Origin of the sequence: Lentzea aerocolonigenes (genome assembly GCF_000974445.1) — a bacterium.
Lineage (GTDB): Bacteria > Actinomycetota > Actinomycetes > Mycobacteriales > Pseudonocardiaceae > Lentzea > Lentzea aerocolonigenes.
This window is the reverse complement of record NZ_BBOJ01000011.1, coordinates 227,554-285,224: the sequence shown is the minus strand read 5'-3', so window position 1 is coordinate 285,224 and position 57,671 is coordinate 227,554. Positions and strand designations below refer to the sequence as shown.

At 70.0% G+C, this 57,671-nt stretch carries 44 protein-coding genes (2 of these 44 only partly in view); 23 read left to right on the top strand and 21 right to left on the bottom strand.

Features of this window, described 5'->3' with window-relative positions; genetic code table 11:
• From AOM45_RS22510 to AOM45_RS22495, 4 genes are all read right to left on the bottom strand, one after another.
• Positions 1 to 601 carry the 5' end (the start) of a HAMP domain-containing sensor histidine kinase gene (locus tag AOM45_RS22510; RefSeq protein WP_030465387.1) on the bottom strand. 809 nt of this gene lie to the left of the window's left edge, so only the first 601 of its 1,410 coding nucleotides appear in the window; the start codon lies at positions 599 to 601; its stop codon lies beyond the left edge, outside the window.
• The gene (locus AOM45_RS22505; protein WP_030465386.1) at positions 598 to 1,281 is read right to left on the bottom strand and encodes a response regulator transcription factor; all 684 of its coding nucleotides are present in this window, start codon (positions 1,279 to 1,281) and stop codon (positions 598 to 600) included. The genes AOM45_RS22510 and AOM45_RS22505 overlap by 4 nt, the downstream gene beginning before the upstream one ends.
• Positions 1,282 to 1,365: 84 nt before the next feature.
• Positions 1,366 to 2,217, bottom strand: a complete 852-nt coding sequence (locus AOM45_RS22500) for a class I SAM-dependent methyltransferase (protein WP_030465385.1) — start codon at positions 2,215 to 2,217, stop codon at positions 1,366 to 1,368.
• A 46-nt stretch (positions 2,218 to 2,263) separates the two neighbouring features.
• Entirely contained in the window at positions 2,264 to 3,175 is a 912-nt protein-coding gene (locus tag AOM45_RS22495; protein WP_156093574.1) for a hypothetical protein, read from the bottom strand.
• A gap of 160 nt (positions 3,176 to 3,335) precedes the next feature.
• Between AOM45_RS22495 and AOM45_RS22490 the strand changes: the two genes are divergently transcribed.
• From AOM45_RS22490 to AOM45_RS22475, 4 genes are all read left to right on the top strand, one after another.
• Positions 3,336 to 4,970: a phospholipase D-like domain-containing protein gene (locus AOM45_RS22490; protein WP_030465383.1), complete on the top strand. Its 1,635-nt coding sequence runs from the start codon at positions 3,336 to 3,338 to the stop codon at positions 4,968 to 4,970.
• 395 nt (positions 4,971 to 5,365) lie between these two features.
• A complete protein-coding gene (locus AOM45_RS22485; RefSeq protein ID WP_030465382.1) occupies positions 5,366 to 6,871 on the top strand; it encodes a helix-turn-helix domain-containing protein in 1,506 nt (501 codons plus the stop codon).
• Between the two features lie 128 nt (positions 6,872 to 6,999).
• Positions 7,000 to 7,491: an SET domain-containing protein-lysine N-methyltransferase gene (locus AOM45_RS22480; protein ID WP_236703797.1), complete on the top strand. Its 492-nt coding sequence runs from the start codon at positions 7,000 to 7,002 to the stop codon at positions 7,489 to 7,491.
• Positions 7,488 to 11,453 carry a non-ribosomal peptide synthetase gene (locus AOM45_RS22475; protein WP_051782785.1) on the top strand — a complete coding sequence of 1,322 codons (3,966 nt, stop codon included), beginning with the start codon at positions 7,488 to 7,490 and terminating at the stop codon, positions 11,451 to 11,453. The genes AOM45_RS22480 and AOM45_RS22475 overlap by 4 nt, the downstream gene beginning before the upstream one ends.
• Here AOM45_RS22475 and AOM45_RS22470 read toward each other — a convergent pair.
• The 6 genes from AOM45_RS22470 to AOM45_RS22445 are packed head-to-tail and all read right to left on the bottom strand — an operon-like array spanning position 11,444 to position 20,439.
• Positions 11,444 to 12,148, bottom strand: coding sequence for a TetR/AcrR family transcriptional regulator (locus AOM45_RS22470; RefSeq protein WP_201780040.1), 705 nt, complete (start codon positions 12,146 to 12,148; stop codon positions 11,444 to 11,446). The genes AOM45_RS22475 and AOM45_RS22470 overlap by 10 nt on opposite strands.
• The gene (gene atzF / locus AOM45_RS22465; protein ID WP_030465378.1) at positions 12,145 to 13,842 is read right to left on the bottom strand and encodes an allophanate hydrolase; all 1,698 of its coding nucleotides are present in this window, start codon (positions 13,840 to 13,842) and stop codon (positions 12,145 to 12,147) included. The genes AOM45_RS22470 and atzF overlap by 4 nt, the downstream gene beginning before the upstream one ends.
• Positions 13,839 to 17,438, bottom strand: coding sequence for an urea carboxylase (gene uca / locus AOM45_RS22460; RefSeq protein WP_030465377.1), 3,600 nt, complete (start codon positions 17,436 to 17,438; stop codon positions 13,839 to 13,841). Before uca ends, atzF begins: the two co-directional genes overlap by 4 nt.
• On the bottom strand, positions 17,435 to 18,046 hold the full coding sequence (locus AOM45_RS22455; protein ID WP_201780048.1) for an urea amidolyase associated protein UAAP2: 612 nt from the start codon (positions 18,044 to 18,046) through the stop codon (positions 17,435 to 17,437). Before AOM45_RS22455 ends, uca begins: the two co-directional genes overlap by 4 nt.
• 35 nt (positions 18,047 to 18,081) lie before the next feature.
• Positions 18,082 to 18,900, bottom strand: a complete 819-nt coding sequence (locus tag AOM45_RS22450) for an urea amidolyase associated protein UAAP1 (RefSeq protein ID WP_030465375.1) — start codon at positions 18,898 to 18,900, stop codon at positions 18,082 to 18,084.
• A complete protein-coding gene (locus AOM45_RS22445; protein ID WP_051782783.1) occupies positions 18,901 to 20,439 on the bottom strand; it encodes an amino acid permease in 1,539 nt (512 codons plus the stop codon).
• Positions 20,440 to 20,748: 309 nt separating this feature from the next.
• Here AOM45_RS22445 and AOM45_RS22440 point away from each other — a divergent pair, with 309 nt between their 5' ends.
• The gene (locus AOM45_RS22440; RefSeq protein WP_030465373.1) at positions 20,749 to 21,432 is read left to right on the top strand and encodes a M15 family metallopeptidase; all 684 of its coding nucleotides are present in this window, start codon (positions 20,749 to 20,751) and stop codon (positions 21,430 to 21,432) included.
• Positions 21,433 to 21,438: 6 nt separating this feature from the next.
• Here the strand turns inward: AOM45_RS22440 and AOM45_RS22435 are convergent, their stop codons facing one another.
• Entirely contained in the window at positions 21,439 to 28,725 is a 7,287-nt protein-coding gene (locus AOM45_RS22435; RefSeq protein WP_030465372.1) for a type I polyketide synthase, read from the bottom strand.
• A 104-nt stretch (positions 28,726 to 28,829) separates the two neighbouring features.
• On the opposite strand from AOM45_RS22435, the gene AOM45_RS22430 reads away from it, so the two are divergent.
• The 3 genes from AOM45_RS22430 to AOM45_RS22420 all read left to right on the top strand — a co-directional run bounded on the left by AOM45_RS22430 (position 28,830) and on the right by AOM45_RS22420 (position 32,274).
• Complete coding sequence (locus tag AOM45_RS22430; protein WP_030465371.1) at positions 28,830 to 30,257, top strand: tryptophan 7-halogenase; 1,428 nt, start codon at positions 28,830 to 28,832, stop codon at positions 30,255 to 30,257.
• The gene (locus AOM45_RS22425) at positions 30,254 to 31,294 is read left to right on the top strand and encodes an FkbO/Hyg5 family chorismatase (protein ID WP_051782781.1); all 1,041 of its coding nucleotides are present in this window, start codon (positions 30,254 to 30,256) and stop codon (positions 31,292 to 31,294) included. The genes AOM45_RS22430 and AOM45_RS22425 overlap by 4 nt, the downstream gene beginning before the upstream one ends.
• A gap of 62 nt (positions 31,295 to 31,356) precedes the next feature.
• Positions 31,357 to 32,274 carry an NADP-dependent oxidoreductase gene (locus AOM45_RS22420; protein WP_030465369.1) on the top strand — a complete coding sequence of 306 codons (918 nt, stop codon included), beginning with the start codon at positions 31,357 to 31,359 and terminating at the stop codon, positions 32,272 to 32,274.
• 6 nt (positions 32,275 to 32,280) lie between these two features.
• Here the strand turns inward: AOM45_RS22420 and AOM45_RS22415 are convergent, their stop codons facing one another.
• The 9 genes from AOM45_RS22415 to AOM45_RS22375 form a co-directional block, all read right to left on the bottom strand.
• Positions 32,281 to 32,676 (bottom strand): MerR family transcriptional regulator, encoded by a 396-nt coding sequence (locus AOM45_RS22415; protein WP_308202568.1) that lies wholly within the window; start codon positions 32,674 to 32,676, stop codon positions 32,281 to 32,283.
• A 182-nt stretch (positions 32,677 to 32,858) separates the two neighbouring features.
• Positions 32,859 to 34,304 (bottom strand): APC family permease, encoded by a 1,446-nt coding sequence (locus AOM45_RS22410; RefSeq protein ID WP_162185604.1) that lies wholly within the window; start codon positions 34,302 to 34,304, stop codon positions 32,859 to 32,861.
• Between the two features lie 206 nt (positions 34,305 to 34,510).
• On the bottom strand, positions 34,511 to 35,803 hold the full coding sequence (locus AOM45_RS22405; protein ID WP_030465366.1) for a flavin monoamine oxidase family protein: 1,293 nt from the start codon (positions 35,801 to 35,803) through the stop codon (positions 34,511 to 34,513).
• A 2-nt stretch (positions 35,804 to 35,805) separates the two neighbouring features.
• On the bottom strand, positions 35,806 to 36,120 hold the full coding sequence (locus AOM45_RS22400) for a hypothetical protein (RefSeq protein WP_030465365.1): 315 nt from the start codon (positions 36,118 to 36,120) through the stop codon (positions 35,806 to 35,808).
• A 48-nt stretch (positions 36,121 to 36,168) separates the two neighbouring features.
• Entirely contained in the window at positions 36,169 to 36,561 is a 393-nt protein-coding gene (locus tag AOM45_RS22395; RefSeq protein WP_030465364.1) for a carboxymuconolactone decarboxylase family protein, read from the bottom strand.
• Positions 36,558 to 36,875: an NIPSNAP family protein gene (locus AOM45_RS22390; protein ID WP_030465363.1), complete on the bottom strand. Its 318-nt coding sequence runs from the start codon at positions 36,873 to 36,875 to the stop codon at positions 36,558 to 36,560. Before AOM45_RS22390 ends, AOM45_RS22395 begins: the two co-directional genes overlap by 4 nt.
• Entirely contained in the window at positions 36,872 to 37,540 is a 669-nt protein-coding gene (locus AOM45_RS22385; RefSeq protein WP_030465362.1) for a DsbA family oxidoreductase, read from the bottom strand. Before AOM45_RS22385 ends, AOM45_RS22390 begins: the two co-directional genes overlap by 4 nt.
• Before the next feature lie 18 nt (positions 37,541 to 37,558).
• Complete coding sequence (gene wrbA / locus AOM45_RS22380) at positions 37,559 to 38,185, bottom strand: NAD(P)H:quinone oxidoreductase (RefSeq protein ID WP_030465361.1); 627 nt, start codon at positions 38,183 to 38,185, stop codon at positions 37,559 to 37,561.
• A 31-nt stretch (positions 38,186 to 38,216) separates the two neighbouring features.
• Positions 38,217 to 39,698, bottom strand: a complete 1,482-nt coding sequence (locus AOM45_RS22375; protein ID WP_030465360.1) for an aldehyde dehydrogenase family protein — start codon at positions 39,696 to 39,698, stop codon at positions 38,217 to 38,219.
• Between the two features lie 131 nt (positions 39,699 to 39,829).
• Between AOM45_RS22375 and AOM45_RS22370 the strand changes: the two genes are divergently transcribed.
• The 9 genes from AOM45_RS22370 (at position 39,830) to AOM45_RS22330 (ending at position 49,220) form a co-directional block, all read left to right on the top strand.
• A complete protein-coding gene (locus AOM45_RS22370) occupies positions 39,830 to 40,549 on the top strand; it encodes an IclR family transcriptional regulator (protein WP_051782778.1) in 720 nt (239 codons plus the stop codon).
• Between the two features lie 183 nt (positions 40,550 to 40,732).
• A complete protein-coding gene (locus AOM45_RS22365; protein ID WP_030465358.1) occupies positions 40,733 to 42,286 on the top strand; it encodes an acetolactate synthase large subunit in 1,554 nt (517 codons plus the stop codon).
• Positions 42,283 to 43,812: an aldehyde dehydrogenase family protein gene (locus tag AOM45_RS22360; RefSeq protein ID WP_030465357.1), complete on the top strand. Its 1,530-nt coding sequence runs from the start codon at positions 42,283 to 42,285 to the stop codon at positions 43,810 to 43,812. The genes AOM45_RS22365 and AOM45_RS22360 overlap by 4 nt, the downstream gene beginning before the upstream one ends.
• Complete coding sequence (locus AOM45_RS22355; RefSeq protein WP_030465356.1) at positions 43,809 to 44,603, top strand: SDR family NAD(P)-dependent oxidoreductase; 795 nt, start codon at positions 43,809 to 43,811, stop codon at positions 44,601 to 44,603. The genes AOM45_RS22360 and AOM45_RS22355 overlap by 4 nt, the downstream gene beginning before the upstream one ends.
• Before the next feature lie 33 nt (positions 44,604 to 44,636).
• Positions 44,637 to 45,650: a WD40/YVTN/BNR-like repeat-containing protein gene (locus AOM45_RS22350; RefSeq protein WP_030465355.1), complete on the top strand. Its 1,014-nt coding sequence runs from the start codon at positions 44,637 to 44,639 to the stop codon at positions 45,648 to 45,650.
• Positions 45,651 to 45,660: 10 nt separating this feature from the next.
• Positions 45,661 to 46,119, top strand: coding sequence for a VOC family protein (locus AOM45_RS22345; RefSeq protein WP_030465354.1), 459 nt, complete (start codon positions 45,661 to 45,663; stop codon positions 46,117 to 46,119).
• Between the two features lie 32 nt (positions 46,120 to 46,151).
• Positions 46,152 to 46,754, top strand: coding sequence for an amino acid synthesis family protein (locus tag AOM45_RS22340; protein WP_030465353.1), 603 nt, complete (start codon positions 46,152 to 46,154; stop codon positions 46,752 to 46,754).
• Positions 46,755 to 46,758: 4 nt separating this feature from the next.
• Complete coding sequence (locus AOM45_RS22335; RefSeq protein ID WP_030465352.1) at positions 46,759 to 47,610, top strand: alpha/beta fold hydrolase; 852 nt, start codon at positions 46,759 to 46,761, stop codon at positions 47,608 to 47,610.
• Positions 47,607 to 49,220: a bifunctional 3-(3-hydroxy-phenyl)propionate/3-hydroxycinnamic acid hydroxylase gene (locus tag AOM45_RS22330; protein ID WP_030465351.1), complete on the top strand. Its 1,614-nt coding sequence runs from the start codon at positions 47,607 to 47,609 to the stop codon at positions 49,218 to 49,220. The genes AOM45_RS22335 and AOM45_RS22330 overlap by 4 nt, the downstream gene beginning before the upstream one ends.
• 39 nt (positions 49,221 to 49,259) lie before the next feature.
• Here AOM45_RS22330 and AOM45_RS22325 read toward each other — a convergent pair whose 3' ends face one another.
• Positions 49,260 to 49,853, bottom strand: coding sequence for a hypothetical protein (locus AOM45_RS22325; protein WP_030465350.1), 594 nt, complete (start codon positions 49,851 to 49,853; stop codon positions 49,260 to 49,262).
• A gap of 564 nt (positions 49,854 to 50,417) precedes the next feature.
• On the opposite strand from AOM45_RS22325, the gene AOM45_RS22320 reads away from it, so the two are divergent.
• The 6 genes from AOM45_RS22320 to AOM45_RS22295 all read left to right on the top strand — a co-directional run.
• On the top strand, positions 50,418 to 51,269 hold the full coding sequence (locus tag AOM45_RS22320; RefSeq protein WP_051782777.1) for a DUF998 domain-containing protein: 852 nt from the start codon (positions 50,418 to 50,420) through the stop codon (positions 51,267 to 51,269).
• Positions 51,270 to 51,316: 47 nt separating this feature from the next.
• Positions 51,317 to 51,586, top strand: a complete 270-nt coding sequence (locus tag AOM45_RS22315) for a GlsB/YeaQ/YmgE family stress response membrane protein (RefSeq protein WP_030465348.1) — start codon at positions 51,317 to 51,319, stop codon at positions 51,584 to 51,586.
• A 180-nt stretch (positions 51,587 to 51,766) separates the two neighbouring features.
• Positions 51,767 to 52,864, top strand: a complete 1,098-nt coding sequence (locus AOM45_RS22310) for a sporulation protein (protein ID WP_030465347.1) — start codon at positions 51,767 to 51,769, stop codon at positions 52,862 to 52,864.
• Between the two features lie 158 nt (positions 52,865 to 53,022).
• On the top strand, positions 53,023 to 54,321 hold the full coding sequence (locus AOM45_RS22305; protein ID WP_030465346.1) for an alpha/beta hydrolase: 1,299 nt from the start codon (positions 53,023 to 53,025) through the stop codon (positions 54,319 to 54,321).
• 28 nt (positions 54,322 to 54,349) lie between these two features.
• Positions 54,350 to 56,797: a phosphatidylglycerol lysyltransferase domain-containing protein gene (locus AOM45_RS22300; protein ID WP_051782776.1), complete on the top strand. Its 2,448-nt coding sequence runs from the start codon at positions 54,350 to 54,352 to the stop codon at positions 56,795 to 56,797.
• Between the two features lie 464 nt (positions 56,798 to 57,261).
• Positions 57,262 to 57,671, top strand: the beginning of a protein-coding gene (locus tag AOM45_RS22295) for a heparan-alpha-glucosaminide N-acetyltransferase domain-containing protein (protein ID WP_035909001.1). It continues 811 nt past the right edge of the window; only the first 410 of its 1,221 coding nucleotides appear in the window; its start codon is at positions 57,262 to 57,264; its stop codon lies beyond the right edge, outside the window.

Sequence of the window (57,671 nt, the reverse complement as noted above, 5' to 3'; positions counted from 1 at the left end):
CGACACGGACCGCGGCGGCGGTCAGCCGGTCGATCGGCGCCAGCCCCGTCCGCGCCACGGTCCGCCCGACGAGGGCGCCGCTGACCACGCAGAGCAGCCCGATCAACAGCATGCCCAGCCCGAACTGGTTGATCGGGCTGTCGTCGGCGACGCGGGCCACCTGGACCGCGCCGTCGCCCGCCCGCAGCGTGTAGACGATGTAGCCGTCGTCGTCGCTGTCGCCCGACTCCATCAGGTCGGCCGACGCGCCCTGCGCCACGCGCCGGGCCTCCTCGCTGACCGGGGGCAACGCGGGTTGGCCGTCCGGTGTCCGGATCGAGCCGTCGGGCAGGACGACCCGCACCAGCCGGCCGAATCCGGGATACGGCGGTAGCTGGACCTGCGCCGGACCCTCGCGCTCCGCGTTCGCCGCCAGGACGCGGGAGTCGGCGCGCAGCTGATCCTTCGCGGTGTCCTGCAGCTCCCAGGCCAGCAGCTCGCTGGCGATCTGGAAGGCCACGAACACGCTGACCGCGATGGCCGTCGCCGCGATCACCGTCAGCCTGGTCCGCAGGGACCGCCGGCGCCACCACCGGGTCAGCCGGCCGGCGGGCCTGCTCACGGAGGAGTCTCCCGCAACGTGTACCCCAGGCCGCGCAACGTGTAGATCAGCCGCGGCTCACCCTCGGCCTCCATCTTGCGGCGCAGGTAACTCACGTACACCTGGAGGCTCGTGGGGGTGACGCTCATGTCGAAGCCCCAGATCGCCTCGAACAGCGCCTCCCGGGTCAGCACCCTGGTCGCGTTGCGCACGAGGACCTGCAGCAGGGAGAACTCGGTCCGCGTGAGGCGGAGCGGCCGCTCTCCCCGCCACGCCTCGAACCTGCCGGGATCGACCCGGACGTCGGCGAACGTCAGGATCTGCGACTCGTCGTCGCCCGTCCCGCGGCGGCGCAGCAGGGCCCGGACCCTGGCCAGCAACTCCTCCGTGGCGAACGGCTTGGGCAGGTAGTCGTCGGCGCCCGCGTCCAGCCCCGCGACCCGGTCGTTCACCTGATCCCGGGCGGTCAGCATCAGCACCGGCAGATCCCGGCCCGCCGCCCGCAACCGCCGGCAGGTCTCCAAACCGCCGAGGCGGGGCATCATCACGTCGAGGATCAGCAGATCCGGCGCGTCGTCACCGACCCCGTCGAGCACGGCGAGACCGTTGGCGACGGTGCTGGTGTCGTACCCCTCGACCTGGAGCATCCGCTCCAACGACTCGCGGATGGCCGCCTCGTCATCCGCGATCATGATCCGCACGCCGGCCCGCCCCCTTCCCGTCGACGCTGTGCCGGTCATCGTCTCCGATCAACCTGAGACCAGCGTTAAAGCGTCGCCGCGTCCTCAGCGGCTCGCGCGCAGCATGCGGAGCGCGTGCAGCGCCGGGGACGGTTCGCCCCCGAACTCCGCGGATCCGCCGAGGTAACCGGAGATCAGGTCGGCGGCGGAGTGGTCCTCGACACCGGTGAACCCGAGGGCGCGCAACTGCGCGGCGATGCCATCGGGAGTGAAGTAGCTGAACACGGGTTCACCGACGGAGGCCAGCCGATCGGCACGTGCGCGTTGGTAGGCGCGTTCCTCGTCGGTGGTCGCGGACCGCAGGTAGTCGAAGACCACCTCGACCGGCTGGGCCTGACCGGCGATGTAGGCGAGGGTGGCGTTGGCGGCGTCCGGAGTCAGGTAGTAGACGACACCCAGCCACACGAACACGGCCGGGGCCGTCCGGCTGAATCCGGCGGCTTCGAGTTCCGTTGCCAGCGTTTGGGTCTCGAAGTCGACCGGCACGAAGGTCACCGTGTCGGGGGTGTCGATTCCGGTCGTGGCAAGGCGTTCCCGCTTCCACGCCTGGGTGGCGGGGTGGTCGACCTCGAACACGCGCAGGTCACGGTGCGGGTTGCGGTAGGCGAAGGTGTCCAGGCCCGCGCCCAGGATCACGACCTGTCGCACGCCGGCGGTGACGGCCGCGGCCACGGCGTCCTCGGCGAAGCGGGCCCTGGTGGCGAAGAACAGGCGGCGGGGCCGCTCTGTCACGGCGCCGCCGAGGCGGTCGGTCGCGGCCGGCAGTTCTTCCGCGGAATGGCCGAGCAGACGTGCCGCGAGGGGGTCGGTGAAGATCTGTGGCTGGTCAACGACCTGGTGGTAGGCGCGGGCGTACGCGGTGATGAGCGCCGTCCGGCTGGGTCCGCCGTTCTCCATGTCCACGACGCTACTCACGAAGTCGCCGCGTGCACGGAGACACGGATCACGACTGCTCGTGGTCGATCTCCCGCAACGCCACCTCGAGCACGTCGAGATAGGTCATGTCGGCGACCACGGTCTTGCGCTTGCGGCCGACCATCGTGCGTTCCACGGGCTCGTCGAGGGTCTGCCACCACTTCGCTCCGTCAGCGGTCGACCGGATGACCAGCGTGCCGGTGGGCAGCATCAGCTCGTACTCGTGGACCTTGAAGTGGTCGAGTTCGCCGTCCAGCAACGCGAGCAACACACACGCGCGGCGCAGTGCCGCCTCGTACGCCTCCGTGTCCTGGTCGCACGGCGGCAGCACGATGACGACGCGCGAGGTCGCCCCGGCCTGCCGGATCTGCTCGATCTCCCAGACGAAACCGTCGCCGAAGTCCCGGTCCGGCGGCAGGATCAGCACGATGACGTGTGCGCTGCCGATGAGGCGCTGGGCGATCTCCTGCCACTCGTCGTCGGCGGCACGCATCAGGACCGGTCCCGGCGGGGCGAACGTGGTGCGCTGGTCGACGATGCCGTAGGTGTCCATGTCGAGCACCGTGCGCGCGGCGCTGGTGATGAGCTGCTCCATGGTCACGTTGCGGGTGAACGGCCCACCGCCGGTACGGCGTTTGGCCCCCGTCTTCGGCAGCACGATCTCGGCGTCCTGCCCGAACGGCCGCAGGATGAGGCAGTACTTCTTCCGGTCCCGCAGCAACCGGGACACGACCTGCTCGTGCGACGGCGTACCCGCGGACCGCGGGTACTTGGCGGCACCCACGACGATCATCACGAGTGCGCTCAGCGCCATGCCGAGCACGCCGCCCGCCCCGCTGAGCTTCTCGAACCCGCCCGTGGCGAGCAGGGCGAACCCGGCCGTCAGGCCGCCGAACAGCACGATCAGCCCACGCACACGGGTGAATCGGTGGAGCCGCACGAACAACGCCTTCACACCAGTTGTTCGATCACCGGCCACAGATCGTTACGGGCCATACGCTGCCGCTGTAATGGGGCACTCCCCCGGACCGATTCCTCTGGTGCCGGTCGTGTTGTCGGGGGACACAGCGGGCCGGTGCGCCGCGCAGTGAGGAACGACCATGCGCATCAGGAAATCCGCCGGTCCGTTGAGCGTGCACGCGATCGCGGGCTCGTACGTCGTCCTGCTCGGCCTCGACCTCGACCAGGGGGACAGCCCCGGCCTGCTCGGGTTCGCGATCGAGCGCTTCGATCCGGAGGAGGACGAACGGTACTGGCTGCGCGGCATGAAGGTGTTCGAGGAGACCTCGAAGGGCGTGCCGCCGGGCACACCGGTCAGCCTGCTGGAGCACCCGCTGCAGTCGTTCCTGTGGGGCGACTACACCGCCAAACCCGGCCGGAGCTACGAGTACCGCGTCGTCGCCCTGTACGGCAAGCCGAAGAACCTCGAGGTGCGCCACGAGGTCACGGTCGCGGTGCGGACCGAGCCGGTCGACGAGGGCGGGCACGCGATCCACTTCAACCGGGGCGTGGGCGCCGGTCAGGCGTACGTACGGGAGTTCGGCGAGCGCGAGCCCAGGGAGAACGACCGGACCGACCCGGCCTACGACTGGCTCTCGCGCGGGCTGGAGGAGGCGCTCATCGCGTTCATCCGCTCCGCCGACGGGCCCCGCTGCGCACTGCGTGGATCCGTCTACGAGTTCAACTACCCGCACGTGCTCGCGGAGCTCAAAGCCGCCGTCGAACGAGGCGTCGACGTGCGGATCATCTACGACCGGCGGGGGAAGGCGAGCACCGACCCGAAGAAGGTCTGGCAGAGCACCGAACCCGCCGTCGAAGAGGCCGGTCTGACCGACCACATGATCCCGCGCACGACGAACAGCTCGATCTCGCACAACAAGTTCTTGGTGCTGCTGCGCGACGACACGCCGCAGGAGGTGTGGACGGGGTCGACCAACATCACCTGGGGAGGCCTCTTCGGACAGTCCAACGTCGGCCACCTGCTGCGCGACCCGGCCACCGCCGCCACCTACCTCGACTACTGGACCCGGCTCGCCGACGACCCCGCCTACGCGCAGATCCGGCCGGCCAACACCACCGCGAGCCCCACTCCGGCGACCCCTCCCCCGGCAGGCACGAACTGCGTGTTCAGCCCGCGCACCACTCTCGACCTGATCGACTGGTACGCCGAGCAGGCGGGCCGCGCGACCCGGTCGTTCTTCATGACCGCGGCGTTCGGCGTGCACGACAAGATCGCCGAGGCGCTCCAGCCCGAGTCCGACGTGCTGCGCTACCTGGTGCTGGAACGACCACCGGGCGAGGACGAGATCCGGTTCGACACCGACCACGACGTGAAGACCGCCATCGGCTCACTGCTCACCGACGAGATCCTCAACCGCTGGACGCGGGAACAGCTGACCGGTCTCAACGGCCACGTCCGGTTCAGCCACACGAAGTTCATGCTCGTCGACCCGCTCGGCGACGACCCGCTGGTGATCACCGGTTCTGGCAACTTCAGCGACCCGTCCGTCCGCGAGAACGACGAGAACGTGCTCGTGATCCAGGGAGACACCAGGGCCGCGGACATCTACCTCGGCGAGTTCATGCGGATCTTCAACCACTACTACTTCCGTTTCCTGCAGCAGCGTCTCGGCAAGGCGGAAGAGGTGGTGTTCCTCAAGACCGACGACAGCTGGGTGGCGCGCTACTACGACCCGGCCACCCCGAGTCATCGGCAGCGGCTGCTGTTCAAATAGGTCTGCTGCGGTCCTCCACCGGTGGGGTGCCGCCGCACTTGACGACAACGGAATCGGCGCGAAAGCCTGCCAGCCGGATCCGCCGCGGCCCTCGGAGCGCCTGCCGCGCAGGCACGGCCCCAACGCACGAACGCGCACTCGACGAGTGCTGAACGGCGACCCGGAAGTGGTGAACGACGACTCACCTGTGCGGCGTCGACCACTCCGCTCAACCCGACTGATCCGATCGGGCGATGCCCCCTGCCGATTCGAGACGATCGTCCTGTCGTCGGGGCACATCCGGTGGTGATTTCCCGTCAGGTGGCGGGAGAACCCGGCCGGTCGACGGATGGCGCGCCGGAGAGCACGACGGCCAGAGTGATCGTTCTTGCCCCGGCGAGCGCGGGAGATCCGGCTTGACGTCACTGCCCACCATCCAGCAGATCCTCGATCTGGAAGGCGTGCGACGAGGTGAGCCGGCCGTCCTGGCCGGCCTCGAGCACCTCGGCCGGACCGTGCGGTGGGTCCACGTTGCCGACACACCGCAGTCCGGGGAACTTCTGCTCGCCACGAGCGGCTGTCTGCCGCACGACGCCGGACGGTGGCTCGAACGCCTGGTCGCGATCGACGTCGTCGGTGTCGTGGTCCAGTGCACCGGCGCGCTTCCGGACGCCCTGGTGCACGCGGCGCAACGGCTGAGGATGCCGTTGGTGCAGTTGCAGCAGCACGTCCAGCTTTCCCAGGTGACCGAAGCCGCTCTCGCTCTCGTGACCGCAGGACAGTTCGCCGAGTCGCGCAGGCACGAGCAGATTCATCGGCGGTTCTCCGAGCTCGCCCTGGCAGGCGTCGACGCGGAGACCGTCGTTTCTCATGCGGCGGCCCTGACCCAGTGCCCTGTGGTGCTGGAGAACACCGCGCACCAGGTCGTCGCGTTCGGTCCGGCAGGCGAGGACACGGACTGCCTCGGCAACTGGGAGTCGCTGTCCCGGCAGATCGTCGCAAGTGGACAGACCGGCTACGACGACAGGACCGGATGGCTCGTCACCGGAATCGGCGCCGGAGCCGCGGAGTGGGGCCGGCTGCTCATCAGGTGTCCCGATCCCTCGGCCGCGCACGTGATCGTCGCCGAGCGGGCGGCCGGTGTGATCGCCCTGGATCTGCGGGCGCACCACGACGAGGACCTCCGGCTGCGCGCCCAGCGCACACTGTTGACGTCCTTGCTGACCGGCGACCTCGTGGCCGCCGAGTTCGCCTCACGTGCGCACGCGCTGGGAGTTCCGCTCGACAAGTCGGTCGTGGTCGCCGTGGTCGTCCGCGACCGGTCCCCCCGTGATGTCGCGGACAGGATCGGTGATCTCCCGCGGGATCTCACCGGACTGCACGGCGCGTTCGACGACGACTTCCTCGGCATTCTGCTGACGCTGCAACCGAACGACGACGTGCACGGGTGCCTGGTGCGACTGGCGGAGGCGGTGCGGCGAAGGGCACCCGCGATCGTCGCCGCGAGCGAGCCGGTCACCTCGGCGGCGGAGGTGCGCGAGGCGCTGGTCGAGGCGCGGCGGGTGGCCGCGGCCGCCAGCGGCGACTGCGGAGACGTGCCCTACGTGAAGCTGCGTGATCTGGGGCTACCCGGCCTGATGTACCTGCTCCGCAACGACCCGCACGTGCAGGCCCACGTCGAACGAGAGCTGGGCCCGTTGCTCGGCCCGGAACACGTCGACCTGATCGCCACCTTGCGGGCCTATGTGGACAGTGGTGGCAACAAGACGGACGCGGCGGCCGCCACGAACCTGTCCAGGCAGGCGCTGTACGACCGCCTGAAGCGGATCGGCCAGTTGCTCGGCGCGGATCTCGACTCACCCCGAGTCCGAGCCTCCCTGCACGCCGCGCTCTCCGCGTACGACGCCATCAGGCGCCCTTGACACAACGTCCACCCGGCGACGGGTTTCCGTCAAATTGTCAATCAACCAATTCGCTTTGAACCCCTTTCGATTCCTGCTCGTACTACCGAGAAACAGCCCAGTCAGGAATCGACACTTCGGGAGATCACGTGATTGCAGGAGAGTGCGTCGATGTGACGAGCGCGGTGGCCGTCGTCCGCGCCGGCGGCGAGTACCGCCTCGTGGCGAACCGCCCGGCCGTGGCCGGAGAACTGCTGTTCACGATCGAGGGCGAGCTGACAGCGACACCGAACCGGTACACGGTGCAGATCGGCCACGACGTGCATGTCGACGTACCCGCCGAATTCGGTTTCGAGGCGATCCTCGATCAGTTCTTCTGGCGCTTCATGAATCACAGCTGTGAACCGACGGTGTTCATTCGCGACCGTTCGGTCATCGCACTGAAACCGGTCGTTTTCGGACAGGACATCACATTCAACTACAACACCACCGAATTCGACATGGCAGAGCCTTTCGCCTGCCGGTGCGGAAGCGAGCGGTGCATCGGCCGGGTCCAGGGCTACCGGCACCTGTCCGATGAGGACCGTCAGCGGCTGCGTCCGTGGCTGGCGGACCACCTGTCTTGCATCGGGGCGCGATGACGGCCACTGTCCGGTCCCCGGCGGTCACGCTCGTCGACTTCTTCGAGCAGGCAGCCCGCCAGTGGCCGGACGCCATCGCCGTGGACGTGCCTCCCGCCACCGGCCGGCCGAACCGCAGCCAGATCACGTACGCCGATCTGCTGCGCAAGTCCGGTGCCGCCGCACAGTTCTTCCAGGAGGTCGTCGGCCGCGGGCGCGTCATTTCGATCATGCTGCCCCGCACGTCCGTCGTCCTCTACGCGACCCAGCTCGCGGTGCTGCGGTCCGGATCCGCGTACGTGTGCCTCGACCCCGCTTTCCCGGACGACCAGGTCAGCCACATCCTGACCGACTCCGGCGCCCAGATGCTCGTCACCGACGAACAAGGCGCCGAACGAGCGGAGCGGGTCGGATACCAGGGTGCGGTGGTCAGGGTCGACAGCCCGCAGGCGAAAGTGCGCGCCGTCGATGCCCCGCCCGTGCCGGACGGCCTCGCCTACCTGATCTACACCTCGGGCACCACCGGCAAGCCGAAGGGCGTGATGGTCGGGCACGCCGGCATCGCCAGCCTGATCAGCTCCGACCTGATGGAGTTCGGCCTCGGTCCCGGCGACCGGGTGGTTCAGGGTTCGTCCGCCGCCTACGACTCATCGGTCGAGGAGCTGTGGATGGCCCTGGCTTCCGGTGCGACAGCGGTCGTGATGGACGACGAGACGGCCCGGCTCGGCCCGGACCTGGTGCCGTGGCTGCAGAAAGAGCGGGTCACCGTGTTCTGCCCGCCGCCGACCCTGTTGCGCGCCGCCGCCTGCCCCGACCCGCGGACGGCGCTGCCGGACCTGCGCCTGCTGTACGTGGGCGGCGAGGCGCTGCCCGACGACGTCGCCGAACTGTGGTCGCGGGGACGGCGGATGGTCAACGGCTACGGCCCGACCGAGTGCACGGTCACCTGTCTGCGCGCGGACATCGTTGCGGGACAACCGATCGCCGTCGGCCGCCCGGTACCGGGCGCACGGGCGTGGGTGCTCGACGAGCAGCTCAGGCCAGTCGCCCCGGGGGAAAAGGGCGAGCTCTGCATGTCCGGCGTCGGGCTGGCGTTCGGCTACCTCAACCTGCCGCAGCTGACGGCCGAGAAGTTTCCGGACCACCCGCTGGCGGGGCGGATCTACCGCACCGGTGACCTCGTGCACGCCGAGCCGGACGGGACGTTGTTCTACCACGGCCGGATCGACTCCCAGGTCAAGGTCCGCGGGTACCGGATCGAGCTGGAGGCGATCGAGACGGTCCTGGCCCGCTGTGAGGAGGTGGTCGAGGCGGCGTGCTGCGTCCAGGGCGAGGGCGCGTCGCAGGCGATCGCGGCACATCTGGTCGTGGCGGACCGGATGCGTCCGCCTCACGTGGAACGCCTGAAGAGCAGGCTGCGGGCGGAACTCCCGTCCTACATGGTGCCCGCGTTGTTCGGGCTGATCGACGTCCTGCCCCGCAGCGCGGGCGGCAAGCTCAAACGTGCCGACCTGCCCGTGCTCACCATGGTCGAGCGCCGTCGCCACTCCCGCGGTGACACCGGCAGGATGAATCCGGTCGAGATGGTGATCGCCGTCGCGATCTGCGAGGTGTTCGGCCTGGCCACCGGAGGCGTGTCGGCGCAGGACGACTTCTTCGAGGACCTCGGTGGCACCTCGCTGCAGGCCGCGATCCTCATCTCCAAGCTGAGGGCCAACCCGATCACCGAGGCCATCACGGTCCGGGACGTCTACGAGGCGCGCACGGTCATCGGGCTGGCGCAGCGGATCAACCCCGGGACTCAGGCACAGCAGGAGCCCGCGCCGGAGCCCACGGTCGCCACCGCCCGCGACGCGGCCGCGGTGACCGCCGAGCAGTCGTGGTGGCTGGTGCTGGAACTCCTCCTCCTCGCACCCGTGGCCTACCTGGTCACCTTCCGGTTCCTGCCGTGGCTCGCCGGCCTGATCGGCCTGCTGCCGCTCGTGCTGGTCGTGCCGGTCGTCCTCGCACCGCTGAGTCTCGCCTGGACGCCGATCTCGGTGTGGATCGCCGTGCGGGTGAAGACGCTGCTGATCGGTCGCTACCAAGCCGTGCGCGCTCCCGCGTGGGGCGATCTCCGCGTGCGCATGTGGATCGTGCAGCACGTCGTGCGCATCATCCCGTGGAAGACCATTGCCGGGACGGAGTTCCAGTGCATGGCCCTGCGCGCGCTCGGGGCGAGGATCGGCCAGCGCGTGCACATCCACCGCGGCGTCAACCTCACCCAGGGCGGCTGGGACCTGCTCGACATCGGCGACGACGTGACCCTCGGCCAGGACGCGCACCTCGGGCTCGTCCAGTTCGAGCACGGACAGCTCGTCGTCGGCCCGGTCAGGATCGGCGACGGAGCTACCGTCGACACCCGGGCCAGCCTCGGGCCGGGATCCCGGATGGGACGCGACACCTGGCTCGCCGCGCTGTCGTCGTTGCCCGCCGGGAAGTCCATTCCGGACAGTGAGATGTGGGACGGCGTGCCCGCCAGGATGGTCGGCCCGGCGCCGCGACCGCCCGTACCCGTGCTGGAGGGCAGCCTCTTCTCCCCCGTCCTGCACGGTGTCGCGATGATGGTGTCCAGGACGTTGCTCGCCTGGGTGCTGTCCCTGCCCGCCACGGTGATGGCGGTCGGCGTGATCCTCTACTACGGGCTCACGTTCGACGCGCTGCTCGCGGTGCTCACGAACCCGTTGTCCTACCTCGACTTCCTCGGCGTTGTCGCCGTGTTGACCTGCGTGACCCTGATGATCACGATCGCGTTCCAAGCCCTCGTCGCGCGGGCGCTGGGCCGGGTGACGGAGAAGGTCATCAGCCGCTGGAGCCCCGCCTACATCCGGATCTGGCTGAAGACCGGGCTGGTCGACTCCGCCAACAAGTGGCTGTCCGGCGGCCTGTACTGGCCGACCTGGCTGCGCTGGGCCGGCATGGACGTCGGCCGCGGCTGCGAGATCAGCACGATCATCGACGTCGTCCCCGAACTCGTCCACATCGGACCCGGCACGTTCTTCGCCGACGGCATCTACCTGGGCGGCCCCAGAATCCACCAGAACACGGTGACGCTCGCGGCGGTCCACATCAGCGAGCGGACCTTCCTCGGCAACCACGCCGTCATCGCGGGCGGGCAGAGTCTGCCCCCGGACATCCTGATCGGGATCAGCACCGTCGCGGACGACCGCGTGGTCCGGCCGGGCAGCTCGTGGTTCGGGCATCCCGCGTTCGAGCTGCCGCAACGGGAAGTCGTGGAGGTCGACCGGGCGCTGACCCACGAGCCGTCGCTGATCCGGCGGATCAACCGGCTGTTCTGGGAATGGCTGCGGTTCGCCCTGCCCGTCGCCCCGCTGGCCGTCGTGACCGCGTGGTTCTGGGGCATCGCGCTCGCCGCACGAACCCTGCCGCCCGTGGTCTTTCTGACCGTCGGCGTCGCGGCGGTGACGTTGGGCGTCGCGCTGCTGCCGTGCCTGATCGTGCTGGCGATGAAGTGGCTGCTGCTGGGCAAGGTGCGCCCCGGCATCCATCCGCTGTGGTCGTGCTGGTGCAGCCGCTGGGACTTCCTGTACGTCGCCTGGGGCGTCATCGCCAGCGGCACGCTCGCCGCTCTCGAAGGCACCCTCCTGTTGGCCGTCTACCTGCGCCGGATGGGCATGAAGATCGGCAAACGAGTCGTCCTCGGCGACGGCTTCGGCCAAGTCGTCGACCCGGACATGCTCCAGTTCGACGACGGCGCCACCGTCAACGCCATGTTCCAGGCTCACACCTTCGAGGACCGCGTCCTGAAGATCGACCGGGTCACGGTGGGCCCGAACTCCACCCTGGCCCACGGCACCGTGCCGCTGTACGGCGCGGAGATCGGCGAAGGCACCTACGCCGCGGCACACAGCGTCGTGATGAAGCACGAGCGCCTGCTGCCACACACGCGCTACGAAGGCGCGCCCACTCGGGCTCAGGCTTGAGGACCTGGTCGCGGCGGGGTCGGAACCGCCGCGACCTCGTGCCGCACGACCCCGGCCCAGGCGGTGCGGGCAGCGGTGATCGTCTGCTCGTCGGCGCCGCACACCCGCAGGCACGCCTCGGCGATGGCGTGGCAGTCGGACGCGCACGGGACGCGCGTCCGTCTCTGGTGGATCACCACCTCGACGAGCTGGATCAGGATCTCGCCCCGGCGCGCGCCCGCCGCCGAGGTGGGGTCGTCCCCGGCCAGCTGGGCGGCCAGGCGGGCGTAGGTTTCCTGGAGTTCCACCCGGTCCTCGCGGAACAGGTCGTACCGCTCCAGCTGCACTTCGGGCAGCAGGTAGAGCATGCCGATGTTGTGCGGTGCCGTCGCGAGGGTCTGCGCGTCGGCCATGGCGAGGGCGTAGAGCGCCGCCTCCGGTGGGAGTTCGGCGTCCTCCAGGGCTCGGGCGGTCTCCAGGCTGGGGCGCACCGAGGTGCGCAGCAGTTCCAGGAGGATGTCGTCCTTGCCCGCGAAGTGGTAGTAGAGGGAGGCCTGCCGGATCCCGACCCGGTCGGCGATGGCGCGGGTCGAGGTCGCGGAGAAACCCTGCTCCACGAACAGTGCGGCGGCCGCTTCGAGGATCTGTGCCCGCGGCGACATGCCGCTGCCCTCGTCGGGCGCGTGGCGCGGGCGGCCGGGGCGGGGGCGAGTCACCGTTTCATTGTCTCCTTCGTCCGGTCTGCCGCGAGGTAGGCCCGCCATCCCCCGAACGAGGTGATGTCGTCGGCGCCCTCGAGAGCCCACGGTTCGGCGAGGAAGCCCGGGACGGCGACTCCGTCGGAGAGCTCGACGGTGCCGATGACCATCGGTGCCGGCACGGCGGCGACGAACGTGCCGAACCCCGCCGCCGGGAGGCGCCAGACCTCTCCCTCGATGGCGGCGCCGTCGTCCGCCACGCGCATCAGGCCTGGTTTGGGTGGTGTCGTGGCCAGCGCGCGCAACCGGTACGCCGCGGCCGTCGTGGCCGGGCGGACCAGGGTGCCGCCTGCCTGCACCAGCTGGGAGTTCAGGGGCTGGCCGGTGAGGTGCGCGCCGACGACGAAGAGCTCGATCGACGGCGCGAGCAGGCGGCCGGCGAGCTCGGCCAGGCCGCGGTCGCTGAACGCGGGACCGGTGAACATCACGCCGAACGGCAGTCCGTCGACGAACCCGGCGGGCACCGCGAGGGAGGCGAGGTCGAGCAGGTTGGCGAAGTTGGTGAAGCGGCCCATCCTGCTGTTGACGCCGACGGGGTCGGTGGCGACCTCCTCCAGGGTGGGATGGCAGGTCGTGGTCGGGGTCAGCAACGCGTCGCAGCCGTCGAGCAACGCACGTCCCTGCGCACCGAGACGGGCCAGCGTGGCGGTGTCGGCGGCCCACTGCACGGCCGTCGGCGCCGCTCCCGCGAGGATGATCGCGGCCACGGTGGGGTCGAGGCCGGTGCCGATCTGGTCCCGACGCGCCTCGATGTGAGCACCGACGGCGGCGTAGCGTTCGGCGACGAAAGCGCCGCCGTACAACATCTTCGCGGCCTCCAGCAGGGGTGCGATGTCGACCTCGACGATCTCCACACCGGAGGCGGCCAGGCTCGCCGCGGCCGCGGCGAAGGCCTCGCGCCAGCCGGGTGCCATCCCGGCCAGGTGTTCCTCAGCGGGCACCGCGACCCGCGGCCGTGGCGGGAGAACCACGTCCGCACGTGCCTCGCGGGACAACGGGTCCTCGGTGTCGGGCCCGGACATGAGCTCGGCGACCAGCCGTCCCAGAGCGAGATCGCGAGCGAACACCGTGACGCAGTCCAGGGAGTAGCAGGCGGGCACGACTCCGGTGACGGGCACGAGCCCCTTCGTCGGTTTCACCCCGACGACGGCGTTGAGCGCGGCGGGGACACGTCCGGAACCCGCGGTGTCGGTGCCCAGCGCGGCGTCGACGATGCCCAGCGCGACGGCGACGGCCGAGCCCGCGGACGAACCCCCGGAGATCCTGGTGAGGTCCCAGGCGTTGCGGACCGCGCCGTACGGGCTTCTGGTGCCCACCAGACCGGTCGCGAACTGGTCGAGGTTCGTCTTGCCGATCACCACGGCGCCCGCGGCCCGCAGCCGCGCGACCGCTGTGGCATCCGAGTCCGGGCGGTACAGGTAGGACGGCGCACCCGCGGTGGTCGGCAACCCGGCCACGTCGATGTTGTCCTTGACCGCGATCACCCGGCCCGCCAGCGGGAGGTCCTCGCCCGCGGCCACCCGTTCGGCGATCACCTTCGCTTCGCTCAGCACGTCCTCGCGGAACCGCAGGGTCACCCAGATCTCGTGGCGGCCCTCAGCCTCGATCCGGTCGTAGGCCGCGTTGACGGCGGCGATGGGATCGCGAGTCACGGCAGCACCGCCGCGAGGACCTGACCGGGATCGACCTGGTCACCGGGACTCACGTACAGCTCGACCAGTCTGCCCGTGACGGGTGCGGTCACGTCGGCCTCCATCTTCATCGCCTCGACCGAGAGGACCGCGTCCCCTTCGGCCACCTGGGAACCTGCTTGCCGTGCGAGCCGCCAGACGGTCGCGGTGAACGGTGCGGTCACGGCGACCGCGCCGGCGGGCAGCGTCACCTCGGGTGCGGTGACCACTTCCGGTTCGTCGTGCCGGTCGAACTCCCCGGCGAGCCGCCAGCGGGCCTTCTCCTCCTCGAAGGCCGCGGTCTGGCGTGCCCGGAAGGCCGCGATGTCGTCGGCGTTGTCCTCCAGGAAGCGGAGGTGCTCGGCGATCGAGAACGTGCCGTCGACCGTCTCGAAGTCGCCACGTCCGGCGTCGGTCTCCGCGCGCAGTTCGAGCAGTTCTTCCGCGGAGACCGGGTACCACTCGATCCGGTCGAAGAAGCGCAACGCCCACGGCTGCTCGGCGAACAGCCCGCCGCGGCGGTAGCGGTTCCACACCTGCACCGTGCGGCCGACGAACTGGTATCCGCCTGGTCCTTCCATGCCGTAGACGCAGAGGTAGGCGCCGCCGATGCCGACCGAGTTCTCGGCCGTCCACGTCCGCGCGGGGTTGTACTTCGTCGTCACGAGCCGGTGCCGGGGGTCGAGCGGTGTCGCCACCGGTGCGCCGAGGTAGACGTCACCGAGCCCCAGCACCAGGTAGGACGCGTCGAAAACGGTCCGGTGGACGTCGTCCACGGACGCCAAACCGTTGATGCGGCGGATGAACTCGATGTTCCACGGTGTCCACGGCGCATCCGAACGCACTCCTGCCATGTACCGCTCGATCGCCAGCCTGGTGGCGGGATCGTCCCAGCTCAGCGGCAACCGGACCGTGCGGGACGGCACCACGAGGTCTTGAGTGGCGGGCACTTCGCCTTCGAGCTCCTGGAGCAGCCGCGCGACGTCGGAGGCCTTCAACCGGGCCGGGTCCGTGTGGACCTGCAACGAACGGATGCCCGGTGTGACGTCGAGGATTCCGTCCGGGGCAAGGGCTGCAAGGGTTTCCTGCAGCGCGTGCACCCGCATGCGCAGGGCGAGGTCGAGGGTCATCGGCCCGTACTCGACGAGCACGTTGCTGTCGCCGTCGCGGCGATAGGTGACGGACGGGCGGTCCTCGGTCTCCTCCAGACGACCCAGGACGCCGTCGTCATCGTCACCACCCGAACTCACCACGTGCGGGACCGCTCGCCGGTCGACCGCGGCAGCGGCCTCGCGCACCCGCACGAACCGCACTGCGTCGCCGGGACGCAACTGCCCGAGCTTCCACAGATCACCGCTCGCGACCACGGCCGGGCAGACGAACCCGCCCAGCGACGGGCCGTCGGGACCGAGGACGACGGGGGTGTCGCCGGTGAAGTCGATGGCGCCGATGGCGTACGGGGTGTCGTGGATGTTCGACGGGTGCAGCCCGGCTTCCCCGCCGTCCGGGCGCGCCCACTCCGGTTTCGGCCCGACCAGCCGGATGCCCGTGCGCGCGGAGTTGTGGTGCACCTTGAAGTCGTTGGCGTAGAAGGAATCGAGGTCGGCACGGGTGAAGAACTCTGGCGCCCCGTGCGGTCCCTCGGTGACCGCGATCTGCCAGCTGCCGGTGATCGCGGGACGGCGGTGCGCCGGGGTCGGGCCGCCGATCGTGGTGAGCCCCGGGTTCTCCGCCGCGTCCGGTGAACACAGCCGCAGCACGTCACCCGCCAGCAGCGCGCGACCGGCGTGGCCGCCGAACCCGCCCAGGGTGAACGTCGAGGCGCTGCCGAGGTAGGCGGGCACGTCGAACCCGCCCCGGACGGCGAGGTAGGCGCGCAGCCCCGGCCCGGCGGCGGTACCGATCCGCAGGGTGCCACCGGCGGGGACGTCGACCGGTTCCCACTGCGGCACCGGTTCGCCGTCCACAGAGGACTCGACTGGCGCACCGGTGAGGCAGACGACCGACGGGACGGAGAACCGCAGCACCGGCCCGGCCGCGGTGATCTCCAGCCCCGGTGCCGTGGCGGGGTTGCCGACGGCGAGGTTCGCCTCGGTCAGCGAGACCGGGTCGAACGGACCGCTCGGCGGGACACCGACCTGCCAGTACCCGACCCGGCCCGGCAGGTCCTGCACCGTCGTCATCGTCCCCGGCACGAGGACGTCGACGCGGGGATCGGGATCGGTGGTGACGTCGAGGCTGGACGTCGAGTGCACCGCGGCCCGCACGTCGTCGGAGGTGGTGAGGGCGCGCAACAGCCCCAGGTTCGTGACGATGCCGTCGACGCGGGAACCGTCGAGCGCCTCGCCGAGGAGGTCGAGCGCGGCGTCGCGGTTGGGACCGGCGGCGATCACCTTGGCCAGCATGGGGTCGTAGTGCGGCGAGACCTCCAGCCCGGTCTCGACCCAGCCGTCGACCCGCACCCCGTCGAGATCTCCGGGGAACACCGCCCGCGTCACCAGACCCGAGGACGGCAGGGACTCCTTCGCGGGATCCTCGGCGTACACGCGGGCTTCGAAGGCGTGCCCGTCCGGGATCCACGGCGAGTCGAAAACGCGGCCGGGCAGGCCGTCCGCGCCGTCGCGGGCCAGCCGCAGCATCAGCTCGACGAGATCGACGCCGAAGACCATCTCCGTGACCGGGTGCTCGACCTGCAGCCGCGTGTTGACCTCCAGGAACGAGGCCTCCTGGCGGACCGGGTCGTAGATGAACTCGACGGTGCCGGCACTGCGGTAGCGCACCGACGCGGCCAGCTCCCGCGCCGAGGTGTGCAGCAGCTCGCGAACGTGGCCGGGCAGCGCCGGAGCGGGCGCCTCCTCGACGACCTTCTGGTTGCGGCGCTGCAACGAGCAGTCCCGGTCGCCGATCACCGCCACCCGGCCCAAGCCGTCGCCGAACAGCTGCACCTCGACGTGCCGGGCCGGGCGCACGAGCCGTTCGAGGAACACTCCCGCGGCGCCGAAGTTCTGCCGTGCCAACGACTCCACGCGTTCGAACGCCTCGCGGACATCAGCCGCGGTGGCACAGGCCTGCATGCCGATGCCACCGCCACCACCGGTCGCTTTGACCATCACCGGCAGCCCGATCCGTTCAGCGGCGGCGACAGCCTCGTCAGCCGACGACAGCAGCCCGGTGCCGGCGAGCATCGGCACACCCGCACCGAGCGCGATCTCCCGCGCGGTGTGCTTCTCGCCGAACGCGGCGATCTGCTCGGAAGTCGGTCCGACGAACCGCAGACCCGCCGTCTCGACGGCACGGGCGAAAGAGACGCTCTCGGACAGGAACCCGTAGCCGGGGTGGATCAGCCCGGCACCACCGTCGAGAGCCGCCTCGATGATCGCCTCGGCGCGCAGGTAGGAGTCGCGGGCGGGAGCGGGGCCGAGCCGGACGGCGGCGTCGGCCTCCCGGACGTGCGGGGCGGCGCGGTCGGCGTCGGAGTACACCGCGATCGTCTTCATGCCCAGGGCGTGCGCTCCGCGGATGATCCGGCGCGCGATCTCGCCCCGGTTGGCGACCAGGACCACGTCGAAGGACGTCATGGCCTCACCACGATCATGCGCAGCGGCGTCGGGTTGAAGTCGTTGCACGGGTTGTTCATCTGAGGGCAGTTCGAGACGAGCACGAGCACGTCCGTCTCGGCCCTCACCGCGACCCTCTTGCCGGGCGCGGACATCCCGTCGACGATGCCGAGCGCGCCGTCCGCCTCGACCGGGACGTTCATGAACCAGTTGAGATTCGAGACCAGGTCACGCAGGCCCAGCCCGTGTTTGGCGCCCTCGGAGAGGAAGTTCTCCCGGCACCCGTGGTGGAACATGACGTGGTGCCCGTACCGCAACGTGTTGGACTCCTTCGAACACGCGCCGCCGATGGTGTCCTGCCGGTCGATCTCGTTGCCGACGACGGTCATCAGCGGGTTGCCGAGGTTGCTGCGCAGCACCGTGCCCGTGCGGACGTAGGCGTTTCCCTGCCAGGCCAGCGTGTCGGGGACGCTGTAGCGCTCCTCGGTGTCGGCGGCGTTGTAGAGCAGGCAGTCGCCCGACTGGTTGCCGCCAACGTCCACAATGGTCAGCACGTGGCCCGCCCGCACCACGGCCGACCAGGAGGCGTTGGGAGCGACCCGGTCGTCGAGCACGACCTCGCCCGCCACCAGCGGTTCCGACCAGTCGAGAGCCAGTGAGCTGGTCAAAGTCCTCGCGCCTCCGCGTAGTCGATGGTGTTGAGGTAGGCCCGGTGTGCTTCGGGCGTGGCCTGGAAGCGGTCGTCGTCCGGCCCGGTGGGTGCGGCGCGCCAGGCGTGCACGCGCAGCGGCCCGACCACGTAGTCCGCGCGTGGATCCAGCGGGTGCGGCACGTTGGCCACGAGAACCAGCAACGGCAGTTCGGCCAGCAGTTCGACCGAGGTGCCCTCCCCCGCCGATCCCCGCCACACGAAGGCTCCGTCGGCGTCGACCCTGATTCCCTGGAAGAAGGACACACTCGGCGGGAGGTCGCGCGGCGCGAGTCCGTGTTTGGCCGCCGCCTTGACGAACAGCGATCGACCGGCCGGGGACGGACCTTCCGGCCTGGCGTCGCCGTACTTGCGCTGGTTCCACGCCTCGGTCGTCGTTCCGCAGAACGCGTCGTGGTGTCCTGACGTGTCCCCGACGATCGTCGCGAGCACGCGGCCGTCACCCGACAGCAACGGATGCCCGGCGCCGAGGTAGGCCTGCCAGGGGATCTTCACCGTGTCGGCGAGGTTGAGCCGCTCGACCGTTTCCAGTGCGTTGTAGACGATCACGTGCGCGCACGCGTCACCGGTCGGGTCGTCGAACCGGATCCGCGTTCCCCTGGCGAGCACCTTGTGCGTGTATCCACCTGGCGCAACGGTTTCCGCCCACGTGAGCGCTTCCACACCTGGGGGGCGGTACGGGCTCGACGACGCGGGCAGGTAGGGCATCCACTCGCTCGTCTGCCCGCCTCGTGCGCGGGCGTCCGCCCTGGCGTTGAGAACGGAGTCGGTCACTCACGCCTCCTGTGCGGTGTGCGGGACGTGGCGCAGCTCGATCCGGCCGTGCAGCCGGTGTTTGCCGAGCAGGTACGCGGCGCCGCCGGCGAGGCTGAGGCCGATCACGAGCAACGCGCTCCAGCGCAGCCACCAGGTCTCGCCGGTGAGGTCGTAGATCTCCGGCCGCGGCCACAACAGGTTGACCGCCATGCCGATCTGGTAGACGACCGCGAGCGCGTTGAGCGGGATGCCCCACTTGCCGAGGCTGAACAGCGGCTTGCCGTGCTCGTCGACACCGCTCGGCCACCCGTCGGTCTTGCGGTGGCGGAGCCGGGTGACCAGCAGCGGCAACGTCACGCCGAGGTACGCGAGGTAGAGCATCGCGATGCACAGGCTCGACAACGCGGTGAAGAGCGCGGACTGGCCGATGTTGACCACGAGCACGATCGCGGCGCCGACACCCACGACGATCGAGGCGCCGACCGGCGTTCCGGTGCGCGGGGACACCTTCGCCAGCTGCCGGTGGAACGGGAAGGCCTTGTCCCTGGCCATCGAGTAGATCATCCGCGCACCCGCGGTCTGGATGGCGAGCGTGCACGCGAACACGGCCACGGCGACGCAGCACAGCAGCAGTCGGCCCAGCACTCCGCCCAGGCGTTCGGTGAGCACCCAGGAAAGTCCTGCGGTGGCGAGGTTTCCGTCGGTGAGGCTCGGCGCGGCCATCAGAGCGCCGAGGATGAGCAACGCGCCACCGATCGCAGACGCGATGAGCGCGTGCAGGATCGTGCGCGGCGTCGTCCGCCTCGGCGAGTGCGTCTCCTCGGCCAGTTCACCCGCGGAGTCGAAGCCCACCATCACGTACGCGGCCATCAGCGCCGAGGCGAGGAACGCCGGGAGATAGCTGCCCTCGCCGGTCCAGCCCTCGTGGGTGAACACGACAGCGGGACTGCGTTCGGGAAGGATGAACAACGCGAGCACGAGCACGATCACCGCGACGATCTCGACCGTGACGCCGACGCTCGTGGCCGAGGCCATGTGGCGCACGCCGGCGATGTTCACGGCGGTCGTGATCACGAGGAGGATCACGCCGAGCAGCACCGCGTTCTGCGCACCGGTCGCCGACGTCACCGAGGAGTCCGCGCCGGAACCTCCGACGATCTGGAAGCCGGACCAGATGCTCGGCAGGACGACCTGGATCGCGATCGCGGCGGCGGCCACGGTGAGGACCTGCCCGATGATCATGATCCAGCCGGCGAACCAGCCTGCCGTCGTGCCCGCCAACCGGCTGGACCACTGGAAGATCGCGCCCGAAACCGGCCACCGCGCCGCGAGCTCCGCGAAGCACAGCGCGACGAGCAGCTGCCCGGCGAAGACCAGTGGCCAGGCCCAGAAGAACGAGGCGCCACCGAGCCCGAAGCCCAGCCCGAAGAGCTGGAACACCGTGGTGAGGATCGAGACGAACGAGAAGCCCGCCGCGAAGGACGAGAACGTGCCCACGCCCCTGCGCAGCTCCTGGGCGTATCCAGGGGAACCGGTGTCACTGAGAGACGTGCTCATGGGCCCTCCCGGAGCCGGACGGAATATCTGTCGATCGACAGGTATGACTGTCTGGGCCCGGTGTTGCACGGACCGGTGACGTGCGTAAATTCCCTGTAAAACGCGCTGGCGACGGAGAAGCGCCGGGGATCTGGACGTGATGAGCCCAGCACCGACGCCTCCGGGGAGGATCGGTCACACCTGACGAGGACCGCCAGCGTTTCGGGGAGGGGCAAAACGTGTCAGCGAAGTTGACGTTGTTCGCGCACCGCTGGCAGGGTCGATTCCAGAGGGCGTCTTGACGCCGTTGGGGGATCGAGAGGAAGTCTTTTGAAGACCAGAATTCTTGCGCTCATCACGTTCACCCTGGCCGCGGTCCTGGTCGGTACTACGCCAGCGCCCGCCGCCACCGCCCAGACCGTGGAACTCGCCGCGCCGGCCGGCAGCGGCCTCCCGCCCTACGTCGCCGTCATCAAGCCGGTCACCGCGAAGCGGCTCGCGTCCAGCTGGCGCGAAGGCTGCCCCGTCGGGCCCGATCAGCTGCGGCTGATCAGCCTGAGCTTCACGGGCTTCGACGGTGCGGTGCACCGCGGCGAACTGGTCGTCCACGCCGATCTCGCGGTCGAGGTGGCCCGCGTCTTCGCCGACCTGTACTTCAACCGGTTCCCCATCGAGCGGATGGAGACCGTGGACAAGTACAACTCCGACGACGACGCGTCGATGGCGGCGAACAACACCTCGGCGTTCAACTGCCGGCCGATCACCGGTGGCACCGCCTGGTCCAACCACTCCTACGGACGCGCCATCGACATCAACACCGTGCAGAACCCGTACATCTCCCGCAGCGGCGCGGTCTACCCGCCCAACGGCGCGCCCTACGTCGACCGCACCCAGAACGCGCCCGGCATGATCCACGCGGGCGACGCCACCGAGCAGGCGTTCACCACGCGCGGCTGGACCTGGGGCGGCTTCTGGCAGACCCCGATCGACTACCAGCACTTCGAGAAGCCCTGACGGCGTTCACAACTGTTCGACCCACCGCCGGATCGCCTCGGCGGTCGTGTCCGCGTGATCGGTGAGCAGCGTGTCGTGGTCACCAGGCACGTCGACCGCGGAATGCGGCAACGGCCAGCGCGGTTTCCAGTCGCGTTCCGGGTCGGCCTCCGCCATCTCCGGTGTCGGGCCACCGCGCACCAGCAAGGTCGGCACCGGAGAGGGCTCGGGCCGCCAGCCGTCGAAGATCCTGAAGTAACCACCGCCGGCGAGCGCCACCACGTCCGCGGCGGGCTCGTCGTAGAGCTCGCTGGGACGACGTGTTTCGGCGGCCAGCAACGCGAGCGCGCGGGGGTCGTCACGGGTCACCACACCGTGGTCGGATTCCAGCAGCACCACACCGGTCGCGCCCAGGTGGGCCGCCAGAGCGTGTGCCACCAGGCCACCAGCGCAATGTCCAATCAGGACGATCGGCCGGTCCTCGGCCACCATGCGCACCGAGTCGGCCAAGGTGCGGACGAGCGTTTCCACGTCCTCCGGCATGCTTCGGTCGGCGCCGAAACCGGGGTAGCCCACCAGGAAGAGGTCGTACTCGCCCTCGAACCGCTTGCTCAGCCGGTCCGGCACCGGGTCGCCGGCCGCCAGGTAGCTGGGCAGGTAGCACAACACCGGCTCGGCGTCCCCCGCCGCGAGCCGCGTCGGCGCCACCACGTGCCGCACGCGCTCTTCGGCGGAGAACGACGGCAGCGCGTACGACGCCAGGATCCTCAGCCCCATCGCCTTGACCGGGTCCTGGTCGAGCAGGATCCGGTGGTACAGCGCGGCAGGCCGGAGGTTCGGTGCCGGATCGGCGGGGGCGGCACCGATCAGCAGGGACTGGACGTGGGTGGCGAGCCGCGGCAGTGTCGGGTGGTCGAACACCGTCGTCGGGCTCAGCCGCAGCCCGGTGACCGCTCCGATCCGGTTGCGCAGCTGCAACACCGTCAGCGAGTCGAAACCCAGTTCGGTGAAGTCCTTGTCCAGCGGCAGTGAAGCCGAGTCCGGGAAGCCGAGCACCGCGGCGACCTCGGCCCGCAGCAGCTCGGTGAGCACCGCGAGACGTTCTTCCGCCGGCACCTCGGCGAGGGTGTGGCTCCAGGTGGCCGGTTCGGCGTCCGCCGCGCCGTGGGTCAGGTCACGCAGGATCGCGGGGCGCCGGGCGTCCAGCAGGACAGGGACGAGCACGGGTTCGGCGGTGCCCATCGCCCGGTCGAACGCGGCCATGCCGGCGGCCGCGCTGAGCGGGAGCACACCGTCGTTGCGCCGCGGTGTGCTCCCGCCCATGCCACCGTCGGACTCCCACAGGCCCCAGGCCAGGGACCGGGCGGGCAGTCCGCGTGCGGTCCGGTGCCTGGCCAGCGCGTCGAGGAAGCTGTTCGCCGCCGCGTAGTTCGACTGCCCCGGCCTGCCCAGCACGCCGGCGGCCGACGAGTACAGCACGAACGCCGACAGCTCCAGGCCCGCCGTGGCTTCGTGCAGGTGCCAGGCCCCGTCCGCCTTCGGGGCGAGCACCTCCGCGAACCGCTTCGGGTCCATGGCGCTCAGCACGCCGTCGTCCAGCACACCCGCGAGGTGGAACACCGCGGTCAGCGCCGGGTCGCAGGAGGCGACGAGGTGGTCGACTGCGGCGCGGTCGCTGACGTCGCACGCCACCACGACGACGTCCGCGGCCAGCTCGTCCGCCCAGTCCGGTCGTTCGCCGCGGCGGCTCGCCAGCGTCAGGTGCCGCGCACCGTGTTCGGACACGAGGTGGCTGGCGAGGATCGCGCCCAACGCACCGGTGCCGCCGGTGATCAGCACCGTGCCGTCGCGGTTCAGCGCGAACGGGTCGCCTTCCGGGGCGGGTGCGCGGACCAGCGTCGGGGTGAGGAGCTGCCCGCCGCGCACGGACACCTGCGCCGCACCCGAGGTGATGGCGGTGTCCAGTGCGGCGTCCGATGCCGGGCGGCCGCAGAGGTCGACCAGCACCACGCTGCCGGGTTGTTCCTGCTGCGCGCTGCTCACCATCCCCCAGACCGCGGCGCCGGCCAGGTCCGGATCGGGGCCGGTGGCGTTGCGGGTGATCACGACGAGCGGGTCGGCGTGCGGCTGCTGCAGGCGGTCGAGCGCGGCCGCGACCAACTGCCGGGTGCGTTCCGGCGGCGTTCCGGTCGCCTCGACGGTGCGGGTGTCGAACACCTCGCCCGCGGGCACCGCGGGTCCGGGTGGGACCGGGATCCAGTCGAGCAGGTGCAGCGCGCGAGCGGCGATGGCGTCGGTGTGGGCGCGGCTGTCGAGGCGCCTTGTCACCAGCGATTCGATCGTCGCGACCGGCCTGCCCGCCGGGTCGGTGAGCCGGACCCGGACGTCGTCCGGACCGTTGCGGGTGATTCGCACGCGTGCCGCCACTGCGCCGGTGCGGTGCAGCTCGACGCCGGTGAACGCGAACGGGATCCGCTGCTCGTCAGGGGCCTCGGCGAGCAACGAGGCGTGCAGGGCGGCGTCGAGCAGACACGGATGCAGGGCGTGCGCGGCAACGGCCTGAGCCTCACCGCGAGGCAGGTCCACGTCGGCGAACACCTCGTCACCACGCCTCCACAATGCCGTGACAGCACGGAAAGCAGGGCCGTAGCGGTGGCCGCGCACGGCCAGTTTGCCGTAGCTGATGGGCACGCGTTGTGCGCCTGGAGGTGGCCACGTTCCGGGCGGCTCCACAGCGGACACCGCGGACCCGGTGGTCGCGGAGGCGTGTCGCGTCCAGGCACCGTCCGCAGCCGCCCAGATCGCCACCTCACGCCCGTCCACCACGACCTGGACCCGCGTTTCACCTGACAGCAGCAGCGGTTGGTGAACGACCAGCTCGTCCAGGCGGGTCGAGCCGGTCGCCTGCAACACCATGTCCACGAAAGCTGTCGCGGGCACCACCACGTCGTCGTTGACCCGGTGGTCGGCGAGCCACGGCTGCGCGGAGGTCGACAGAACGCTGGTGTGGCGCACTTCCGGGCCGTCGGCGTCTGGTTGGGGCTCGCCCAGCAACGGTGTGCGGTCCTGGGCCGCCGGCGATTGGCCGAGCCAGTAACGCTCGCGCTGGAACGGATGGGTCGGCAGGTCGCAACGACGAGCGCCGCTGTCCGCGTACACCGCCGGCCAGTCGACGGGGACGCCGCGAACGTGCAGGCTGGCCAGCGCGTCGAGCAGGGCGGCCGGCTCGTCGCCCGTGGCCACGGCGCCGTCCACCAGCACGGCGAGCGCCGCGGACGGGCCCACCTCGGTGTAGAGCGTGGCGCCGGCCTCCGTGAGCCAGTCGACCGCGTCGGCGAACCGAACCGCCTCGCGGGCCTGCCGCACCCAGTACGCGGCCTCGGTGAGCGTCTCGGACTCACGACGTCCGGTCAGCGTCGACACGAACGGCACCTCCGGCCGGTGGTAGGTGACCGACTCGGCGACCGCGCGGAACTCGTCGAGGACCGGGTCCAGCAACGGCGAGTGGAACGCGTAACCACCGCGCAGCACCTTGTGCGGACGCCCGATCCGCGCGACTGCCGCGTCCACCGCGGCGGCGGTTCCGGAGAGCACCACACCACCGGCACCGTTGACCGCGGCGATGGCGACCGGACCGTCGAGGTGTTGCGCCGCAAGTGTTTCGGTCGTCTGCACGGAGACCATGACACCTGGCTGCATCGCGGCCATCGCCCGGCCGCGCGCCGCGACGAGCCGTACCGCGTCGGGCAGCGACAGCACACCGGCGACGTGCGCCGCGGCCAATTCGCCGATCGAATGGCCTACGACATGGCCCGGCCGGACACCGTGCGCGTCGAGCAACGCGCACATCGCCACCTCGAACGCGAACAGCGCGGGCTGGGTGTAGTCCGTGCGGTCCAGCAGATCAGCGGGCAGGTCGGCCAGCGGAAGGTCGAATTCCTCGCACACGGAACGATGAGCCTCGCCAAAAGCGGGGAACGCTTCGGCCAGTTCCCGTCCCATGCCCGGCCGTTGCGCGCCCTGACCGGTGAACAGGAAGACCGGCCGTGGGTCGTGTTGTGCGATCGCCTTGCGTACCAAGGGGTTTCCGGCGCCGCGGGCCAGGTCGCGCAGACCGGCGAGCATGTCCGAGCGGTCCCCGGTGAGCACGGCGGCCCGGTGGCGCAGTGGAGCTCTGGTCGTGGCGAGCGAGTATCCGATGTCCACAACGGACTCGTCGGACAGCGTGGACGCGATTTCGGCCGCGTGAGCCCGCAGTCCGGCCTCGTCGGCGCCACCGATCACCCACGGCGCCGTCACCAGCGTCAGAGGTGGCCGGGGGTCCGGTGCGGGAGGTTCCTCGATGATGACGTGCGCATTGGTGCCGCCGATGCCGAACGACGAGACCGCGCCGCGCCGGGGCCGCTCCCCCTTCGGCCACGACGCGTGCTCGGCCACCAGCCGCACCGCACCGGCCGACCAGTCGACGTGGGGCGTGGGAACGTCCGCGTACAACGACTTCGGCAGCTCGTCGTGCCGCAGCGCCCAGATGAGCTTGATCAGCCCGGCCACCCCGGCCGCGGCCTGCGTGTGCCCGAGGTTCGACTTGACCGACCCGAGCAGCAGTGGGCGGTCCTCCGCGCGGTTCCTGCCGTACGTGGCCAGCAGCGCGGTGACCTCGACCGGATCACCGAGCCTGGTCGCCGTGCCGTGCCCCTCAACAACGTCCACATCGGACTCTTTCAGGCCCGCGTCCGCGAGTGCGAGACGGATGACTTCCTGCTGTGCCAACGTGCTGGGCGCGGTGAGCCCGTTGGAAGCACCGTCGGAGTTCACCGCGGACCCGCGCAGCACGGCGAGCACCGGATGGCCGTTGCGGCGCGCGTCCGCCAGCCGTTCCAGCACGACCAGGCCCGCACCCTCGGCCCACCCGGTGCCATCCGCGCCCGCCGAGTACGAGCGGCACCGGCCGTCCGGCGACAGCGCCCGCTGCTGGCTGAACGCGATGAAGGACCGCGGGGTGGCCATCACCGTCGCGCCGCCGGCCAGTGCCAGCGAGCACTCCCCCGCACGCAACGCCCTGGCTGCCAGGTGCAGGGCGACCAGTGAGGACGAGCAGGCCGTGTCGATCGTCATCGACGGACCGCGCAGGCCGAGCACGTAGGAGATCCGCCCGGAAGCGACGCTGCCCGCCGAGCCGAGCACCAGGTGGGACTCCATGTCGGGCTGGTTGATCTCGGAACCGTAGCCGCCGTGCATCAGCCCGACGAAAACGCCGGTGTCCGTACCGTGCAACGACGATGGCGCGACACCGGAGCGTTCGAGAGCCTCCCAGGCGACTTCCAGCAACAGCCGTTGCTGGGGGTCCATCGCCAGCGCCTCCTTCGGGGAGATCCCGAAGAACGCCGGATCGAAGCCGGCCACGTCGTCCAGGAACCCTCCACGGCGGGTGTAGGTGGTCCCGGCCCGCTCGGAGTCCGGGTCGTACACCGAGTCCAGGTCCCAGCCCCGATCGGAGGGGAAGTCGCCGGTCGCGTCGACACCGTCGCGCACCAGCCGCCACAGGTCCTCGGGCGAGCCCACGCCACCGGGATACCGGCAGCCGATCCCGACGATCGCGATCGGCTCGGTGGGATCGTTGCGCGGGGCCACGCGTTCGGTCGTTTCGACGACCGGATGGCCCAGCAGCCCGGTGAGGTGCGCCGCCAGTGCTTCGGGAGTCGGGTGTTCCCAGACCAGGGTGGCCGCCAGCCGCAGCCCGGTCCTCGCGGTGAGTCGCTGCCACAACGTCGTCGCCTGCAACGAGGTGACGCCGACGTCGGCGAACGCGATGCGCGGATCCGGCCGGGTGCCGGTGATCGCGGCGAGCTCGTCCAGCACCAGCTCGAGCGCCCCGCCGACCGGTACTGCCACCTCCGTACCCGCCTGCACCAGCGAGTCACGCAGCACCCGGCGTCGCGGCTTGCCGGACCCGGTGCGCGGAATCGCCGGGATGAACAGGACCTCCTCCGGGACCTTGTGCGCGGAGAGGACCTCGGCGCAGGCGCCGAGCAACGCGGCCGGGTCGGCCGAGTCGTCCGCGGGCACGACGAACGCCACCGGCGCCTCGCCCGTGAGCGGGTGTGGTCGCGCGACCACGGCCACGTCGCGGACGCCCGGAAGATCGAGCAGCACCCGTTCGACCTCGGACGGGTCGATCTTGTGCCCACCCCGCACGATGCGATCACTCACCCGCCCGGTGACGGTGAGGTGCCCGTGCGCGTCCAGACGCCCCTGGTCGCCGGTGCGGTACCACCCGTCCGGCATCGCCTGCGCGGTCAGTTCCGGTGCGTTGTGGTAACCGGAGATCAGACCGGGGCCGCGGACCCAGATCTCGTCGTCGGGACCGGTCAGCCGGACCTCGACACCGGGGATCGGCGGGCCGCTCGTGCCCGCCAGGCGTGGCGCGTCCGCCGGTTCGACGGCGATCATGCCGCACGTCTCAGTGCTGCCGTAGCAGTCGTGCAGCGGTGCGCCGAGCGCGGCCTCGACCTCCGTGCGCAGCGCCGCGTCGCTGGGAGCGCCCGCCGTCAGGCAGATCCGCAGCGACGGTGCATGCGTCAGGCCGGTGGCGAGCAGCTGACGGTAGGTCGCGGGCACACCGGCCAGCACCGTCGGTTCGTAGCTGGTGATCAGCCCCGCCACGGCGGCCGGATCCCGGCGGGTGCACACCCGCGCGCTCGCACCGGCCACCACGATCCCCAGCAGGCACAGGGAATGGGCGAAGCTGTGCGCCATCGGCAACGGCCAGAGCAGCCGGTCCCGCTCGGACAGCCCCAGCACCGGCCCGTAGCAGTGCACCGGTGACCACAGGGCCGCACGCTGCGTGGAGACCGCCGCTTTCGGCGTGCCACCCGTGCCGGAGGTGTAGATCAGCCATGCGGGTTCGTCGAGTCCGAGATCGTCGCGCGGCCGCCCCGCCGTCCCGGTGGCGAGACTGTCGAACTCCACGACCCGGTCGTGGCCGAGCACCGGCACCCGATCGGTCACGACCAGGGCCGGTTCGCAGTCGGCGAGCAGCGCTGTCAGTTCCGCGTCAGTGGTGTGTGGACTGATCAGCACGCCGACCGCCGCCGCCCTGGTCACGGCCAGCAACGCCTCCACCAGTGCCACACCGTCACCGAGCACGAGCGCGACCCGGTCGCCGCGGCCGACACCGAGCCCCGCGGCGAGCGCCGCGGTCCTGGCCTCCAGCTCACGCCAGGTCACTGCCCGGAAATCGTCCTCGTACGCGACCTTGTCGCCGTGCAGGAGAGCGTTGTCTTTCAACAGCTCGGGAAGAGGACGAACAAGCACGCGAACCCCCGATGAGTTTCTGCGGCTGTGAACACCGCAAATCCCATGTTGCCCGAATCTCGCTAACGTGGGACGAAACAGCACGGCTTCAGGGGGAAAGCAGCATGACGTACGACGTGATCGTCGTCGGTGGCGGTCCGGCGGGCTCGACCGCGGCGACGGTGGTCGCGATGCGCGGACACCGGGTACTGCTGCTGGAGAAGGAGACCTTTCCCAGGTACCAGATCGGCGAGTCCCTGCTGCCGTCCACGGTGCACGGTCTGTGCGGCTTGCTCGGCGTGGCGGACGAGGTGGAACGCGCGGGCTTCACGCTCAAGCGCGGAGGCACCTTCCGCTGGGGGAGCAATCCCGAACCGTGGCAGTTCAGTTTCGCCATGTCGCCTCGTGTGCCCGAACCGCAGTCGACGGCGTTCCAGGTGGAACGGTCGCGGTTCGACGAGATCCTGTTGCGCAACGCCGCCGCGAACGGCGTGGAGGTGCGGGAGAACTGCATGGTCCGCGAGGTGCTCCAGGAAGGCGATCGCTGCACCGGAGTCCGGTACGTGGACGCCGACGGCACGACGCACACCGCACAGGCGCGCCACGTCGTGGACGCGTCCGGGAACACCAGCCGCATCCACCGCACGCTCGGCGACCGGATCCAGTCCGACTTCTTCCGCAACCTCGCGGTCTTCGGCTACTTCGCCGGTGGCGCGCGACTCCCGGAACCCCAGCGCGGCAACATCTTCTGCGCCGCGTTCGACGCGGGCTGGATCTGGTACATCCCGCTGCGCGACGACCTGACCAGCGTGGGCGCCGTCGTGTCACCGGAGCTGAGGTCGCTGGTGCAGGGAGATCCGCGCGAGGCCTGGACGAACCTGATCGCCGCCTGCCCCGAGGTCGCAGCGTTGCTGGAGGGCGTGCCCACCGCGACCGAACCTCCGTACGACCAGGTCCGGGTGCGCAAGGACTACTCGTACTGGAAGGAGAAGTTCTGGACGCCCGGCATGGTGCTCGTCGGTGACGCGGCCTGCTTCGTCGACCCGGTGCTCTCCTCGGGCGTGCACCTCGCCACCTACGGCGCGCTGCTGGCCGCCCGTTCGATCAACAGCTCCCTCGACGGCGAGCTGGCGGAACAGACCGCGTTCGCCGAGTTCGAGAGCCGCTACCGCCACGAGTACTCGCTGTTCTACAAGTTCCTCATCTCCTTCTACGACATGCACCGCGATGAAAATTCCTACTTCTGGTCCGCGAAGAAGCTCACCGAGGTGGACGCGGCGGAGACGGCGGCGTTCGCCGAACTCGTGGGCGGCCTGGCTTCCGGCGACATGCGCGCCGAGCTCAGGACCGCGGCCGCCGACCTCGGCCGGAGCGTGGAGGAACTGGCGGTCGCGACCGACGGGACCAACCCGCTGTACGCCTCGCGCGTCGTCGGCGAGACGTTCCAGGAGGGCAGGAATCTCCAGGACGAGGCCCTGCACGGACCTGCGGCCGACGACCGCGGGAGCGGCCTCGTGGTGAGCAAGGACGGACTGAGCTGGGAGAGAAGTTGACCTGGTCCTCCTTCCAGACGGGACCTTTCTCCAGCTCCGCCGTGCTCGGCGCGGTGGTCTACGGCCCCCGCTCCCGGAACCCGCACCTGGACCGCGGTTTCCCCGAGCTGACCGTGCACGCGGTGACGGACCCCGCGGACGCCTTCACCGAGGTCTGGCACACCGACCGGCCGATCGAGCGCGGCACGCTCGACGGCGTGGTGCACGCCGACGACGGTGAAACCCTCTTCTGCGCGGCCAGAATCGACTCCTCGGACGACTGCGCGGAGGCGGTCCGGGCCACCTACCTGACCGCCCTCTGCCTGACCAGGAGGCTCGACCACCAGCGGATCTTCCGGATGTGGAACTTCGTCGAGAACATCAACGGCACGAACAGCGAGGGCCTGGAGGTCTACCGCGACTTCTGCCGGGGCCGGGCGCGGGCGTTCCACGAGTTCGGGTTCACCGACCAACAACTGCCCGCGGCCACCGGTGTCGGGGCGCTCGGCGGCGGCATCGGTTTCTGCCTGCTGGCCGGCCGTTCCGCGCACAGCGTCACCATCGAGAACAGCCGCCAGGTGCCCGCCTACCGCTACCCGCAGCGCTACGGCCCCTCCTCCCCCAGCTTCGCCCGCGCCACCCACGTCGCGGCGGGCAGCGGGGCGTCCATCTACGTGTCCGGCACCGCCAGCGTGGTCGGGCACGAGACCCTGCACCGCGGCCAGATCGCCGAGCAGTGCCGCGAGACGCTCGCCAACCTCGAACACCTGCTGAGCGCGGACAACCTGGCCCGGCACGGGCTGCGGCCCGGCAGGCGGCTCGAAGACCTGCGCAACATCAAGGTGTACGTCCGCCACCAGCGGGATCTCCCGACTGTGCGGGAGATCTGCGCGAAGGCGTTCAGCCCAGCCGCCGACATCGCGTTCCTCAACGTGGACCTCTGCCGCTCCGATCTGCTCGTCGAGATCGAGGGGATCGTCCTCTCGGAAGTGACTGGACAGATCACGCGCGTTCGGGGTCGACACGGAGTTGCCCGCGTCACATCGGGTGGAAGTTGACACCGGTGTCAACACATAGCGTCGAGTTCGTCCGTGATTCGACGTTCCAGGAGCTTTTCGCGATGAGCAAAGTGTTGGGGTACAAGGCTTTCGGTGAGGCCGACGTCCAGGAGTTCTTCGAGCGGCCGAATCCCGTGCCCGGTCCCGCCGAAGTCCTCGTCCGCGTCACGGCGGCGGGCGTGAATCCGGTGGACCACAAGCTGCGGTCCGGACACGCCCCCGCGTTGAACGGCCACCTGCCCTTCCCCCAGGTCCTGGGCTTGGAAGCGGCCGGAACCGTGCTCGCGGTCGGCGAGGAGGTGACGGGCCTGTCCGTCGGCGACCGGGTCACCGGGTTCGCTCTGACCGGCGCGGGCACGTACGCGGAAACGACGCTGCTGCTCGGCGCCGCCACGGCCCGCATCCCGGACGCGCTGCAGGACACCTGGGCGGCGACGATCCCCGTCGCCGGCACCACCGCGCTGGACGTGCTGGACCAGCTCGACCTGCCCGCCGGATCCTCGTTGCTGGTCAACGGGATCGGAGGCGGCGTCGGCATCGCGCTGGCCCAGCTGGCCCGAGACCGGGGCCTGGTCGTGACGGGTACGGCGAGCGCGGCGAAGCGGGATCTCGTCACGTCGACCGGAGCGTCCTTCGTGGACTACACCGGCGGCGGCGTCGCGGACCGGCTCCGCGCACAGGCCCCGGACGGCTTCGACGCCGCGGTCGACAACGTCGGCGGCGAGTCGCTGCGCGAGATCGCCCCGCTGGCGGCGAAGCTCATCTCCGTCGGGGACCCGTCCGTGACCGAGCTCGGCGGCGTGATGGTCCAGCGCCGCCTCGACCGGGCAGGCCTCGAACGCGTCGCCGAGCTGATGGTCTCCGGAAAGCTCGACCCGCACATCACTCGGACGTACCCGCTCGAACGCGCGCACGAGGCGTTGGCGCTGGTGGAGTCCTTGCACGCCACGGGCAAGGTGGTCATCGACCTGAGCCTCTGACCACGATCACCCGGCACCGATCCTGGCCCGGTGCCGGGTGTTGATCTCGATCAGCTCGTCGAGGACGGCCCTGGCCTCGACGAGCCGGGTGATGTCGGCGGTCAGCCGCTCGCGCTCCTGGTGCATCGTGGTGAAAGCGTCTTCCGCGACGTCCTCGGCGTCGCTGTCCACGCACGGCAGCAACCGGGCGATCACCTTGCTGCTCAGCCCCGCGTCGAACAACCGCCGGATGATCTCGACCCGTTCGACCTCCGTCGCCGCGTAGTGCCGCTGCCCGCCGACGGAACGCGTGCTGTGCATCAGCCCCTGCTGCTCGTAGTACCGCAACGAACGAGCGCTGACCCCGGTCAGCCGGGCCAGTTCCCCGATCTTCATCGTCGCGGCGGAGGACGTCGTGGTCACGACGACCAGCCTACGGCGCGCGCGGCGAGCAGAAAGCCGGGCGGGATGACGTCGTGCCGCACGTCGTCGCCTGAACGGGCCCTGACCGCCCCGGGTGCGCTCGCGGTCGTCCGGCGCGGCGGCCCGCTGGTGCGGCCAACCGCACCGGACTGCCCCGACGCTGAACGCCTTTCTTCCGCTTCTCACTGATCCGATTCGCCGGCCGCCGCTTTCACCGGACTGGACGGCAGCGCCGGAGTGCCCTCTCGCCAGGCGAAGGTCTGGTCGCGGTCCTGCCACAGCCGCCGCAGCAGGAAGAGCGGGATGCACACGAACAGCAACGCCAGCGCGATGAGGGTCTCCTTGAAGCCGCCGCGGCCCGCCAGTTCCGGGTTGGTGACGCCGACCGCGGCGACGACCAGGTCGAAGACGCCCAGCGCTATCGCGACCACGCCCCACTTGCGGGACAGGCGGTACGGGCGGGGCCAGTCCGGCCGGTCACGGCGCAGCAGCACGTACGCCCAGCACGCCAGGCCGCAGCAGATGAAGTAGCCGAGGTTGCTCGCCGCGACGATCGCGACGGTGTTCCCGACGAGGAACAGGATGAGCACGTTGACGGCGAGGTCGACGCCCAGAGCCCTGCCGGGCATGCCGTACCTGTTCAGTGCGGACAGCTGCTTCACGGTCAGGTCGCTCCGTGAGATTCCGAGCAGTGCCCGCCCGGCCTGCGCGCTGGTGCCGACCAGGGTGACCCACAGTCCGATCGCGACGACCGCGACGACCAGTGGGGAGCTGCCGGGCCACAGCAGGTTCATGACGTCGACGGCGTACCCGTTCGGGTTGTCGCCGATCGTCTTCTCGCCGATCGTCCCGGAGACGACGAACGGGACGATGGTGAACACGCCGATCATGAGCATCGCGCACACCCGGATCGCCTTGGGCGTGTCCGTGCCAGGGCTGCGGTACTCGGGCGCGAACAGCGACGGTCCCTCCACCGCGTAGGTCGTCCAGCCCGCGAGGTACAACAGCACGAGGGCGAGCTTGGGATCGTCGAGCCGCCACGTCAGCTCGGCGCCCGACCACTTGCCTTCGATGAACGGCAGAACGACCATCACCGAGACGAAGACCGTGAAGATGATCACGCCCAGCGAGGTGACCCGTGCGGCGGGACGGATGCCGAAGATGTTGAGCAGGAAGACGCTCACCAACGCCGCCGCCGCCAGGACGTGCGCCAGTCCGATGTGGACTCCCAGCACGTCGATCCCCCACGTCTGCTCGGGGAACCACTGCGCCTGGACCACCTGACCGAAGATCAGCGCCACCGCCGCCTGCACCAGGGAGTACGCGAGCCAGTAGCCCCACGACACGATCGGGCCGACGAAGACCGTGTAGCGACGGAACCCTTCGTTGGCGTAAGCGGCGACACCGCCGGCGGTGTCCGGGAACATCGTCGCCATCTCGGCGAAGAGGAACGCCTGAGCTGTCGCGACCACCATCGAAACGGCCCAGATCGCGATCACGCTCCACGCGCCGACCAATCCGATCATGAAACCGACAGTGGTGAAGACGCCCAGAATTGTCGTCAATCCCAGAAAGGCGCCGGACTTCCAGGACAGGACTCGGGGAAGACGATGCGTGGGAACGGTCATGCGGCAACTCCCTGCTGATTCGCAGATAACCGATGAACGATAATCGAACATGAAGTACGAGTTGCGTACAGCATGCGTCCGGGCATCACCCCATGTCAATGGCGGGTTGAGGCACGATTCGAACGATCACGTAAACAGCAAACGCTGGTTGGCGTGCCGCACCCGCGACACGCCAACCAGCGTTCAGGCCGATGTTTCCGAACAGATCAGAGAACGCGCTCGCGCAACCTCCTCGCCGCACGCATCGCACTTTCGATCGCCCCGTCGATGAAACTGCACCAACCGTGGGCGTAGTCGGCACCCGCGAAAATCACGCGGCCGGGCATCGACGCGAGCGCCTGGACACCTTCGAGCTGGTTCGGGCGCAGCATCGCCCACGTCTGCCGGGCGTACGGGTCGCCGACCCAGTCGTGGCTGGCGAAGTCCGTGATCTCGACGCCGGGCACCAGCCGGCGCACGTACTGGTTGACCGTTTCGAGGTCGGTGACCGGGAACTTGCGGGCATCGGTACCGAAGGAGAACGCGGTGAACTCGTCGTCGCCGAACGCGTGTTCCCACTGGATGAGCGCGAGAGGCTCGTCGCTCGGGGCCATCGCGATGAACGGCCCGTCGGCTCCCCTCCCGCGGACCCACAGCTTGAACCCCTGCGAACTCTGCCCGTCGGCGACGACCTGCTGGGCTCGAAGCGGAAGAGCGGTGGTGAACTCGATGCTCCCGAGGACGCCGATGGGTGCCGTGACCACGCAGGCCCTGGCCGCGATCTCCCGCCCGTCGGAGGTCGTCACGACAACGCCGTCGGCGCGCTCGTCGATCCGTGCCACCTGGACGCCGAGCTGGATGTCGCCGGCGACGTCGGACTCGATGGCCTTCGCGAGAGACACGGTGCCGTCGCGGAACTTCCAGTGCGAGCAGATGTCGAGCATCAGCTGCCAGTCACCGTTGCTGACCGCACCCCACCGCAACGCCTGTGTGAGCGCTCCGGTGGCGGCGGGCGCGTTGAAGTTCTGGCTCCACATCGCGTCGCACAGCGCGGAAGCCTCGTCGTCGAGATCGAGCTCCGCGAGCCGATCGGCGACGGACAGCCGGTCGAGATCTCTCCAGCTGTCGCCGGAGATCGGCTCGTACGGACGCTTGAACACCTCCATGCAGTCCTCGATGGAGCGACGCATGCCGTCGTTCATCCGCTCGAGCAACTCCGACGCGGTGCCGCTGCGGCGGGTGCCTCCGACCAGCCAGTGCGCGGTGTCCGGCCACGGCGTTTCGGCGATGGGCACCTGGTAGCGCGTCACCTCCGACCACACGTGGCCCTGCATCCAGTGGATCCACCCGCCGCCCATCTCGAGCGGCTCGCCCATCCGGGTGTCGGTCCACGTGCGGCCGCCGATCCGGTCGCGACCCTCGAGCACGACCACTCGCGCGCCCATCCACCCGAGTTCCCTGGCAACGGTGAGCCCGGCGAACCCTGCACCCACAACGACGACGTCCACGTCGTGTTCCACGGTCACTCTCCTTCGGGCTCGGAAACGGCGTCCGGCATGCCGGCTGCTTCGATCTGCACGTCCTCCAGCAGGTCGGCCATCGCGAGGAACTCCGGGATGTCCCCCGCTCCCGCGTTGGCACGCTCCGCGGCCTCGGCGGTCCGGTAGATCCAGACATCGGTCCACGAACCGTCCGCGTGCTCGGCCAGCACCGGCGCGCCGACGAGGTCGGGGTGCGCCCTGCGGACCGCCGGGACGGCTGCGGCCCGGCGCGCGAGGAAGTCGTCCAGGTGTCCTTCCTTGACACGGAACCTGACGAACTCGACACACTGCGGCATGCGGGTCTCCTTTGGCTGCACTGGTTTGTGAACGCTTGACCGCTGTCGTCACGCCGGCCTGGACGGTTCGAGCGCCTCGGCACCCACCACTTCCCGCCAGGCGTCGAAGCCGTGCTGGAAGGCGACGACGCCGGCTTCCGGGAGAGCGATCTCGATCGCCTCGAGGATTTCCTGAGGTTCGACGCCCAGTCCGAGCGCGACCCTGATGTGGCTCTGGATGTGCGCCTTGTCCGCCCGCAGGACCGTGAGGCTCAGGACGAACAGGAGTTCCTTGGTCCTGCGGTCCAGCAGGCGTTGCGACAGGTAGGCCGCCTCCACGAGGTTGTCGGCGGCCTGCAACACGGGGAAGTCGTTGGCCGCCATGACTTTGTGGTAGTCGAGCACGTAGCCGCGCTTCGCGACCATGTCGTCGAGATAGCGTTGAGCTCGGCTGCTGGTCATGTGCTGCCTTCCGGGGGCTCGGCCGGGACGAGAACACGGTTCGTCTGGGAGACGAGGAGGGAGCGGACCTCACCGCGGAAGACGGCGAAGCCGGCGTCGGCGGCGAGTCCGGCCCGTCGGTTCGCGCGGTCGGCCTGGTCGGTGAAACTCCAGAGGTAGACCAGGGTGTTCAGGTCGCCGACCTCGACCGTGTAGACACCGAGCGGTTCACCGAGGTGCGCCACCTGCGGACCGCGGCCCAGCCGGTACCACGCGTCGAGGTACCGGCCTGCTCCTCCTGGGACGAGGAGGTAGTTGCGCTCTTCGACGATCACTCCCGGCTCCCGGCGGTCCTGGCCAGCAGCAGCCGTTCGGCCTCACCGGGTTCGGTGTGTCCGATGTGGACGAGCCCGCCGTGCCACCGGTGGTCCGTCATCCCGGGGTTGTGCGTCGTCGACCCGTCCGGCCAGAAGATCTGCGGACTTCCCTGGATGGGAAGACCGGCACTCGTCCGGAAGTCCTCGGCGACGTCCGCGCGCGGGTTCGTGCTCAGCCAGGCGTCCTCGACGTCCGCCGGGACCACGTCGGCGTTGAGCCCGCTCGCGATCACCAGCGCTTCGTGCAGACCGGCCCGGATGCTGACGTCGACGCTGTCGCGGAAGAACGCCTGGCGCAGCGCGAAGTCGACGTCTTCGGCCGCGCGCACGCCGTACAGCCGCCGGGCGGTGGCGACGAGCTCGAACGCGGGGAGGAAGGTGGACGGCCACGACTCGTCGGTGAACGCGGTGAACAGGTCCGGTTCGTGGCTCGCCAGCGCCGCGGTCTCCGTGGTGACAACGGCGCGCGGTGTCCCGTGGCGGTTGACCCATTCCAACGGCCACGCGCGGGGCACGAACACCACGTCGAGCCCGTGAGTGTCCCGAGCTCGACGCAGGCGGTGCACGGCGATGTACGCCCACGGACAATGGATGTCCGACCAGATGTCGACGGTGGTGGTCATGGCGCTAGCCGCGGCCGGTCACGCCGCGGCGCCCGACCGCGCTGCGGCCAGGACCTCCGCGAAGCGGGCGAGACGCCCTCCCTGGTATCGGGCGCAGTCCAGGGTGACGTCGTCGGGCATCGTGGACGGGAATCCCGCCGGCCACGACGTGCCGTACGGGTTTCCGCCTGCCGCGTAGACGATGTCGTCGGTGTAGCCCAACGGGAGGATGACGCATCCCCAGTGGTAGAAGACGTTGTTGAGGGAAAGAATCGTCGCTTCCTGCCCGCCGTGCCGCTCAGCCGACGAGACGAACGCGGTGACCGGCTTGTCGGCGAGCTTTCCTTCCTGCCACAGGCTTCCCGCGGTGTCGAGGAACTGCTTCAGCTGCGCGGCCGGAGCGCCGTACCGGGTGGGCGTGCCGAACGCGTAGCCGTCGGCCCACTCCAGGTCGTCGAGGGTGACCACGTCGACCTCGTCGTCGGTCTCCTCCTTGTGCCGCGCCCAGCCCGGATTCGAGGCGATCGCCTCTGGCGGCGCGAGTTCGGCGACGCGGCGCAGCCGGACCTCGGCACCGGCTGCCTCCGCCCCGTCCCGGACGGCCTCCGCCAGGCGGTGCACGGAACCGGTGGCGCTGTAGTAGGTGACGAGAATGCGGGTGCCCATGCGGCACTCCTTTTCGTTCGTTGGCAGAAGTTCAGAGGATGACGGTGATCGTCTTCAGTTCGGTGTTCGCTTCGATCCCCGCCCAGCCGAGCTCACGGCCCAGGCCGCTGAGTTTCGAGCCTCCCCAGGGCAACCGGGCGTCGAGCGGCGACCAGCCGTTGACCGCGACGGCACCGGCGCGGACTCGCGCGGCCACGGTGTGCGCCCGGCTCAGATCCGTGGTCCACAAGGTCGCGGCGAGCGCGTAGTTGCTGTCATTGGCGATGGCGACCGCCTGGTGGTCGTCGTCGAACGCGAGGATCGTGCCCACCGGCCCGAAGATCTCCTCGCGGGCGATGGTCATCTCCGGGGAAGCGTCGGCGAACAAGGTCGGTTCCACGAAGTAGCCGCGCCGTTCGGGCCTTCCGCCGCCGGTGACCAGCCGCGCCCCTTCGTCACGTCCCGTCTGGACGTACCGCAGAACTCGCTCCCGCTGCTCGGCGTTGATCAGCGCGCCCATCGTGGTGCCGTCGTCGAACGGGTCGCCGAGCACGATCTTGGCGGCGTGGGCGACGAGACGCTCCACGAACTCGTCGTGGATCGTGCGCGCGACCAGGATCCTGCTGCCGGCCGCGCACACCTCGCCCTGGTTCGCGAAGATCCCGAGCGCGACCCCGGCCGCGGCAGCGTCCAGGTCGGCGTCGGCGAAGACGATCTGCGGGCTCTTGCCACCCAGTTCCAGTGTCGTGGGGCGGAAGTTCCTGGCCGCCGCGGCCGCGACGATCCGGCCGGTTTCCGGGCTTCCGGTGAACGAGATCTTGTCGACCCCGGGATGCTCGACGAGCGTGTTGCCCGTGGTGGCACCGCGGCCGGGGACGACGTTGAACACTCCGGCCGGAAAACCCGCTTCCTCAGCCAGTTGTGCCAGCAGGAGCGACGTCAGCGGCGCGTCCTCCGGCGGTTTGAGGACCACGGTGCACCCGGCGGCCAGCGCCGGTGCGACCTTCCAGGAACCGATCATCGTCGGCGAGTTCCACGGCGTGATCGCCGCGACGACGCCGACGGGCTGCCGGACCGTGTAGCTGAGCGTGCGCCGTCCCTGGTAGCCCGGCGTGGGGATCGACTGACCGGTCAGCTTGTCCGCCCAGCCGGCGTAGTGCCGGAAGGTGGCCACGGTCTGCGGGAGGTCGATCACCCGGCCCTCGATGCCCGGCTTGCCCACGTCCAACGACTCGAGGTCGGCGAAGTCCTCGGCGCGGTCCTCGATCAGCTGCGCGAAGGCGAGCAGCAGCTGACCGCGGGCGGCGCCGTCCATCCGGCCCCACTCGCCGTCGTCGAGCGCGTCGCGCGCGGACACCACAGCCTTGTCCACGGTGGCGGCGTCCGCCTCGGTCACCGTGACCAGTGGGCGTTCGGTGACCGGATCGACGACGTCGAAGGTGTCCTGTGTGGACTCGGGTTGCCAGCGTCCTGCCACGAAGGGCGTGACACGGAGGCCGCGGGCGAGGTCTTCAGCAGCGGAACGTCGGGACATGTTCGATTACCGTCCTTGCTGGTCGATATTCGTACTATACGATCCACGTTGACGCCGGTCAATCACACGGACGGTAGGCCCGCTGTGCTAAACCATCACCAGCAACAAGCCGTCAACGGAGGACCCTCACGATGAACTCGCCGAGCGGGGAGACCTCCCAGACCCTCGACCGGGGCCTCACCGTCCTGGCCCTGCTGGCCAACAACAGCGACGGGCTGACCGCGGCGGAGCTGGCCGACGAGCTCTCCACCGCACGAGCGGTCGTCTACCGGCTGCTCCGCACCCTCGAAGCCCATCGCCTCATCGGCCGCATCGACACCCGTTACGTGCTCGGGATCGGCATCGCCGAGCTCGCCAGCAAACTGCGCCCTCAGCTGCAGGCCACGGTGCTCCCGATTCTGCGCCGGCTCAGCGAGGAGACGAACAGCACCACCCTGCTCAGCATCGCGGACGGCGACCAGGCGCTGATCCTGCTCACGGAGGAACCCACCCGGAGCCTGTTCCACCTCGCCCTGCGGCAAGGCGCGCGGCACCCCCTCGACGTCGGCGCCGACGGCGTCGCCATCCTCGCAGGACGACCACCGGCCGGTGACGACAGCGACGACGTCAAGCTCGCGCGCCGCCGCGGGTACGCGCTCACGACCGGAGCCCTGCAGAGCGGGGCGATCGGCGTCGCGGCACCGATCAGGAGCTCCGACTGGGCAACGGCCAGCATCGGCGTGGTCCAGCTCGGCGTCGAGGTGTCGGACTCGCGCATCCCCGAACTGGTCACCGCCGCGGCCGCCGAGGCAGCCGCGCGACTGTCCGGCGATTTCACACCGGACACAGCCGCGCAGTCCCGGAGCAGGTAGCCGCTCGCACTGAAGCAGCCCCCGGCGTCGTGATCACGACGCCGGGGGCTGTTCGCGTTGCGCACCAAGCACATTCCGCGTCTCCCATCCATCTCGACCGACGGCGGTCTTCCCCATCGCCGCGATTGCGGCTACCGTTGTCGATATGCGTACACCACGTACGATAATAGTACGGAGGAAGCTGTGGCAGACGACGTCGTGACCGGAGCCGAAGCGCTCGTGAGTGCCGCGGCACACTCCGGTGCGGACCTGTGCTTCGCGAACCCGGGCACGACGGAGATGCCACTGGTCGCCGCGCTGGACCGGATCACCGGTGTGCGTGCCGTGCTGGGGCTGCACGAGAACGTGTGCACCGGAGCCGCCGACGGGTACGCCCGCATCACCGGGAAAGCCGCCCTGACCCTGCTGCACCTGGGCCCTGGCCTGGCGAACGGGCTCGCGAACCTGCACAACGCACGCCGGGCGAACACGCCGTTGGTGAACATCGTCGGCGACCACACGAGCACGCACCTGCCGTACGACGCCCCGCTGACGTCGGACATCGCGGCCCTCGCCGCGACGGTGGGCACGGTCCACACCGTGACCGACCGCGCGAGCATCGGCGAGGCGACCCGCACGGCGTTCGACGACGCCCACCGCTTGCTCGGCGTGTCCACGTTGATCGTCCCGGCGGATCACCAGCAACACAGCGCACCGGTACAGCCGGTCAAGCCTGCGGCGATGCCTTCGCGCGCGCCGGTCAGCGTGGAGGCCGTCCAGAACGTCGCGCAACGACTGCGGACCGCCGGAGCGCGTGCCGTGCTGCTGCTCGGCGGGAACGCGTTGAGCCGCAAGGGACAGGAGGCTGCAGGCCGCATCGCGGCGAAGACCGGGCTCGCCCTGTACAGCGAGACGTTTCCCGCCCGTGCGGAACGTGGTGGCGGGTTGCCCGCCATCGATCGGCTGCCGTACTTCCCCGAAACGGCCGCGGCCGTGCTGCGGGAAGCGCAGGCGGTGATCGTCGCGGGTGCCGAGGATCCCGTGGCGTACTTCGGTTACGACGGCGTCCCGAGCGTGCTGACCCAGCCGGGCACCCTGGTCCGGCTGGCGCGGCCGCACGAGGACGCGGAAGAAGCCCTGCTCGAACTCGCCGACCTCCTCGGCGGCGTCGACCCGGTCCGTCCCGGACCGCTGTCCGAGTCACCAGGCTCGGGCGAACCGTTGTCCGGCCGGACCATCGGCCAGGTCGTGGCGAGCGTCCTGCCCGAGAACGCCATCGTGTCCGTCGAGGGCGGCACGAGCGGCTACCCGTTCTACACGGCGTCGGCTTCGGCCCCCAGCCACACGGTCCTGACCAACACCGGCGGCGCCATCGGGCAAGGCCTGCCCTGCGCGCTGGGAGCGGCCATCGCGGCACCCGACCGGCCGGTCATCGCACTGCAGTCCGACGGCAGCGGCCTCTACACCGCGCAGGCCCTGTGGACCATGGCCCGTGAACAGACCAACGTCATCGTTCTCATCGCCGCCAACCACACCTACAACGTGCTGCGCACCGAACTGGGCCGGCACGGGAACGCCGAGTTCGGTCCGCAGGCCACGGCGTTGACCAGCCTGGCCGACCCCCGGGTCGACTGGGTGGCGCTCGCTCGCGGGTTCGGTGTTCCCGCGACGCGCGCGGCCACCGTCGCCGAACTGCGGCACACGTTCACCGACGCCGTCGGCATCGGCGGCCCGTCCCTCATCGAGATGGCGCTATGACCACAGTAGACAGCACGTCCCTGCCCGCTTCGACACCGTTCGGCGTGTCGTCGTTCCTCGCCGTGGAGCACGGTCTGTACATCGGTGGTCGATGGCGGCCGAGCTCATCCGGGGAGACGATCCGGTCGATCAACCCGGCCACCGGCAGGCCTCTGGCCACCTTCGCCCGCGGCACCGAGTCCGATGTGGACGACGCCGTCACGGCCGCCCGCGCCGCGCTGGCGAATCCCGAGTGGCGCGACATCAGTCCGCTGCAGCGCGGCGAGCTGTTGCACCGGCTGGCCGAACTGGTCGAGGCGCACGCCGACGAGCTCGCGTTCCTGGAGTCGCTCGACAACGGCAAGCCCGTGTCGGTCGCCCGCGCCGTCGACGCCGGCACCACGGCGAAGCTGTTCCGCTACTTCGCCGGCTGGCCGAGCAAGTTCGAGGGCTCGACGATCCCGCTGTCACCCCGTGGCGGGTTGAAGATCCTTAACTACACCGTGCACGAGCCGATCGGTGTGGTGGGAGCGATCGTGCCGTGGAACTTCCCGATGTCGATGGCGTCGTGGAAGCTCGCGCCCGCGCTGGCGATGGGCAACGCGGTGGTGCTCAAGCCCGCCGAGGAGACCTCGTTGTCGACGCTGCGGCTCGCCGAGCTGGTCGAGCAAGCCGGGTTCCCACCTGGCGTGCTCAACGTCGTCACCGGGTCCGGCAGCGTCGTCGGCGCGGCGATCGCGGCCCACCCCGGCGTGGACAAGGTCGCGTTCACCGGTTCGACCGAGGTCGGCCGGCTGATCACGTCGGCGGCACTGGGCAACATGAAGAAGGTGTCGCTGGAGCTCGGCGGCAAGTCACCGCACATCGTGCTGCCGGACGCCGACGTCACCGCGGTCGCCGCGGCCGCCGCCGAAGGCATCTTCTTCAACCAGGGCCAGACCTGCACCGCGGGCTCGCGGCTCTACGTGCACGAGGACGTCTACGACGACGTGATGTCCGCTCTGGTCGACCACGCCCGCCGGATCGTCGTCGGGCCGGGGCAGGATCCGGCCACCCAGATGGGGCCGCTGGTGTCGGCACGCCAGCTGGCGACCGTTCAGTCCTATGTGGAGTCCGGGCTGAGCGAAGGTGCCGAACTGGTCACGGGTGGCGCGCGCCCGAGCGGGCTCGGCGACGAGCACTCCGACGGCTACTTCATCGAACCGACCGTGCTCACCGAGACCACGCACAGCATGCGCGTGGTCCAGGAGGAGATCTTCGGACCGGTGCTCGTCGCGATGCGGTGGCGCGAGGTCGACGACCTGATCGACAAGGCCAACGACTCGCCGTACGGGCTCTCGGCCGGACTCTGGACGAACGACCTCAAGCAGGCACACCGCATCGCCGCCGCGATCAAGGCGGGAACCGTGTGGATCAACTGTTACAACCTCACCGACCCCGCCTCACCGTTCGGCGGCTACAAGCAGTCCGGGTGGGGCCGCGAGATGGGCCGCGGCGTGCTCGAGCAGTACACCGAAACCAAGAGCGTCTGGGTGAACCTCTCATGAGCACAACAGAACTCCACGGCCAGGTCGCGATCGTGACCGGTGGCGGGCTGGGCATCGGCAAGGCCGTCACGCAGGCACTCGTGCGGCGTGGCGCCAAGGTCGTCATCGCCGCCCGCCGCATCGAGGTCCTGAAGGAGGCCGCCGCAGAAATCGTCACAGAGATCGGCGGTGAGGTGTTCCCGGTCGCCGCCGACACCACCGACACCGCGTCGGTCATGGCGCTGGCCGAAGCCGCCGCCGAGATCGGCCAGGTCTCCATCCTGGTCAACGGTGCCGCCGCGCCCGCCGGACTGGTGCGCAACGACGTGGAGACCGCCGATCCCGAAGCCCTGCTCGCCGACCTGAACACCAAGGTCGTCGGCTACTTCCGTTGTGTCAAAGCGGTCGTGCCCCACATGCGCGCCCACGGCTACGGCCGGATCGTGAACATCGGCGGGCTGACCGGCCGGTCGAGCCACGCGCTGTCCGGCATGCGCAACCTCGCGATCGTGCACATGACCAAGGTGCTGTCCGACCAGCTCGGACCGCACGGCATCACCGTCAACACGCTGCACCCCGGCGTGGTGGAGACCGAGCACATCCACGAGCTGTACGCGAAGAACGCCGCGGCGGAGGGCATCACACCGCAGCAGGTGGAGCAGAACTTCGTCAACCGCACGCCGATCCGCCGCGTGCTCTCCGCCGACGAGGTCGCCGACGCCGTCTGCTTCCTCGCCGCACCGGGCACCGGCGGGATCACCGGCGAGTCGCTCGGCATCGACGGCGGACTGACCCGCGGCATCTTCCTCTGAGACATCCTCTCTGGCAATCAAGGAGAACTCCCGATGCAAGGAACGATTCTGGTGGCCACCGCAGGGCAAGGTGTGCTGCGCAGCAACGACGACGGCAAGACCTGGGAACGCATCCCGCTCGACCAGGCGCTCGAGTTCGACTCCGTGGTCCGCGCACTGGCGGTGCACCCCGACCGGCCCGAGGTGATCTTCGCCGGCGCCGACGCGGGACTGGGCCGCAGCGACGACGGCGGCACCCGGTGGAGCAGGGTCGACTCGCCGTTCAACGACCAGCAGGTGTGGTCGATCGCGATCGACCCGAACGACGCCGACAGCATGCTGATCGGCACCGGCGCGCCGTCCCGCGCGGTCATGTACCGCACGGGTGACGGTGGCGTCACCTGGGACCGCCTCTCCCCCGAGCTGCCGGAGAAGTGCGCCGGCGTCAGCAAGCCCCGCATCCTCACCACGGTCTACGACCACGTCGACGGCAAGTCCGCCTGGTTCGGCGTCGAGGAGGGCGGCCTGTGGGTCACCCGCGACCGGGGCGACACGTGGGACCGCACCGACGGGCCTGACGGGGTCACGCCCTCCGACATCCACTGCGTCGTCGTGCTGGACGGTCCGCCCAAGACGATCGTCTGCCTGGTCGTCAACGCGATCTTCGTCAGCCAGGACGACGGCAGGACCTGGACGCGCACCGGCACGAAGTCCACCTGGGGCATCTACTACACGCGGCTCGTCGCGCGGATCCCAGGCTCGAACTCGCTGCTGCTCGGCATCGGTGACGCCACGCCCGGCACCGTCACCCGTGTCTTCCGTTCCGACGACCTCGCCCGGACCTGGACGGAGTCCACTTTCGACACTCCGGCCAACTCGACGGTGTGGGCGTTCGGCACGCATCCCGCCGACGCGGACCTGGTGTTCGCCGGCACCAAGTACGGCCACCTGTTCCGCTCCACCGACGGCGGCCGCACCTTCTCCAAGGAGTGGCGCGAGTTCCCGGAGATCACCGACGTCGCCTGGACGCCGGCCGTCGCCGCCGCCGCTCCCGCCGCTCACCACTGAAGGAGACCCCATGACCACTCCCGTGATCACACGCACTCACCTGTCGCTGCTCGTGCGCGACCCCGAGGCTTCCGCCGAGTGGTTCGCGGACGTGCTCGGCATGAAGATCACCGCACGCGGCCCCCGGTGGGTCTTCCTCTCCTTCGGCCGCAAACACCACGACCTCGCGCTCATCCGCGCCGACGACGGCGCGCAGCAGGGCGGTCTGGGCCTGCAGCACTACGGTCTGGAGATCCAGGGCGACGTCGACGACCTGCGCCGCCTGTACGGAATGCTGCTCTCCAAGGGCGTCAAGGTGGTCAAGACGACCGACCACAAGGTGGGCATCGGCCTCTACTTCGAGGACCCCGACGGCAACCGGTTCGAGTTCTTCGCCGAAACCGTCACCGACGACGAAGAGGGCAGGCGCGTCCTCGGCGAGCACAACGCCCCGAGCGAGCCGGTCGAGCTCGAACCCCTCTACCCCTGACCAGCACCGAACGCATTGTCGAGGTCGAACACATGCCAGCAGCGAACTTCGGGCCCTATCACGTCCGGAAGTGGTTCACGCACGTCGAGGACGTGCTCGCCAACGAGACCGGCCAGACCGCCGACGGGTCGGCGGTGCGCCGCATCGTCGTGGCCGCGGCCGTGCACAACCCGTACGCCGGTCGCTTCAGCGAGGACCTGAGCGACATCATCGCGAAGTCGGCCGAGCTGGGACGTGAAGTGGGCCGCCGCGCCGTCGAAGCCGCGGCCGGCGAGCCGATCCAGAGCTACGGCAAGGCCTGCGTCGTCGGGTCCCTCGGCGAGTACGAGCACGGCAACGCGTTCCTCACCCAGGAGTTCGCCGACCCGGTGCGCGAGGCCGTGGGCGGCGGGAAGTCGTGGGTGCCGTCGACGGGCAAGGTCGGTGCCGCCGGCGCCGTCATCGACATTCCCCTGGCGCACAAGGACGCGCTGTACGTGCGCTCGAACTACGACACGATCTCGATCGGCTTCGGCGACGCTCCTCGCCCCGACGAGGTCGTCATCGCCTTCGCGTTCGCGTCACGCGGCAGGCTGCACGCCCGCCTCGGTGGCCTCGCCGCCGCCGAGGTGCGCGGCGAGGACGGGCTGCGCTAGCCCGATGACCGAGCCGAAAAGTCACCAGGTCCTCATCAACGGGCTGACCTGCCGTTTCCTGCGGTGGGGCGACGAGCGGCAGCCAGCCGTTCTCATGCTGCACGGACTGCGCAGCTACGCCCACACCTGGGAACCGGTCGCGCGGGCGTTGAGCAGCACGCACTCGGTGATCGCCCCGGACTTCCGCGGTCGCGGCGACAGCTCGTGGGACCCCGATCGCGACTACTTCACCAACGCCTACGTCGACGACGTCGAGAAACTGGTGACGTTGCTGGGGATCACGCGTTTCAGCATCGTCGGCCACTCGATGGGCGGCACGGTCGGCTACGCCTTCGCGGCGAAGCACCCGGACCAGGTCACCGCACTCGTCGTCGAGGACATCGGACCGGGTTCGTCGACCGACACCGCGGGCGCGGATCGGATCCTGCGCGAAATGCGAGACACTCCCAGCGGCTTCGACTCGCTCGACGCCGCGCGTGCCTACTGGCGGGGCATTCGTCCAGGCATCACCGACGACGCGCTCGCGTCCCGGATCGACCACACCGTCCGTCCCGGCGCCGGCGGGCGGTGGGAGTGGAAGCTCGACATGGCGGGCATCGCGGCCGCCCGGCGCAGCGGCGATCCCGCCGGGCCGGTCGACCTCTGGTCCTGTGTGGACGCGCTGCGCTGCCCGACCCTCGTCATCCGCGGTGCTCTGTCGGACTTCCTCCCGGCCTCGGTGTGCCGGCAGATGGCCACGCGGCAACCACTGCTTCGCTGGACGGAGATTCCGGGAGCGGGGCACTACGCGCACGACGACGATCCAGTCGCGTTCATCCGCCTGGTGACCGCTTTTCTCCCAGGAGGCCAAGCGTGACCGACCGCGTCCAGGTGGCGATCGTGGGCGCCGGCCCGGTCGGGGCGACCGCGGCCAACCTGCTCGGCGCCTACGGCGTCACCACGTTGATCATCGACCGGGAACCCGGCATCGTCGAGTACCCGCGTGCGATCGGCGTGGACGACGAAACACTGCGCACCTTCCAAACCGCGGGCCTCGCCGACGAGATTCTGCGCAGCGCCATCCAGAACGTGCCGCTGAAGTTCTTCGACGCGACCGGACGTTGCCTGGCCGACATCCGTCCCACCGCCCAGGACTTCGGCTGGTACAAGCGCAACATCTTCCTTCAGCCCGAGGCGGAGGCCGTCCTGCGGCACGGCCTCCGCCGGTTCCCCCACGTGCGGCTGATGCTCGGCACCGAGCTGCGACAGCTCCGGCAGGACGCCGACGGGGTGACGCTCTCGCTGTCCGGTGACCACGAGGTGCGCGCCGACTACGTGATCGCGGCCGACGGTGGCCGCAGTCCCGTGCGCGGCATGCTCGGCATCCCGCTGGAAGGCTCGACCCATCCGCGCAAGTGGGTGGTCATCGACTGCGCCAACGACCCGCTGGACGCCCCGTACACCGCGTTGCACTGCGACCCGCGCCGCCCGTACGTCTGCGCCCACCTCCCGGATGATCGTCGCCGCTGGGAGTTCATGCTCTTCCCCGGCGAGGACGCCGACGAGATGCTCGCTCCGCACCGGGTCGCCGACCTCCTCCGCCACCACGTCGCCGACCCGAATGTCGTCGACGTGATCCGCGCCCGCGTGTACACGCACCACTCCCGCATCGCGGCCAGGTTCGCCGACGGCCGCGTCGCGCTGGCCGGAGACGCCGCACACCTCATGCCACCGTGGGCCGGGCAGGGCATGAACACCGGCATCCGCGACGTCACCAACCTCTGCTGGAAGCTCGCGGCCATCGTGCAGGGCCAGGCCGATCACTCACTCTTCGACACCTACGACAGCGAACGCCGGCCGCACGCTCGGGCGATGATCGACCTGTCCACCACCCTCGGCAGGATCCTCAGCCCCACCCGGCGATCCGTGGCACACGCGCGCAACTGGTTCCTCCGCACGGCTTCCCTCGCCCCCGCGGTCAAACGGTGGGTGCTCGAGATGCGGTTCAAGCCGATTCCCCACCACCAGAAGGGTTTCGTGGTGCCGGAGGATCCGGGCAAGCGGCTTTCCGGCGTGGGCCGGATGTTCGTACAACCGTCGGTCGAGACCACTGAGGGTGCGCACGTTCGCCTCGACGACGTTCTCGGCCCGTGGTTCGCGGTGATCGGATTCGAGTGCGATCCGCTGGCCGAGCTCAACGACGCCGAGCTCGCCGCGGTGAGGACCTACAGGCCGCGCGTCGTCAAAATCATCGAATCCCGAGCCGGCGAACGGTGGCGGCAGCAGCCTTGTGTCGACCGGGACACCATCGTGGTCGAAGACGTGCACAACCAGCTGCGCCCGTGGTTTCAAGCCCGTGGACGCGACGTCGTGATCGTCCGGCCCGACCGGTACGTCGCCGCGATGACCACGGCGGACGCGCTCGGCTCCGCGGTCACGTACCTCGCCGGGCAGTTCATCGTGTCAGGAGCCGACCGGCGGGGCTGAGATGCCGTGGTCGAACGGTCACCGGGGCAGGTGATGTGCTCAGCAGCCCCGCTCACGGCATTTCAGCGTGTGGATCGCGTCTCGGGCGATGTGCTTCATCATGCGCTCCGTGACTTCGTTCAGCTTCGTCACGCCGCTGCCGTTCACGTTGTCAGCCTCCACTTCCACCATGAGCGCCATGTCGCCGGTGACGGCAGCGAGCCGACCGGGGTTGTAGAAGGCGCCATCGGCTTCGACGTCGCCGACAGGGTGGCTGCTCTCGTACGACTTCAACCACCACGCGGCCCGCGCCTCACCGGTTTCGTGCTCGTAGTCACCGAAGCGCTCCAAAGAGATCGTCACCTGGCGAAACGCCGGATCACCCAGCACCTCCGGAGCGAACTCGTCGTACTTCCTGACGCCGGACGGCTGCCGCTCGCCGTACGTGCGAATGCACTTGGTGCGCACCATTGCCGCCGGATCCTCCTTCGTCGTCGCGGTCGGCGGGCCTTTGGGAGGCAGTCCGCTGGCGAGCTCGGTGAGTGCCTCCCTCGACAGGAGCTGGCACGAGTCGATCGGTTCGGGACGTGGTTCCACGGTGCTGCAGCTGCTGATCACCATCGCGGCGAGCAGCCACCCCCAGGCTCTGCGCATCCGCCGAAGCTAGCAACTCCGCTCGCTCGTGTCCGCGTTTCACACCGGATGATGACCGGCGACACGCCGGACGGCACCACCCCTGTCCAGCCGATCCTGCCCCCGCGCCGGTGTCCAGTCGCCGGACGGCCCCCTGATCACCGCCAGGTGGCGGGCAGTTCCAGCCAGTAGACGGAGGGCGTTTCGACCGCCGTCGCGATGTAGTGGTCGTGGCGACCTCGGACGGCGAACGACGTGCGCTGCCGCGAAGGCGGGCTGCGGCCCCGCCGAGCGGGACGGGTGCCATTTCGAGCATGCCGGACGGAATGGTGATCGCCGCCACGGGACCGGAATCCTGATCCGCTCCGGTGGCACAGGGTGGGTACTGAGCCGCGCCACCTGGTTCGGTACCCACCCCACCCCAAAGCGGCACCACCTCCCTGCCCGCGGACCTCGGGCTCTCCCGCTGTGAGCACCGCGCCCCAGCCGGTGACCGCCAGTCCCGAGGTCCATCCGCCACGAGGTGCGGTTTCGAGCCCACAGCTTTGATCACGAGACACGGCACGACGGAGAGGTGAGGACAGCATGACGAGACCTTCCCGCCGCCTCCCCCGCCGGCTCGACCAGCCGGCCGTGTGGCTGGTCGTGGCCGCGCTCCTGTACTCGTTCTGGCTCCTGGAACTGGCGCTGCCGACAGGTCTGTCCGTCGTGGACAGTTACGTGAGCGAGCTGCTCGCCGACGACCAGCCGTACCGGTGGGTCTTCCGCGTCACGGACGCCCTGGCCGCCTGCTGTCTGCTGCTCGCCGCCCGCTGGATGCGCGGGCGTCTGGTCGTCGCCTCCGTGCTCGTCTTCGCGGCCGCGACCCTCGCCGACACGGTGCTGTCGCTGGACTGCGCGGCCAGCGTCGACGCGCTGTGCCGCTACCGCGAGGCCACCGGATCGGTGTCGCTCGGACACCGGCTGCACCAGGTCACCAGCGTGCTGACGTTCGGCAGCGCCCTCGCGGCCGCCGTCGGTCTCGCGCGAAGCACCCGCTGGTGGCACGCCAGGGTGGTGGTCACGCTGCTGGCCACGACGGGTGTGCTGTCCGCGGTCCTGGTGAACCAGCCGGGCGCCGGGCTGGTGCAACGTGCCCAGCTGCTGACCGTCGCGGCGGGACTTCTGCTCGGGGCGCGGGCGTGCTCCTCCGCGTGGGGGTCCTTTGTGGAACCCGGCCGACCGGCGGGTGGGCTCCAGCCGGGTAGCGGGGTCGTTCCAGACGCCCGGCAGCTGCGAAAGCCGGCCGGCGTCCGCAAGACTTGTGTCATGGCACTCAGGGAAGACGTTGCAGCGAAACGAGATTTGTCTTCTCAGGTGATGATGTCCGCCGCTGCGCACGAAGTTCCTCGGATGTCGCAAAGAATTCCGGTCTGCGCGGAAGTGTTGAGCTGCTGACGCATTCGACCACGGCCATCTGGCCAACCTGACGTCCAAGGAGAAACATGGCGATTTCCGGTATCTTCAGCGCACTCTTCGTCGGTTTGATCATCGGTGCCCTGGGCAGACTGGTCGTGCCCGGCAAGCAGCGCATCCCGATCTGGCTGACCGTCCTCATCGGCATCGTCGCCGCACTGATCGGCACGTTCGCCGCCAACGCACTCGGCGTGGGCGACACCCGCGGCATCGACTGGATCGAGCTGATCATCCAGATCGCTCTCGCCGCCGGCGGAGTCAGCCTGGCCGCCGGACTGTACGGCCGCAGGCACCCCTAGCCGGCCGATCGGCGGGGGTGAGTCCAGCCGGGTGGCGGGTTGTTCCGGTCGCCCGGCAGCTGGGACCGACGCCAAGAGATGACAACACTGGGAAGCGGCACTCGGTGAGCTCCCGAAGCGAACTGCCCGCGGTTCGCCCACAACAGACTTGATTCATCCGTCCAAAGAGGAGTACTTCTCATGTTCAGTCGAATGCTGAGCGCCTTCGGCATCGGTGGCCCGTCCGTCGACACCGTGCTGGACTCACCGCACGCCGTGCCCGGTCAGCCGATCACCGGACAGGTCCGCGTCCAGGGCGGCAGCTCGGACGCCGAGATCGGCCAGGTCGTGCTGTCCCTCGTCACCCAGGTCGAGGCCGGGCGCGGCGGTTTCAGCGGTTTCGGCAGTCTCGGCGGCGATGACCAGCACGGCGGCAGCGACGCGGAGTTCTTCCGGATGGTCGTGCAGCAGGGGCTGCGGGTACCGGCGGGTCAGCTGGTGTCGATCCCGTTCCAGCTGTCCGTGCCGTGGGAGACGCCGATCACCGCGGTCGGCGGTGCGGCCCTGCCGGGGTTGAGCGTGGGTGTGCGCACCGAGCTGATCGTCTCGGGTGCGCCCGACAAGGGCGACCTGGACCCGGTGCTGGTCGCTCCGCTGCCCTCGCAGAACAAGGTGCTGGACGCGTTCGGGCAGCTCGGGTTCTCGTTCCGCAGCGCCGACGTCGAGGCAGGGCGACTGCCCGGTGTGCCGCAGGAGTTCGGCTTCTACCAGGAGCTCGAGTTCTTCCCGCCGGCCCAGTTCGCGGGCAGCGTGAACCAGGTCGAGCTGACCTTCGTGGCCAACGCGAACGAACTGCACGTGATCCTGGAGGCCGACCGGGGCCGCGGCGGGTTCTCTTCCGGTGGTGACACCGCCGGCCACCTCCGGCTGTCCCACCAGGAGGCGCAGGTCACCGACTGGGCCGCGGCCATCACCGGCTGGCTGACGCAGGTCGCCGAGCGCAGCCGGCCGAACCCCGCGTTCGGCGGTGCCGGCCAGAACCCGGCGTTCGGCGGCCACAACGGACACAACCCGGCCTTCGGTGGTCAGCCCGGGTACGGCGGTCAGCCCGGATACGGCGGTCAGCCCGGTTACGGTGGCCGCGGCTACGACCACGACCAGCAGCAGGGTCAACGGCGTGGGGCGGGCATGGGCGGCATGCTCGCCGCCGGTGCGGCCGGTGCCGCCGGTGGTGTGCTCGGCGGCATGGCGATCAGCAGCATGGCCGACGACTTCTTCGGCGACGACGACGAGGGATGACCCGGCCGCACGACGAGACCTGCGTGACAGGCGTCCCCTCCCCTCGGACGCCTGTCACGCGCCTTTCGCTGACTGAGCAGACCACTTCCAACCGTGAGATAAATGTCCACTGAGGACTTTCACCGCCGGAGTGAACCCGAGAACCTGCCGAGGAACGGATGCTGAGCCCACTCGACCTCTCGCTGATCAACGGGCCGATCCCCCTCACCGCGACCACCGCCGGAGTTCTCGCGGTGGTCGCTCTGGCGATCCGGAAGAACCGGACGTGGTGGACCCGGACCGTGCCTGCCCTCGTGCTGGCGTGCGCGGCGACGACGGCAGGGCTCAAGCTCCTCGTCGACCACGTGTGGAAGCCGTGGCCCGAGCCGCTTCCCGCGATCGTGACGCTGTGGCTGGGCGCGGCACTGCTCGCGGTGTGCCTGGCGGTCGCGCGGCTGCGGGCCGGGCGGTGGTACTGGCGGGTGCTGAGCGTGGTGCCGGCGCTGGTCGTGATGGCGAGCGCGGTCACGGTGTCGAACGCGCACTTCGGCTTCTACCCCACCTCACGCGCGGTGCTCGAGCTGCTCACGAACAACCGGGTGGATCTCGACGAGGCCGCCAAGCCGGCGTCGAGCGTGCTCGAGGTGCCCGCGGGCGGCAAGCTCGCCGACGTCTGGCGGAAGCCCGCGGACCTGCCGGAGAAGGGCACGGTCTCGGAGACGTCCATACCCGCCGCGTTCAAGGCGCGTCCGGCGTGGATCTACCTGCCGCCCGCGTACGCCGCCACGCCCCGCCCGCGGTTGCCCGTGGTGGTGCTGCTGCCGGGCCAGCCAGGTTCGCCGCGTGACTGGTTCGACGCGGGCAGGCTCACCGAGCGCCTGGACGCGTTCGCCCGCGAGCACGACGGGCTGGCACCGATCGTGGTGGTGGCCGATCAGCTCGGCGCACAGATGGCGAACCCGCTGTGCCTGGACTCGAAGCTGGGGCAGTCGGAGACGTACCTGGCCCGCGAGGTGCCCGAGTGGATCAAGCGGCGGCTGACGGTCGACGAGCGCCGCGAAGCCTGGACCATCGCCGGTCTGTCCCAGGGCGGCACGTGTGCGGTGCAGCTCGCGGTGCGCGCGCCGGACGTGTACGGGAACTTCATCAACCTCACCGGGCAGCGCGAGCCGACGCTGGGCTCCCGTGCCGAGACGGTCAAGGCCGCGTTCGGCGGCGACGAAGCCGCGTTCACCCGCGTCAACCCGATGGACATCCTTGCGCGCGAACGATTTCCGCGGACGGCGGGCGTGATCGTCGCGGGACGGGACGACGCGCTCTACCGCCAGGCGGACGCCGAGATGTTCGAGGCCTGCCGCGGGGCCGGTGTGGACGTGCTGTGGAAGGAACTTCCGGGCGGGCACGACTGGAACGTGTGGCGGCCCGGCCTCTACGACTCCCTGCCGTGGCTCGCCGCGCGGACAGGGCTGAGCAGATGACCGCAGTGAACAACGGGAAACGAGAGCCATGAGCACACAACTGGACCGGATCACGAGCCTGGCAGGCAGGCTGTTCCGGACCGCTCCCCTGACGTGTGTCTTCCTCATCGCGTTCTGGACCGTCGGCGCCCTGACCGGCGCGCTGGGCGGCCAGAACGACGACCTGCTCGCGCGGATCGGCTTCGGCCCGGACAGTCCGTTGTGGACTTCGCTCTCCTCCGCGCTGTGGGCCATGGATCTCACGGGCTACGTGGCGACCACTGTGCTGTTGCTGGTCTTCGGCCCCCTGGCCGAACGCGAGCTCGGCGCTCTGCGCACAGCGGCCATCTTCCTCGCCTCCCACGTGCTCGGGGTCTTCCTGGGCCAGGGGGTGGTGCTGCTCGGCAGCAATCTCGGCTGGTCCTGGCTGAACTCGCTCACGGTCTCGGTCGCCGCCGGGCCGTCGATCGGCGGTGTGGGACTCGTGCTGGCGCTGACGTTCCGGATGCCGGTGTTGTGGCGGCGCCGCGTCCGGCTCATGACGGCCCTGTCGCTGGTCGTACTCGTGTTGTACTCGGGATGGCTGGAGGACCTGCTGCGGCTGACCGGTGGCGTGGCAGGTCTGCTGATCGGCCTGCTCTTCCTGCGCCGGGACGTCGCCCGCACGCCGGAAACCCTGGCGGAGAAGCGGGTTCTCGTCGCGCTGCTGGTGGCGGCCTCGGCGCTCGGACCGGTCGTGGCGATGATGTCGCCGTTCCCGAACGGACCGCTGTCGTGGTTCTCCGACGTGGTGGCCGTCGCCCAGCCGGCGCGGGAGGACGTGGAGATCGCCTGCGCCTCAGAGGCGGGCGAGCTGTGCCGCGCGGCGCTGATCCAGCTGTCCTACGGACGGTTCCCGGCGCTGGTGATGTCGTTGCTGCCGGCGTTGCTGCTGCTGGTGCTCGCGGAAGGGCTGCGGCGCGGGCGGCGGTTCGCCTGGTGGTCGGCGCTGGGCGTCACCGCGGCGTACGCGGCGGTCACCGGGTGGTACGTCGCGGAAGCCGCCCGGTTCCCGGACAGCGGCGAGCTGGAAGTCGGCTTCTCCTACGGCCTGCCGATCCTCGCGCCGCTCGCCATCGCCCTCGTGCTGCTGTTGACCCGCAAGTACTTCAGCGTGCGGCTCCCCCGGCACGCGATCCGGAAGTTCTGGCGGTTCACGCTGGGCAGCGTCGGCCTGCTGTCCGCGCTGTACGTGTTCGGCGGCTACCTGGTGCGCGACCAGTTCACACCGCAGCCCGGTTTTCTCCAGCTGCTCGCCGATCTGCCGACGAGGTTCCTGCCGCCGGGCTACCTCGGACTGGTGCCGCTGCACTTCCAGGCGCACGGGTTCGCCGGCACGCTGTTGTTCGAGTACACCGGCGTGGTGTTCTGGCTGATCGTGCTGGCGGGTTTGCTGATGGCGTCGTGGCGCGCGTGGCCGTCGTCGTCGGAGGAAGAAGCGGCCCTCGCCCGTGACCTGGTGCGGCGGCACGGTGGTTCTTCGTTGTCGTACATGACGACGTGGCGTGGCAACGAGTACTGGTTCACCCCTGACGGCGAGACGGTGATCGCGTACCGGGTGGTGGCCACGATCGCGCTGACGGTCGGCGACCCGATCGGACCTGGGCGGATCGACGCCGTGCGCGGATTCGCCGAGTTCTGCCAGGAGAACGGCTGGACGCCGTGCCTGTACAGCATCAGCGCCGAGACCAGGGACGAGGTCGCCCCGCTCGGCTGGCCGGCGGTGCAGGTCGCCGAGGACACCGTGATCGACCTCGACACGCTGGCGTTCACCGGGAAGAAGTGGCAGGACGTGCGCACAGCGCTGAACAAGGCCGGCAAGGAAGGCATCACCGCCGAGTGGTGCACGTACGCCGACGCGCCGTTCGCGATCAGCGACCAGATCCGGTCGATCTCCGCGGAATGGGTGGCGGACAAGGGTTTGCCCGAGATGGGCTTCACGCTCGGCGGACTCGAGGAACTCACGGGCGAAGGCGTGCGGTGCCTGCTCGCGATCGACGCCGACCGCACGGTGCACGGCATCACGAGCTGGCTGCCCGTGTACGCCGACGGCGAGGTCGTCGGCTACACGCTCGACTTCATGCGCCGCCGTGCCAACGGTTTCCGGGGCACGATGGAGTTCCTGATCGCCTCGGCCGCACTGGAGCTGAAGAACGAGGGAGCCCGGTTCCTGAGCCTGTCCGGCGCACCGCTCGCCCGGCTGGACCGGGGTGAACGTCCCCGACTGCTGCAGCGGGTGCTGGACGTCACCGGACACGTGATGGAACCGGTCTACGGGTTCCGCTCCCTGTTCGCGTTCAAGGCGAAGTTCCAGCCGGCTTACCGGCCGATGTACATGGCGTACCCGGACGCGGCCGCGCTGCCCCGCATCGCGAACGCGGTCAGCCGTGCCTACCTGCCCCACGTCACCCCGCGACAGGGTTTCCGCCTCGCCGCGAGGATGATCGACCGCGCGTGACCGGGGGTCCCAGGGTGGCCGACCGCTGGTGACCGACCGCTGGTGACCGGCCACAGTGGGACCGACCCTGCGTGACCGGCCGCAGTGGCAGACCGCTCGTGACCGGGGCCCACTGTGGCCGACCCTGCGTGACCGGCTCACTGTGACCGACCACTCGTGACCGGCGGTCCCACTGTGGACAGCCCTACCCGACCGGCCACAGTGGCCCACCACTCCTGACCGGCGGTCCCACCGTGGCCGGCCACAGCTGACCGGCCACAGTGGACCGAGCCGGTCGGCCCGTGAGGTCCGGCCGGGTGGCGGGGTCAGGACCCCGACCTGACGGATGGTCCCGCCACCCACCGGACCGCCAAAGTTGTTTTATGACACAGATGCCACCACCGCAGGACACCTCAGCTGCGCCGGAGACATCGCCGACCCGGACGCCGGCCGAACCAGCCCCGTCGACGGAGTCCACTCCCTCGATGGGGCGCCTGGTCGGGGTGGACCTGGCCCGCGCGCTCGCCGTGTTCGGCATGTACGTCGTGCACCTCGGCCCCTCGACGACCAACGCGAGCGGCATCGGCGCCTGGGTGCGCCACCTGACGGAGGGCCGCTCGTCGGCCCTGTTCGCCACGCTCGCCGGTTTCTCGCTGATGCTGATCGCGGGCCGCCTCGAGCCGAAGACCGGTGTGGCCGGGCGGCAGGCGAAGGCCCGGATCGCGATCAGGGCCGCGGTCCTGCTCGTCCTGGGCACCGTGATGATCAACCTCTACGGCGACGTCGTGATCCTCGCCTCCTACGGGCTCTTCTTCCTGCTGGCCCTGCCACTGGTGCGACTGAGCGCCAAGACGCTGGCGATCATCGCGGCCGGGGTCGCCGTCTTCGGGCCGCT

Excerpts from the sequence above, each read along its gene's own strand:
- AOM45_RS22500 (WP_030465385.1), bottom strand. The coding sequence starts at position 2,217 with ATGGAGAACGGCGGACCCAGCCGGACGGCGCTCATCACCGCGTACGCC.
- AOM45_RS22490 (WP_030465383.1), top strand. The coding sequence starts at position 3,336 with ATGCGCATCAGGAAATCCGCCGGTCCGTTGAGCGTGCACGCGATCGCG.
- AOM45_RS22475 (WP_051782785.1), top strand. The coding sequence starts at position 7,488 with ATGACGGCCACTGTCCGGTCCCCGGCGGTCACGCTCGTCGACTTCTTC.
- uca (WP_030465377.1), bottom strand. The coding sequence starts at position 17,438 with ATGACGTCCTTCGACGTGGTCCTGGTCGCCAACCGGGGCGAGATCGCG.
- AOM45_RS22445 (WP_051782783.1), bottom strand. The coding sequence starts at position 20,439 with ATGAGCACGTCTCTCAGTGACACCGGTTCCCCTGGATACGCCCAGGAG.
- AOM45_RS22430 (WP_030465371.1), top strand. The coding sequence starts at position 28,830 with ATGACGTACGACGTGATCGTCGTCGGTGGCGGTCCGGCGGGCTCGACC.
- AOM45_RS22420 (WP_030465369.1), top strand. The coding sequence starts at position 31,357 with ATGAGCAAAGTGTTGGGGTACAAGGCTTTCGGTGAGGCCGACGTCCAG.
- AOM45_RS22410 (WP_162185604.1), bottom strand. The coding sequence starts at position 34,304 with ATGACCGTTCCCACGCATCGTCTTCCCCGAGTCCTGTCCTGGAAGTCC.
- AOM45_RS22400 (WP_030465365.1), bottom strand. The coding sequence starts at position 36,120 with ATGCCGCAGTGTGTCGAGTTCGTCAGGTTCCGTGTCAAGGAAGGACAC.
- AOM45_RS22395 (WP_030465364.1), bottom strand. The coding sequence starts at position 36,561 with ATGACCAGCAGCCGAGCTCAACGCTATCTCGACGACATGGTCGCGAAG.
- AOM45_RS22385 (WP_030465362.1), bottom strand. The coding sequence starts at position 37,540 with ATGACCACCACCGTCGACATCTGGTCGGACATCCATTGTCCGTGGGCG.
- wrbA (WP_030465361.1), bottom strand. The coding sequence starts at position 38,185 with ATGGGCACCCGCATTCTCGTCACCTACTACAGCGCCACCGGTTCCGTG.
- AOM45_RS22375 (WP_030465360.1), bottom strand. The coding sequence starts at position 39,698 with ATGTCCCGACGTTCCGCTGCTGAAGACCTCGCCCGCGGCCTCCGTGTC.
- AOM45_RS22370 (WP_051782778.1), top strand. The coding sequence starts at position 39,830 with ATGAACTCGCCGAGCGGGGAGACCTCCCAGACCCTCGACCGGGGCCTC.
- AOM45_RS22360 (WP_030465357.1), top strand. The coding sequence starts at position 42,283 with ATGACCACAGTAGACAGCACGTCCCTGCCCGCTTCGACACCGTTCGGC.
- AOM45_RS22355 (WP_030465356.1), top strand. The coding sequence starts at position 43,809 with ATGAGCACAACAGAACTCCACGGCCAGGTCGCGATCGTGACCGGTGGC.
- AOM45_RS22350 (WP_030465355.1), top strand. The coding sequence starts at position 44,637 with ATGCAAGGAACGATTCTGGTGGCCACCGCAGGGCAAGGTGTGCTGCGC.
- AOM45_RS22345 (WP_030465354.1), top strand. The coding sequence starts at position 45,661 with ATGACCACTCCCGTGATCACACGCACTCACCTGTCGCTGCTCGTGCGC.
- AOM45_RS22340 (WP_030465353.1), top strand. The coding sequence starts at position 46,152 with ATGCCAGCAGCGAACTTCGGGCCCTATCACGTCCGGAAGTGGTTCACG.
- AOM45_RS22335 (WP_030465352.1), top strand. The coding sequence starts at position 46,759 with ATGACCGAGCCGAAAAGTCACCAGGTCCTCATCAACGGGCTGACCTGC.
- AOM45_RS22325 (WP_030465350.1), bottom strand. The coding sequence starts at position 49,853 with ATGCGCAGAGCCTGGGGGTGGCTGCTCGCCGCGATGGTGATCAGCAGC.
- AOM45_RS22320 (WP_051782777.1), top strand. The coding sequence starts at position 50,418 with ATGACGAGACCTTCCCGCCGCCTCCCCCGCCGGCTCGACCAGCCGGCC.
- AOM45_RS22315 (WP_030465348.1), top strand. The coding sequence starts at position 51,317 with ATGGCGATTTCCGGTATCTTCAGCGCACTCTTCGTCGGTTTGATCATC.
- AOM45_RS22310 (WP_030465347.1), top strand. The coding sequence starts at position 51,767 with ATGTTCAGTCGAATGCTGAGCGCCTTCGGCATCGGTGGCCCGTCCGTC.
- AOM45_RS22305 (WP_030465346.1), top strand. The coding sequence starts at position 53,023 with ATGCTGAGCCCACTCGACCTCTCGCTGATCAACGGGCCGATCCCCCTC.
- AOM45_RS22300 (WP_051782776.1), top strand. The coding sequence starts at position 54,350 with ATGAGCACACAACTGGACCGGATCACGAGCCTGGCAGGCAGGCTGTTC.